The sequence below is a fragment of the Enterobacter sp. JBIWA005 genome (genome assembly GCF_019968805.1).
GTDB classification, from domain to species: Bacteria; Pseudomonadota; Gammaproteobacteria; order Enterobacterales; family Enterobacteriaceae; genus Enterobacter; species Enterobacter vonholyi.
Genome location: NZ_CP074159.1, coordinates 4,434,105 through 4,491,775, shown reverse-complemented (window position 1 = coordinate 4,491,775; position 57,671 = coordinate 4,434,105). Strand labels below are relative to the sequence as shown.

Below are 57,671 nucleotides of genomic sequence, written 5' to 3'. Positions count from 1 at the left end.
AACAGTCTAACATTCAGAAAAATATCATTATTTTGTAATAATCTGCTAGCCTTATACGTTGAAGGTCAATTAATGCCCTTCAGCGTTTCGTTGCGTGTTGACGCCACAGTTATAGCTGGCGTAACATGCGCGCACGATTACGCTAAGAGGACATTCGCCTTGGACACACCCAGTAGATACTGGCTCAATTCCCTGTCATCCAGGAACAACTCCTAAGGCTATCTCCTCTTGCTGATGGCCTTAGTGGTTGTCAGCGACTGCATTATTCCCGTCGCGCTGAGTCAGGCTGTTTAATGGTCTGAAACCCAATTTGTTTCTGTGTGCCCACCGAACTGTCCGATATTTTTTGCATTGGGAGTCCCGGTCATGTTGAGCGCATTTCAACTCGAAAATAACCGACTGACTCGGCTTGAAGCCGAAGAGTCACAGCCCCTCATTGATGCCGTATGGGTGGATCTGGTCGAGCCGGACGACGATGAGCGCCTTCGCGTACAATCTGAGCTGGGGCAAAGCCTGGCAACGCGCCCGGAACTGGAAGACATCGAAGCATCCGCGCGTTTTTTTGAAGACGAAGACGGTCTGCACATTCACTCCTTCTTCTTCTTTGAAGATGCCGAAGACCACGCGGGCAACTCCACCGTGGCGTTTACCATTCGCGATGGTCGTCTGTTTACCCTGCGCGAGCGTGAGCTACCGGCATTCCGCCTCTACCGCATGCGCGCCCGTAGCCAGGCGATGGTAGACGGCAACGCGTACGAGCTGCTGCTCGATCTGTTCGAGACCAAAATTGAACAGCTGGCGGATGAAATTGAAAACATCTACAGCGATCTGGAAAAGCTGAGCCGCGTGATCATGGAAGGCCATCAGGGCGATGAGTACGACGAAGCGCTCTCCACGCTGGCGGAGCTGGAAGATATCGGCTGGAAGGTGCGTTTGTGTCTGATGGATACCCAGCGCGCGCTGAACTTCCTGGTGCGCAAGGCGCGTCTGCCGGGCGGTCAGCTGGAGCAGGCGCGTGAGATCTTACGAGATATCGAATCCCTGCTGCCGCACAACGAATCTCTGTTCCAGAAGGTGAACTTCCTGATGCAGGCGGCGATGGGCTTTATCAACATCGAGCAGAACCGCATCATCAAGATCTTCTCGGTGGTGTCCGTGGTGTTCCTGCCGCCGACGCTGGTGGCGTCCAGCTACGGGATGAACTTTGAGTTTATGCCGGAGCTGAAGTGGAGCTTTGGTTACCCGGGGGCGATTATCTTTATGATCCTCGCGGGGCTGGCACCGTATCTGTACTTTAAGCGCCGGAACTGGCTGTAAAAATCTGGCGGGTGGCGCTGCGCTTACCCGCCCAACGATCGAATTCCCTCTCCCTGTGGGAGAGGGTTAGGGTGAGGGCAACATTACAGCCCTTTGCGCCCCCTGCGCTGGGTATAAATCGCATCGGCGACGAAAATCGCCAGCGCCACCCAGATAAAGGCGAACGTCACCATCTTATCCGCCCCCGGCACCTCGCCGTAAAACACCACCGCCAGCAGGAACATTAGCGTCGGGCCAATGTACTGGAAGAAACCCAGCGTGGAGAGACGCAGGCGCGTCGCCGCACCGGTGAAGCACAGCAGTGGAATAGTGGTCACCACGCCCGCCGCCATCAGCATCAGGTTCAGCGACCACGGGTTGCTGCCCATGTGGCTGGTTGGGCTGTCGGCGATGCCGAAAAGATAAATCGCCGCCACGGGCAGCAGCCACAGGGTTTCAAACAGCATCCCTGTCTGCGCTTCCACCGCAATCTTCTTACGCACCAGGCCGTAGAACGCAAAGCTGAACGCCAGGCCGAGGGCAATAATCGGCAGCGAGCCGAAGGTCCAGAGCTGCACCAGTACGCCGCAGAAGGCCAGAATCACCGCCACCCACTGCATCCGGCGGAAGCGCTCACCGAGGAAAATCATCCCCAGCACGATATTCACCAGCGGGTTAATGAAGTACCCCAGGCTCGCTTCGAGCATGTGATGGTTATTCACCGCCCAGATAAACAGCAGCCAGTTGCCGCCAATCAGCACGGCAGAGAGTGCCAGCAGGAAGATCTTCTTCGGGGTTTGCAGAAGCGTTTTGACGCCCGACCACTGACGGCTGAGGCTCATCAGCGCAATCATAAAGAAGAACGACCAGATGACGCGGTGAGTCAGGATCTCATCGGCCGGAACGTAGGCGATAAGCTTGAAATACGCCGGGGCGATACCCCAAATAAAATAAGCGGCAAGGGCGAGTAAAACGCCCTGCCGCGTCTGTTTAGCATCCATCGGGAAAATCCGTTACAAAAAAGTGAATTAATTTTACCCGATTTTGCCGCCTCAACCCACCATATAAGTGGCGGTTGCGCTGGCGATATACACCTGCTCTTCGTTGTGTAATTCAACGCGCGCCACGGCGACTTTATTCCCCGCGCGCAGCAGGCTGCTGGTACAGGTAAAGCGATTTCCGCGCCCCGGGCGAAGATAGTCGACGCGCAGATCGATGGTGCCCATGCGCGCCAGACGCTGGCGGAGTTCGTCTTCGTTGATGGTGTCATGGCGGGTCAGCGTGCTGCCCACGCAGACCAGACCTGCCGCCACGTCAAGCGCGGAGGCAATCACGCCGCCGTGCAAAATACTTTGCGCCCAGTTCCCTACCATCATCGGCTGGTTGTTGAAGCTCAGCTGGGCAAAGTCTTTCTCGTAACGCTCCAGCTCCAGTCCCAGCGCGCGGTTAAACGGCATATGGTAAACAAAAATCTCGCCCACGAGTTTTAACACTTCTTCGGCGGTAAGCATGGCTGACATGAGGCATCACATCCTTATTGTTAATAAAATGTTGATTTTATGCCTCGGCAACAAGGAATTCCACTTTCAGAAATGAGGATGCAGCAGTTGTCGCATAAGTCTGTAGAATGTCCGCCACATAACTATTCAGGTAATTTTACTCTTTTGCAGGAGAACACCACCGATGCGGACGTATCTGGCCTGGTTACTGGCGGCGATTTCGCTGCCCCTCACAGCCTATGCGCAGGAAGCGACAATCAAAGAGGTGCATGATAAACCTGCCGTTCACGGTAGCATTATCGCGAACCTTCTTCAGGAGCATGACAATCCGTTCACGCTCTATCCGTATGACACCAACTACGTGATTTACACCCAGACCAGCGATCTCAACAAAGAGGCGATAAGCTCCTATAACTGGTCTGATAATGCGCGTAAAGATGAGGTGAAGTTCCAGCTCAGCCTCGCTTTCCCGTTCTGGCGCGGCATTCTGGGACCGAACTCGGTGTTTGGTGCCTCCTATACGCAGAAGTCCTGGTGGCAGCTCTCTAACAGCGGGGAATCCTCGCCGTTCCGCGAAACCAACTATGAGCCCCAGCTGTTCCTCGGCTTCGCAACGGATTATGAATTTGCGGGCTGGACGTTACGCGATGTGGAAGTGGGCTTTAACCATGATTCTAACGGACGTTCCGATCCGACATCCCGTAGCTGGAACCGTGCCTATACGCGTCTGATGGCGCAGAACGGTAACTGGATGGTGGAAGTGAAGCCGTGGTATGTGGTCGGCAGCACTGATGACAACCCGGACATCACCAAATATATGGGCTACTACCAGCTTAAAGTCGGCTACCAGTTAGGTGATGCCGTGTTGAGTGCGAAAGGTCAGTACAACTGGAACACCGGCTACGGCGGCGCGGAAGTGGGCTTAAGCTATCCGGTAAGCAAGCATGTCCGCCTTTATACGCAAGTCTACAGCGGTTACGGCGAGTCGCTTATCGATTACAACTTCAACCAGACCCGCGTCGGCGTGGGCGTGATGCTGAACGATATTCTCTAGGCTGTTCGAATGTTTTTGCGTTAAACGTTGAAGTTTCTCTCTCAGGCGCTGAAAATAGCGCCTGTTTCATTTCAGGCATATGGGGTTAACGTGGCGCAGGCGGAAGTATTGAATCAGGAGTCGCTGGCTAAACAGGTTTTGCATGAAACCTTTGGCTACCAGCAGTTCCGCCCTGGCCAGGAAACCATCATTGAAACGGTGCTGGAAGGTCGTGATTGCCTGGTGGTGATGCCTACCGGCGGCGGTAAGTCCCTCTGTTATCAGGTTCCCGCGCTGGTGCTTAACGGCCTTACGGTCGTAGTATCACCGCTCATTTCTCTGATGAAAGACCAGGTTGACCAGCTGCTCGCCAACGGCGTGGCGGCGGCCTGTCTCAACTCGACCCAAACCCGGGAGCAGCAGCAAGAGGTGATGGCCGGGTGTCGCACCGGGCAGATTCGCCTGCTGTATATCGCGCCGGAACGCCTGATGCTGGATAACTTCCTCGATCACCTGGCGCACTGGAACCCGGTCCTGCTGGCGGTGGATGAAGCGCACTGTATTTCCCAGTGGGGACACGATTTCCGCCCGGAATACGCCGCCCTCGGCCAGCTGCGTCAGCGCTTCCCCGAGCTGCCGTTTATGGCGCTTACCGCCACGGCGGATGACACCACGCGCCTGGATATCGTTCGCCTGCTCGGGTTGAACGACCCCTATATTCAGGTCAGCAGCTTCGACCGCCCCAACATCCGCTATATGCTGATGGAAAAATTCAAGCCGCTGGATCAGCTTCTGCGCTATGTGCAGGAGCAGCGCGGCAAGTCCGGCATTATCTACTGCAACAGCCGCGCAAAGGTGGAAGACACCGCCGCGCGTCTGCAAAACCGCGGCTTTAGCGCCGCCGCGTATCATGCCGGGTTAGAGAACCACATCCGCGCCGACGTGCAGGAAAAATTCCAGCGCGACGACCTGCAGATCGTCGTCGCGACGGTGGCGTTCGGAATGGGCATCAACAAGCCCAACGTGCGCTTTGTGGTGCATTTCGACATCCCGCGCAATATCGAATCTTACTATCAGGAAACCGGTCGCGCCGGGCGTGACGGGCTGCCTGCGGAAGCGATGCTGTTTTACGATCCGGCCGATATGGCGTGGCTGCGCCGCTGTCTGGAAGAGAAGCCGCAGGGACAGCTGCAGGATATCGAGCGCCACAAGCTCAACGCGATGGGCGCGTTTGCCGAAGCGCAAACCTGCCGTCGTCTGGTTCTGCTCAACTACTTTGGTGAAGGGCGCCAGGAGCCGTGCGGCAACTGCGATATCTGCCTCGACCCGCCGAAGCAGTACGATGGCCTGATGGACGCGCGTAAGGCGCTCTCGACCATTTACCGCGTGAATCAACGCTTCGGGATGGGCTACGTGGTGGAGGTGCTGCGCGGCGCCAACAACCAGCGTATACGCGACATGGGCCACGACAAGCTGCCTGTCTACGGTATTGGCAAGGACCAGAGCCACGAGCACTGGGTGAGCATCATTCGCCAGCTGATCCACCTCGGCTTCGCTACGCAGAACATTGCTCAGCACTCCGCGCTTCAGCTGACCGAGGCCGCGCGTCCGGTGCTGCGCGGTGACGTTGAACTGAAGCTCGCCGTGCCGCGCGTCATCGCCCTGAAGCCGCGCGTGATGCAGAAATCCTACGGCGGCAATTACGACCGCAAGCTGTTCGCCAAACTGCGCAAGCTGCGTAAAGCCATCGCCGACGAGGAAAACATCCCGCCTTACGTGGTGTTCAACGACGCGACGCTGATTGAGATGGCCGAGCAGATGCCGCTCAGCGCCAGCGAAATGCTCAGCGTCAACGGCGTCGGCACGCGCAAGCTGGAGCGCTTCGGTAAAGAGTTTATGGCGCTCATCCGCTCTCACGCCGACGGTGACGATGAGGAGTAGTCAGCCGGGCGAAAAAGTGCCAGGATGATGACTCACTAAATTATTTCCCCGCGAGCTAATTATGTTAATGCTATTTCTCACCGTGGCATTAGTGCACATCGTTGCGCTGATGAGCCCCGGCCCAGACTTTTTCTTCGTGTCACAAACGGCCGTCAGCCGCTCCCGAAAAGAGGCGATGATGGGCGTGCTCGGTATCACCATGGGCGTTATGGTCTGGGCGGCCGTTGCGCTGCTCGGTCTGAACCTGATCCTGGCGAAGATGGCCTGGCTGCATAATATCATTATGGTCGGCGGCGGGCTGTACCTGTGCTGGATGGGCTACCAGATGCTGCGCGGGGCGCTGAAGAAAGAAGAGAAAAAACCGGAAGAGCCAAAGGTGGAGCTGGCAACGGGCGGTCGCAGCTTTGTAAAAGGGTTGCTGACTAATCTGGCGAATCCAAAAGCGATTATCTATTTCGGCTCCGTGTTCTCGCTGTTTGTCGGCGATAGCGTCGGTGCGGGCGCACGCTGGGGCATCTTCCTGCTGATCGTCGTTGAAACCTTTGCCTGGTTTACTATCGTGGCCAGCCTGTTCGCCTTACCGGCGATGCGCCGCGGCTACCAGCGTATCGCGAAGTGGATTGACGGCTGCGCCGGCGCGCTGTTCGCCGGCTTCGGCATTCATCTCATCATTTCTCGCTAAGCATGACGCGCTGACGCAAGCAGCGCGCCAACCAGCATAAACAGCGAGCCAAAGACTTTATTCAGGGCCTTCATCTGCTTAGGCCCTTTAATCCACGCCGCAATTCGCTGCGCCAGCGTCGCGTATCCAATCATCACGATGATATCGACGATAATGGTGGTCGCGCCCAGCACCACGTACTGCATCACCTGCGGCTGATGCGGAACGATAAACTGCGGGAACAGCGCGGCGAGGAAAACGATGCTCTTCGGGTTGGTCAGGTTGACGAACACCGCCCGCTTAAACAGATGGCCGCGGTTTTGCGTCTGCGCGAGAGTATTCAGGTTGATGGAACCTGCCGCGCGCCACTGCTGGATGCCGAGCCAAATCAGATAGGCTGCCCCGGCCCATTTCAGCACTTCAAACGCCAGCACCGAGCGGGAGAAAAGTGTCCCCAGACCAATCCCAACCAGCACAATATGAATGCCCAGCCCGGCCTGCAAACCGGCAATCGACGCCACCGCACCGCGGTAACCGTGGTTGATGGAGGTAGTCATGGTGTTAATAGCACCCGAACCCGGAGAAAGGCTGAGGATAATGGATGTCAGCAGGTAGGCGAACCACCACTCGAAGGTCATTTGAAACTCCCGAACCGTCTATTTTTATGCCACAATACGCTATTATTGAGTCATTTTGTGACCGGTGACGAAAAAAACGATATTCCCTGGATTACGTGAGTGGAAACCCAATGTTTCAGCAGAAAAAGGACTGGGAAACACGAGAAAACGCTTTTGCTGCTTTCTCTATGGGGCCGCTGACCGATTTCTGGCGGCAGCGTGAGGAAGATGAGTTTACGGGCGTCGGGGGCATCCCGGTGCGTTTCGTTCGTTTCCGAAATGAAAAAAATGACCGGGTGATTGTGGTCTGCCCTGGGCGTATTGAAAGCTACGTTAAATACGCTGAGCTGGCCTACGACCTGGTCCATATGGGGTTCGATGTCCTGATTATCGACCATCGTGGACAGGGGCTGTCCGGACGACTGCTACCGGACACGCACCGTGGGCACGTCGATCGCTTCAGCGATTACGTCGACGATTTTGCCGCCTTCTGGCAGCAGGACGTTCAGCCCGGTCCCTGGCGCAAGCGGTATATCCTTGCGCACTCCATGGGGGGCGCGATATCGACGCTGTTTTTGCAGCGTTATGAACACCAGTGCGATGCCATTGCGCTAACCGCGCCCATGTACGGCATCGTTATCCGTTTTCCTGACTGGATGGTGCGTCATCTTCTTGACTGGTCTGAGGGCCATCAGCGCATTCGTGAAGGTTACGCCATAGGCACAGGACGCTGGCGCGCGCTGCCGTTCGCCATCAACGTCTTAACCCACAGTCGGCAGCGTTATCGCCGCAACCTGCGCTTTTATGCCGATGAACCACGCTTACGCGTCGGCGGCCCGACCTGGCACTGGGTGCGGGAGGGTATTATGGCCGGTGAGCAGGTGCTGGCGGGCGTAGGTGATGATGATACGCCGACGCTTCTGATTCAGGCGGAAGAAGAGCGTGTGGTGGATAACCGCATGCATGACCGCTATTGTGAACTGCGCGCTGCTGCCGGTCACCCTTGTGAAGGGGGTAAACCGCTGGTCATTAACGGCGCGTTCCATGAGATCCTTTTTGAAAAGGACGCTATGCGCTCAGTCGCGCTCAACGCCATTGTTGAATTTTTCAACAGGCATAATTGATTTTTGTTTTCCACCAGAGGTTGAAATCCCTATGTACCAGGTTGTTGCATCTGATTTAGATGGCACGCTGCTTTCCCCCGACCACACCCTGTCGCCTTACGCGAAAGAGACCTTAAAACTCCTGACTGCCCGTGGCGTGAACTTTGTGTTCGCCACCGGCCGCCACCACGTCGACGTGGGGCAGATCCGCGATAATCTCGAGATCAAATCGTACATGATCACCTCCAACGGTGCGCGCGTGCATGATACCGACGGCAACCTGATCTTTACCCACAACCTGGATCGCGATATTGCCGCCGATCTGTTTGGCGTGGTGCATAACAACCCGGCTATCGTCACTAACGTTTACCGCGACGACGACTGGTTTATGAACCGCCACCGCCCGGATGAAATGCGTTTCTTCAAGGAAGCGGTATTCAACTACTCCCTTTACGAACCGGGCCTGCTGGAGCCGGAAGGGATCAGCAAGGTGTTCTTCACCTGCGACAGCCACGAAGAGCTGCTCCCGCTGGAACAGGCGATCAACGCTCGCTGGGGCGATCGCGTCAACGTAAGCTTCTCAACCCTGACCTGTCTTGAAGTGATGGCGGGTGGCGTCTCCAAAGGTCACGCGCTGGAAGCGGTTGCGAAACGCCTGGGCTTCGGGCTCAAAGACTGTATCGCCTTCGGTGACGGCATGAACGACGCCGAGATGCTTTCAATGGCAGGCAAGGGCTGCATCATGCAGAACGCGCACCAGCGTCTGAAGGATCTCCACCCTGAACTGGAAGTCATTGGTTCTAACGCTGACAACGCGGTACCGAAGTATCTGCGCAAGCTGTTCCTTGAATAATCTTCACTTGATTGTTTATTGCTCAGTTGTCAACTAAAGAGTTCGCTACAATGCCTCTCCTTCTTTCTGAGAGACAAGCATTGTGGCGCTACTCATTATCACCACTATCCTGTGGGCCTTCTCCTTTAGCCTGATTGGCGAATACCTTGCCGGTTCGGTCGACAGCTACTTCTCGGTGCTGATGCGTGTGGGGCTGGCGGCACTGGTGTTCCTGCCGTTTCTGCGCACGCGCGGGCAATCGCTGAAAACGATTGTGCTGTATATGCTGGTGGGGGCGATGCAGCTCGGCATCATGTATTTGTTCAGCTTCCGGGCTTACGTCTATCTGTCCGTCTCGGAATTCCTGCTCTTTACCGTGCTGACGCCGCTCTACATCACGCTGATTTACGATCTGCTGAGTAAACGCCGTCTGCGCTGGGGATACCTGCTGAGCGCGGCGCTGGCGGTGATTGGCGCGGCGATTATTCGCTACGACAAAGTAAGCGATCACTTCTGGACCGGGCTGATGTTCGTCCAGCTCGCCAACATCAGTTTCGCTATCGGCATGGTGGGCTACAAACGCCTGATGGAAACCCGTCCGATGCCGCAGCATAACGCGTTTGCCTGGTTTTATATGGGCGCCGCGATTGTCGCGGTAGCGGCGTGGTTTATGCTCGGTAACCCGCAAAAGTTGCCTACCACCATCGTACAGTGGGGTGTTCTGGTCTGGCTGGGCGTCGTGGCTTCCGGGTTGGGGTACTTCATGTGGAACTACGGCGCGACGCAGGTCGACGCCGGTACGCTGGGGATTATGAACAACGTGCATGTCCCGGCAGGGCTGCTGGTCAACCTTGCCATCTGGCAGCAACAGCCGCACTGGCCAAGCTTCCTTATTGGGGGAGCGGTGATCCTGGCTTCGCTGTGGGTCCATCGACGCTGGGTCGCTCCGCGCTCCGCACAAACGGAAGATGGTCGCACGCGTGGTTCCGCGCTGAGCGAATAAACGCCTCCGTAATCGGCTGACGCTGCTCGCCATCGCGCACGGCGGCGTACAGCCGGCTCCACAGTCCTTCACCCAGGGTTTTGGTGACCACCAGGCCCTGGCGTTCAAAACTCTCCACCACCCAGTGCGGCAGCGCCGCGATACCCATGCTGGCCGCCACCATCTGAATCAGCAGCAAGGTGTTATCCACGCTTTTCAGCTGCGGGCTAATGCCCGCGGGCTGCAGGAAGTGACGCCAGATATCCAGACGACTGCGCTGAACCGGGTAAATCAGCAGCGTTTCCGTCGCCAGGTCTTCCGGCGTGATGCGCGTTTTGGCCGCCAGCGGGTGGTCCGGCGCCAGCACCAGGCGCACCTCATAATCAAACATCGGCGAATAGTGCAGGCCGCTGCGCGGCAGAATGTCAGAGGTCATGACCAGATCCAGCTCGCCCTGCTGCAGCGAGGGCTGCGGGTCGAACGTCACGCCGGATTTAAAGTCCATCTCCACCTGCGGCCACTTCTGGCGGAAGTTCTCAAGCGCGGGGGTCAGCCACTGAATACAGCTGTGGCACTCAATAGCGATACGCAGTTTGGTCTGCTGCGGTTCGTTACACGCCTGCAGCGCGCTCGCGATCTGTGGCAGAACCTGATTCGCCAGCTGAAGGAGAATTTCACCCTGCGGCGTAAAGCGTAGCGGCTGGCTTTTACGCACAAAAAGACGGAAGCCGAGGCGTTGTTCCAGATCGCTGAACTGGTGAGAAAGGGCGGACTGTGTCTGGTGCAGCGTGGCCGCAGCAGCCGCGAGCGAACCGCAGTTCCGCAACGCTTGTAGCGTTTTCAGGTGTTTAATCTCGATCATGAAAGTCCTTCACTTCGCCATGAACATTTTGCGCTTGAGGAATATACAGTACCTGCCAATTATAGAAGTGTAAACATCTGGACGTCTAAATAACGAATTTCACAAGGGGTACACCATGACAATCCGCAATCACACTCTCGGTTTCCCTCGCGTTGGCCTGCGTCGCGAGCTGAAAAAAGCGCAAGAAAGCTACTGGGCAGGGAACGCCACGCGTGAAGAGCTGCTGGCAGTGGGACGCGAGCTGCGCGCCCGCCACTGGGATCAGCAGAAGCAGGCGGGCATTGACCTGCTGCCGGTGGGCGATTTCGCCTGGTACGACCATGTTCTGACGACCAGCCTGCTGCTTGGCAACGTGCCGGCTCGTCATCAGAACAAAGATGGATCGGTAGATATCGATACCCTGTTCCGCATCGGCCGTGGCCGTGCGCCAACGGGTGAGCCAGCGGCAGCGGCGGAAATGACTAAGTGGTTTAACACTAACTATCACTATATGGTGCCGGAGTTCGTAAAAGGTCAGCAGTTTAAACTGACCTGGACGCAGCTTCTGGATGAAGTGGACGAAGCGCTGGCGCTGGGCCACCAGGTTAAACCCGTGCTGCTGGGGCCAGTGACCTATCTGTGGCTGGGGAAAGTCAAAGGCGAGCAGTTCGATCGTCTGAGCCTGCTGAAGGACATTCTGCCGGTCTACAAACAGGTGCTGATTGAGCTGGGCAAACGCGGCATTCAGTGGGTGCAAATCGACGAACCGGCGCTGGTGCTCGAGCTGCCCCAGGAATGGCTCGATGCCTTCAAACCGGCGTATGACGCGCTCACCGGGCAGGTGAAGCTGCTGCTGACAACCTATTTCGAAGGCGTGACGCCGAACCTGAGCACGATTACCGCGCTGCCGGTGCAGGGCCTGCACGTAGACTTTATACACGGTAAAGATGATGTGACGGAGCTGCACAAGCGCCTGCCCGCAGACTGGCTGCTCTCCGCCGGTCTGGTGAATGGCCGTAACGTCTGGCGCGCCGATCTGACCGAGAAATACGCACAAATCAAAGACATCGTCGGTAAACGTGAGCTGTGGGTGGCCTCGTCCTGCTCGCTGCTGCACAGCCCGATCGACCTGAGTGTGGAAACCCGTCTCGACCCTGAAGTAAAGAGCTGGTTTGCCTTCGCGCTGCAAAAATGTGAAGAGCTGGCCCTGCTGCGCGACGCGCTGAACAGCGGCGACACGGCGGCAATTACCGAATGGAGCGCCCCGATCCGGGCGCGCCGCCACTCCGCGCGCGTGCATAACCCGGCGGTGGAAAAACGTCTGGCGGCCATCACCGCCCAGGACAGCCAGCGCCAGAGCCCGTATGAGGTGCGCGCCGAAGCCCAGCGCGCCCGCTTCAATCTGCCTGCGTGGCCGACCACGACGATTGGTTCCTTCCCGCAGACCACCGAGATCCGCGGCCTGCGTCTGGACTTTAAAAAGGGCAATCTGGATGCGAATCACTACCGCACCGGGATCGCGGAACACATCAAGCAGGCGATTATCGAGCAGGAACGCCTGGGGCTGGACGTGCTGGTGCACGGTGAAGCAGAGCGTAATGACATGGTGGAATACTTTGGCGAGCACCTGGACGGCTTCGTCTTTACCCAGAACGGCTGGGTGCAGAGCTATGGCTCCCGATGCGTGAAGCCGCCGGTGGTCATCGGTGACGTTAGCCGTCCGGAAGCGATCACGGTTGAGTGGGCGAAGTACGCCCAGTCCCTTACCGACAAGCCCGTGAAAGGCATGCTCACCGGTCCGGTGACCATTCTTTGCTGGTCCTTCCCGCGTGAAGACGTGACCCGTGAAACCATCGCCAAACAGATCGCCCTGGCGCTGCGTGATGAAGTGGCGGATCTGGAAGCCGCAGGCATTGGCATTATTCAGATTGACGAACCGGCCCTGCGCGAAGGTCTGCCGCTGCGTCGCAGCGACTGGGACGCCTACCTGCAGTGGGGCGTGGAGGCGTTCCGCATCAACGCCGCGGTGGCGAAGGACGACACTCAGATCCACACCCACATGTGTTACTGCGAATTTAACGACATCATGGATTCGATTGCCGCGCTGGACGCCGACGTGATCACTATTGAGACCTCGCGTTCAGATATGGAGCTGCTGGAGTCGTTTGAAGAATTCGACTACCCGAACGAAATCGGGCCGGGCGTGTACGACATCCACTCCCCGAACGTGCCGAGCGTGGAGTGGATTGAAGCCCTGCTGAAAAAAGCGGCCCAGCGTATTCCGGCAGAGCGTCTTTGGGTAAACCCTGACTGCGGACTGAAAACCCGCGGCTGGCCTGAAACCCGCGCAGCGCTGGCGAACATGGTGAAGGCAGCGCAGAATTTGCGTCAGGCGTAGGGGTATTGGATGGCCCGGTAAGGCGTAGCCGCCACCGGGCGTTTTTGTTATTACGCTTTCTTACCGCCGTACTGGCTAAACCACGCCAGCATTCTCTGCCAGCCATCTTTGGCTGATTCTGCGTGATAGCTCGGACGATAATCGGCGTTAAACGCATGCCCGGCATCCGGGTAGACCACGATCTCCGCCTTCGCATTTGCCGCACGGAGCGCATGGCGCATGGTCTCTACCGAATCAAGCGAAATACCGGTGTCCTGTCCGCCGTAAAGCCCTAACACGGGGGCATTTAACTCGGTGGCGATATCGACGGGATGTTTCGGTGAATTCAGCGTTTTTTCACCCACCAGTTTGCCGTACCAGGCGACAGCAGCTTTGAGCTGCGGGTTATGCGCGGCATACAGCCAGCTCATGCGACCGCCCCAGCAGAAACCGGTGACCAGCAGACGATGCGGATCGCCGCCGTTGCGCGCCGCCCAGCTGGCGACATGATCGAGATCGGCCAGCACCTGCGCGTCCGGAACTTTGCTGACCAGGTTGCTGAGCAATGTTGGAATATCACTGTAGTCGTTCGGATCGCCCTGACGGAAGTAGAGCTCTGGCGCAACGGCCAGATACCCTTCCAGCGCCAGCCGGCGGCAGAGGTCGCGAATGTGTTCGTGAACACCAAATATTTCCTGAATCACAATCACGATGGGTAGCGGACCCTCTGCCGATTTTGGTCGGGCGTGATAAGCAGGCATATTCTCCCCCTGCGAGGGAATAGAGGTCTCGCCCGCGGTAATTGCCGCTTCTGGAGTCGACACGATGGTTGAAGCATGTGGGGCCGCAGCAGGTGCAAAACTGGTTTTTTCAGTCATGGCATTCTCCGTACCAATGAGTTAGCGCAAAGGTAAATATAGACACCAGGTTAACAACTCACAGTGCCTTAAACGGTCTATCTTTTGTGCAGCACCTGGCGATATAACTTGTTAATGTGATGTAAATCACTTTTTTATGGAAATTCAATGTAACCATTTTCATTCATGGTGAGGTTCGTCACGAAAATATGCTTACTGCTTCTGTAAAGTACCGTTTTACTTCTTCTGACTAACCGACCCACAGAGGAGTCACCTATGTCTAAGTCTGATGTTTTTCATCTCGGCCTCACTAAAAACGATTTACAAGGGGCTACGCTCGCCATCGTCCCTGGCGATCCGGAGCGTGTGGAAAAGATCGCCGCGCTGATGGATAAGCCGGTCAAGCTGGCTGCCCATCGTGAGTTCACCACCTGGCGCGCAGAGCTGGATGGCAAAGCGGTGATCGTGTGCTCTACCGGTATCGGTGGTCCGTCTACGTCTATTGCTGTTGAAGAGCTGGCGCAGCTGGGCATCCGCACTTTCCTGCGTATCGGTACGACCGGCGCTATTCAGCCGCATATCAACGTCGGCGACGTTCTGGTCACGACCGCGTCCGTCCGTCTGGACGGCGCAAGCCTGCATTTTGCACCAATGGAATTCCCGGCAGTGGCTGATTTCGAATGTACCACCGCGCTGGTTGAAGCTGCGAAATCCGTAGGCGCAACCACTCACGTGGGCGTAACCGCGTCTTCCGACACCTTCTACCCGGGCCAGGAGCGTTACGATACCTTCTCAGGCCGCGTGGTTAGCCGTTTCAAAGGCTCAATGGAAGAGTGGCAGTCCATGGGTGTGATGAACTACGAAATGGAATCCGCAACGCTGCTGACCATGTGTGCAAGCCAGGGTCTGCGTGCCGGTATGGTGGCGGGCGTTATCGTCAACCGTACCCAGCAGGAGATCCCGAACGCCGAAACCATGAAGCAGACCGAAAGTCATGCAGTGAAAATCGTGGTGGAAGCAGCGCGTCGCCTGATCTAGTCCTCTCTTCTTAAATCAAAGGCCGACACGTTCGGCCTTTATTTTTTGCGTAGCGCCTCGCAGGAAAACCCTTTCAAACTGGACGTTTATACAGCACAATTCTATTTTGTGCGGGTAATACGTTGATGCAGGGGGCATTGTGGATATCTCAATCCTGATTTACGCGGTGATTGCGTTGGTGAGCTTAGGGATTGGCTGGCTGATTTCCAGCTACCAGCATGCGCAGCAGAAGGCCGACCAGCTGGCTGAGCGAGAAGAGATGGTCGCAGATTTAAGCGCTATAAAACAGCAGCTTGCGCTGAGCGAACACTGGCGCGATGAGTGTGAGTTGCTCAACAACGAGCTGCGCAACCTGCGTGATATCAACACGTCACTGGAGGCCGATCTCCGCGAAGTGACCACACGCCTTGAATCCACCCAACTGCATGCGGAAGACAAAATCCGCCAGATGATCAACAGCGAGCAGCGTCTCAGCGAACAGTTTGAGAATCTCGCGAACCGCATTTTTGAGCACAGCAACCGCCGCGTTGACGAACAAAACCGGCAGAGCCTCAACAGCTTGCTGACGCCTCTGCGCGAGCAGCTGGACGGTTTTCGTCGTCAGGTGCAGGACAGTTTTGGTCAGGAAGCCCGTGAGCGGCACACCCTGGCTCATGAGATTCGTAATCTTCAGCAGCTGAATGCCCAGATGGCACAAGAAGCGGTCAACCTCACCCGAGCGCTCAAAGGGGACAACAAAACCCAGGGCAACTGGGGTGAGGTGGTGCTGACCCGCGTACTGGAAGCTTCTGGTCTGCGGGAAGGATATGAATACGAAACGCAGGTGAGTATCGAAAACGACGCCCGCTCACGAATGCAGCCGGATGTGATCGTGCGGCTGCCGCAGGGCAAAGATGTGGTGATTGACGCTAAAATGACGCTGGTGGCGTATGAACGTTACTTTAATGCGGACGATGACTACACGCGCGAGTCAGCTCTGCAGGAGCACATTGCCTCCGTACGTAATCATATTCGCCTGCTCGGCAGAAAAGACTACCAGCAGCTGCCGGGTCTGCGCTCGCTGGACTATGTCCTGATGTTTATTCCGGTAGAGCCCGCGTTTCTGCTGGCACTCGACAGGCAGCCTGAGCTTATAACCGAAGCGCTCAAAAATAATATTATGTTGGTCAGCCCCACCACGCTGCTGGTGGCGTTACGCACCATTGCGAACCTGTGGCGCTATGAGCACCAGAGTCGCAACGCGCAGCAGATTGCCGATCGTGCCAGCAAGCTGTACGACAAAATGCGCCTCTTTGTGGACGACATGTCTTCAGTCGGGCAAAGCCTGGATCGTGCGCAGGATAACTATCGCCAGGCGATGAAAAAACTCGCCTCCGGACGTGGCAATCTGCTGGCGCAGGCTGAATCATTCCGCAGTCTGGGAGTAGAAGTTAAACGCGAGATTAATCCGGAATTGGTCGAGCAGGCCACCGCCCAGGACGACGAGTTTCGCCTGCGAGAAGGGGCGAACGAACAAAAGACAAACAGTGAAGACAACACGTTAGCGGCGGATTCATCACCAGACGAGATTCCAGCGCGTTTTTTTCGCGGTGGTTGAAACGTAGGGCAAACGCGCCCAATCTGATACACTTCACGAACATTTTACTGATAAGCAGGCTCTAAGATGGCTGACGATTCACAAGACACAACGCACTTTGGCTTTCAGACTGTCGCCAAAGCGCAGAAAGCTGACATGGTGGCCCACGTATTTCATTCCGTGGCGGCGAAGTACGATGTGATGAATGACCTGATGTCGTTCGGCATTCATCGCTTGTGGAAGCGCTTCACCATTGACTGTAGCGGCGTGCGTCGCGGACAAACGGTGCTGGATTTAGCTGGCGGTACGGGCGATTTAACCGCGAAATTCTCTCGTCTGGTGGGTGAAACCGGTCGCGTTGTTCTCGCCGATATTAATGACTCCATGCTGAAAATGGGACGCGAAAAGCTGCGTAACATCGGTGTGGTGGGGAATGTTGAATATGTGCAGGCAAACGCCGAAGCGCTGCCGTTCCCGGACAATACCTTTGACTGCATCACTATCTCCTTCGGTCTGCGTAACGTGACCGATAAAGAAAAAGCGCTGCGCTCCATGTACCGCGTGCTGAAGCCGGGTGGACGCCTGCTGGTGCTTGAATTCTCCAAACCGATTATTGAGCCGCTGAGCAAAGCTTACGACGCCTATTCCTTCCACGTGCTGCCGCGCATCGGTGAGCTGGTGGCTAACGACGCTGAAAGCTACCGCTATCTGGCGGAATCTATCCGTATGCACCCGGATCAGGACACATTAAAAGCCATGATGCAGGATGCAGAATTTGAGAACGTTGAATATTTCAACCTGACGGCGGGTGTCGTCGCGCTGCATCGCGGTTACAAGTTCTGAGTGGAGGTGTCCCGTGCCCTTTAAGCCCTTAGTCACCGCAGGTATCGAAAACGTACTGAATGCCTTTCTCTATCGTGCTCCGGCGCTGAAAGCAGCGCGTCAGCGGCTAAACGGGAAGATATTACGTATTGTTTTAAAAGAGTTCTCGACGCCGCTTGTGCTGGTATTCAGCGAACGCCAGCTTGACGTTCTGGGGGCGTGGGAAGGTGAAGCTGACTGCTCGGTCATCACGCACATGAGCGTGCTGCCAAAACTGCGCGATCGCCAGCAATTAACGGCGCTTATCCGCAGCGGTGAGCTGGAGGTGGAAGGCGACATTCAGGTCGTGCAGAACTTCGTTGCTCTCACCGATCTGGCGGAGTTCGATCCGGCAGAGCTGCTCGCGCCTTTTATCGGCGACATTGCTGCCGAAGGCATCGGGAAAGTCCTTCATGGTGGCGCCTCCTTTGCGCGTAAAAGCCTCCAGCGCCAACAACGCTATGTGGCGGAAGTGATGACTGAGGAGTGGCGAATGGCGCCCGGGCCACTGGAAGTTGCATGGTTTGCGGAAGAAACCGCTGCTGTTGAACGCGCGGTTGATGCGTTTACCAAACGGCTGGAAAAACTGGAGGGCAAATGACGCCTGGTGAAATTCGGCGCCTCTATTTTATTATTCGCACCTTTTTGAGCTACGGGCTCGACGAGCTTATTCCCAAAATGCGCATCACGCTGCCGCTTCGCATCTGGCGGCGGATGCTGTTCTGGATGCCCAATCGCCACAAAGGTCAACCGCTGGGTGAGCGTCTGCGCCTGGCGCTGCAGGAACTCGGTCCGGTATGGATTAAATTCGGGCAGATGCTTTCGACCCGCCGCGACCTCTTCCCGCCTCTCATTGCCGATGAGCTCGCAATGCTTCAGGACCGCGTCGCACCCTTTGACGGCGCGCGCGCGAAAAAGCAAATTGAAGAGGCGATGGGAAATGTACCCGTCGAGACCTGGTTTGACGATTTCGATATTCAACCGCTGGCGTCGGCCTCTATCGCGCAGGTACATACCGCGCGCCTGAAAGATAATGGCAAGGAAGTGGTTATTAAGGTCATTCGTCCGGACATCCTGCCCATCATCAAAGCAGACATGAAGCTGATTTATCGTCTGGCGCGCTGGGTGCCGCGTCTGCTTCCGGACGGACGTCGTTTGCGTCCAATGGAAGTGGTGCGGGAATATGAAAAAACGCTGATTGATGAGCTTAACCTGCTGCGCGAATCGGCAAATGCCATTCAGCTGCGCCGTAACTTTGAAAACAGCCCGATGCTCTATGTACCTGAAGTCTATTCTGACTACTGCAGCCAGAACATGATGGTGATGGAGCGTATCTACGGTATTCCGGTTTCGGATGTCGTAGCCCTGGAGAAGCAGGGAACAAACATGAAGCTCCTGGCCGAACGTGGCGTACAGGTCTTCTTTACCCAGGTATTCCGCGACAGCTTTTTCCATGCGGACATGCATCCGGGCAATATCTTTGTGAGCTACGAACACCCTGAGGACCCGAAATATATCGGTATCGACTGCGGGATTGTGGGGTCGCTGAACAAAGAAGATAAACGGTATCTGGCTGAGAACTTCATCGCGTTCTTCAACCGCGACTACCGTAAGGTGGCCGAGCTGCACGTCGATTCCGGCTGGGTTCCGCCGGACACCAACGTCGAAGAGTTCGAGTTTGCGATCCGGACCGTTTGCGAACCGATTTTTGAAAAACCGCTGGCGGAAATCTCCTTTGGGCACGTACTGTTGAACCTGTTCAACACGGCTCGCCGCTTTAATATGGAAGTTCAGCCACAGCTAGTTTTACTTCAGAAAACATTACTTTACGTTGAGGGTGTAGGCCGACAGCTCTATCCTCAGTTAGACTTGTGGAAGACTGCGAAACCTTTCCTTGAATCCTGGATTAAGGATCAGGTTGGCATTCCGGCGCTGGTGCGCTCGCTGAAAGAGAAGGGTCCGTTCTGGATAGAAAAAATGCCTGAAATTCCCGAACTGGTTTATGACAGTTTGCGTCAGAGCAAGAACCTTCAGCACAGCATGGATAAAATCGCCCGCGAGCTTCAGTCCAGCCGTGTTCGCCAGGGACAGTCCCGCTATCTCTTTGGGATTGGCGCAACGCTGCTGTTGAGCGGTACGCTGCTGCTGATCAACCGTCCGGACTGGCAGATGATGCCAGCCTGGCTGATGGCTGGCGGGGTGGTAGTCTGGCTTGCCGGATGGCGAAAAACGCGCTGAGTTTGCGTCGCCATCGATGGGTCGCATACGTATAATGCGACCTGACTCATTAATCATCTATCCCTGAGGAACATGTATGGGTGGTATCAGTATCTGGCAATTGTTGATCATTGCCGTCATCGTCGTGCTGCTGTTTGGCACCAAAAAGCTCGGTTCTATTGGTTCCGATCTGGGCGCGTCTATCAAAGGCTTTAAGAAAGCGATGAGCGATGATGAGAGCAAGCAGGATAAAACCAGCCAGGACGCTGACTTTACTGCTAAATCCATCTCCGACAAGCAAGAAGAAGCCAAAAAGGAAGACGCCAAACGCCACGATAAAGAGCAGGTATAAGTCGTGTTTGACATTGGTTTTGGTGAGCTGCTGCTGGTCTTTGTGATTGGCCTGATCGTGCTGGGGCCGCAGCGTCTGCCGGTGGCGGTGAAAACCGTTGCGGGCTGGGTGCGTGCGATGAGATCGCTGGCATCGACCGTTCAGAATGAGCTGGCGCAGGAGCTTAAGCTGCAGGAATTTCAGGAAAGCCTCAAAAAGGTCGAGAAGGCGAGCATGGATAATCTGACGCCGGAACTGAAAGCCTCAATGGATGAACTGCGTGAAGCGGCGGAATCCATGAAGCGCTCTTACAGCGTCAACGATCCTGAAAAAGCGAGCGATGAAGCGAACACCATCCATAACCCGGTGGTGAAGGGCAGCGAAGAGCAGCGCGAGGGCGTAACGCCTGCCAGCGTTGAACATCAGGCTGCTGCGCCAGAACAGACGCCGCAGGAAACCGAAGTGAAAAAACAGGCGCAGCCGGAAGAACCGGTAACTAAAACGGCGGAAGTAAAGCCCGCTGCGTCCGTTTCCGAATCATCCCCCTCGTCGAGTGATAAAGCGTAAACATGGCAGTAGATGATACTCAACCGCTGATTACGCACCTCATAGAGCTGCGTAAGCGCCTGTTAAACTGTATTATTGCAGTTTTCGTTATTTTTCTATGCCTGGTTTATTTCGCCAACGATATCTACCAGGTTGTCTCTGCACCATTAATTAAGCAGATGCCGCTGGGCGCAACGATGATTGCGACGGATGTGGCTTCTCCGTTCTTTACCCCCATCAAGCTGACCTTCTGGGTGTCGTTGATAGCCTCTGCGCCCGTCATTCTTTACCAGGTATGGGCGTTTGTGGCGCCCGCGCTGTATAAACACGAACGCAAGCTGGTTATCCCGCTGCTGGTGTCCAGCTCGCTGCTGTTCTATATCGGCATGGCGTTTGCCTATTTCGTTGTCTTCCCGCTGGCCTTCGGCTTCCTGACGCATACCGCGCCGGAAGGGGTCCAGGTGTCGACGGATATTGCCAGCTACCTCAGCTTTGTGATGGCGCTGTTTATGGCGTTTGGCGTGGCATTCGAAGTGCCGGTGGCCATTGTACTGCTTTGCTGGGTAGGGGTTACGACTCCGGATGACCTGCGTAAGAAGCGTCCGTATATTCTGGTGGGCGCCTTCGTGGTCGGCATGCTGCTAACGCCGCCGGATGTGTTCTCGCAGACGCTGCTGGCCATACCGATGTACTGTCTGTTTGAGGTCGGCGTTTTCTTCTCGCGTTTCTACGTGGGTAAAGGACGTCGAGTGGATGACGAAGACGATACGTCCGACAAGACCACTGAAGAGTAAAACCAGCCGCCCGTGAGGGCGGTTGTTATATGGGGATTTGCATGTTTGATATCGGACTCAACCTGACCAGCTCGCAGTTTGCGAAAGATCGTGATGAGGTGGTTGCGCGTGCGTTTGCCGCCGGGGTGAAAGGGCTGCTGCTGACGGGCACCAACCTGCATGAGAGCGAGCAGGCCCAGCAGCTGGCGCAACGATACGATCGCTGTTGGTCTACTGCTGGCGTGCATCCTCACGACAGCAGCCAGTGGACCGCGCAAAGTGGCGACACCCTACGCAGGCTGGCAAAGACACCAGAAGTGGTGGCGATTGGCGAGTGCGGCCTCGATTTCAACCGTAACTTTTCCACGCCTGAAGAGCAGGAAAAGGCATTCACTGCCCAGCTTGCGCTAGCGGCAGAGCTTGAAATGCCCGTATTTATGCACTGCCGCGACGCGCATGAGCGTTTTCTGACTCTGCTTGATCCGTGGCTCGATAAACTGCCCGGCGCGGTGCTGCACTGCTTCACCGGCTCACGGCAGGAGGCGCTGGAATGCCTGGAGCGTGGGCTTTATCTGGGGATTACCGGCTGGGTTTGCGATGAGCGCCGCGGGCTTGAGCTTCGGGAGCTGTTGCCAGCGATCCCGGCTGACCGGTTGCTCCTTGAAACGGACGCACCTTATCTGCTGCCGCGCGATATGAAACCCAAACCGGCATCGCGACGAAATGAGCCCGCTTATCTGGGGCACATTATTGAGAGCGTCGCGAAGCGGCGCGGAGACGATCCGCACTGGCTTTCGGCACAGACGGATGACAACGTGCGTAAGCTGTTCGGGATAAATGTTTAAAGTTTACGGAAGTCGGTGTTTTTAACGCTCTGCAGCACCTGCTTGTTCAGCAGATTAAGCAACAGCATAGAGCGCGCTTCCCCGTCCGGCTCGGCAAAAATCGCCTGCAGGCCTTCGAAAGCCCCTTCGGTAATCACGACGCTATCGCCCGTATAGGGGGTTTCGGGGTCGGTGAGACCTTCGGGCTGTTGGTAAATCGACAGCTGATGAATGACCGTTGACGGAACCGTTGCCGGGTGGGCACCAAAACGAACGAAGTGGCTGACGCCGCGCGTTGCGCTGATGGTGGTGGTGTGGATGACTTCCGGGTCGAATTCCACGAAGAGGTAGTTCGGGAACAACGGCTCGCTGACGGTTGTGCGCTTCCCGCGCTGCATTTTTTCAAGCGTGATCACGGGCGTCAGGCAATTTACAGACTGACGTTCAAGATGTTCCTGCGCGCGCTGAAGTTGCCCGCGTTTGCAATACAGTAAATACCAGGCCTGCATAATCACTCTTTCCCTTAGTTCGGGGCGCAAGCATATCAAAACCCTGGCGGGATCGCTAAGTTGATTATAATGGGCGAAAATGGGACAGAACGCATAACTTCACGCTAATTTAACAAAATTACAGCATCAAGCAGGCTTACGCCGTATAATGAAGCGCTTACAGAGAGGCCATGATTAACTGCATGAAATACCACGATCTCCGCGACTTCCTGACGCTGCTGGAAAAGCAGGGTGAACTCAAGCGTATTACACTTCCTGTTGATCCTTATCTGGAGATGACAGAAATTGCTGACCGCACCCTGCGTGCCGGTGGCCCCGCGTTACTGTTTGAAAATCCAAAAGGTTACTCAATGCCGGTTCTGTGCAACCTGTTTGGTACGCCGCGTCGCGTCGCACTGGGGATGGGGCAGGAAGACGTCACGGCGCTGCGTGAAGTCGGTAAGCTGCTGGCCTTCCTGAAAGAGCCGGAGCCGCCGAAAGGCTTCCGCGATCTGTTCGACAAACTGCCGCAGTTTAAGCAGGTGCTGAACATGCCCACCAAACGCCTGCGCGGCGCGCCGTGCCAGCAGAAGGTGCTGGAAGGCGATGCGGTTGATTTGACTAAAATCCCTATCATGCAGTGCTGGCCGGAAGATGCCGCGCCGCTGATCACCTGGGGACTGACCGTCACGCGCGGCCCGCACAAAGAGCGCCAGAATCTTGGTATTTACCGCCAGCAGTTGATTGGCAAGAATAAGCTCATCATGCGCTGGCTGTCGCATCGCGGCGGCGCGCTGGATTTTCAGGAGTGGTGTGCTGCGCGTCCGGGTGAACGTTTCCCGGTATCTGTCGCCCTGGGCGCCGATCCGGCCACCATTCTGGGAGCCGTCACGCCCGTGCCGGATACGCTCTCTGAATATGCCTTTGCAGGCCTGCTGCGCGGGACGAAAACGGAAGTTGTGAAGTGTATCTCTAACGATCTCGAAGTCCCGGCCAGTGCAGAAATTGTGCTGGAAGGTTACATTGAGCAGGGTGAAATGGCGCCAGAAGGCCCTTACGGCGACCACACCGGCTATTACAACGAAGTGGATAACTTCCCGGTGTTTACCGTGACGCACATTACGCAGCGTGAAGATGCGATTTATCACTCCACGTATACCGGGCGTCCACCGGATGAACCCGCGGTACTGGGCGTGGCGCTGAACGAAGTGTTTGTGCCGATTCTGCAAAAGCAGTTCCCGGAAATTGTTGATTTTTATCTGCCGCCTGAAGGATGCTCCTATCGCATGGCGGTGGTCACGATGAAGAAGCAGTATCCTGGTCATGCTAAACGCGTAATGATGGGCGTGTGGTCTTTCCTGCGCCAGTTTATGTATACCAAATTTGTTATTGTCTGCGATGATGACGTTAACGCCCGCGACTGGAATGACGTAATCTGGGCCATTACCACGCGAATGGACCCGGCGCGCGATACGGTGTTAGTCGAAAACACGCCGATTGATTATCTGGATTTTGCCTCGCCGGTTTCCGGTCTTGGCTCAAAGATGGGACTGGATGCCACAAATAAATGGCCTGGCGAAACCGACCGTGAATGGGGTCGCCCGATCAAAAAAGATCCTGCTGTGACCGCGCGCATTGACGCGATCTGGGACGAGCTGGCCATAATGAATAACGGTAAACCCTGAGCTGACCGTTAAGCCCTATAGACTTCCCGACAGAGAGAGCGAATGACAACCTTAAGCTGTAAAGTGACCTCGGTAGATGCCATCACCGACACCGTATATCGCGTCCGTTTAGTGCCAGAAGCGCCATTCTCTTTCCGCGCGGGTCAGTACCTGATGGTTGTGATGGATGAGCGTGATAAGCGTCCTTTCTCCATGGCCTCCACGCCAGCGGAGCAGGAATTTATTGAGCTTCATATTGGTGCGTCAGAGCTTAACCTGTATGCAATGGCGGTGATGGATCGGATCCTGAAGGAACGTGAAATCGTGGTGGATATTCCGCACGGCGATGCGTGGCTGCGCGATGACGAAGACCGTCCGCTGATCCTGATTGCCGGTGGTACAGGCTTCTCCTATGTGCGCTCCATTCTGTTAACCGCCCTGGCGCGTAACCCGGACCGTGATATCACGATCTACTGGGGTGGCCGTGAAGAGAAACACCTGTATGACCTGTCTGAACTGGAAGCGCTGAGCGTAACCCATCCTAACCTGCGCATTGAGCCGGTGGTTGAGCAGCCGGAAGAGGGCTGGCGCGGGCGTAGCGGGACGGTGCTGACGGCGGTGCTGCAGGATCACGGCACGCTGGCAGGGCACGATATTTATATCGCTGGCCGTTTTGAGATGGCGAAAATTGCCCGTGATCTGTTCTGTAACGAACGTGACGCGCGTGAAGACCGCCTGTTTGGCGATGCGTTTGCCTTCATTTAAGTAAAAAGCCCGCCCCTGACAGGCGGGAAGAACGGCAACTAAACTTCTGCCGGGTCGCATTTGCGACCCGGTTTTTTATCACACTCTCTCAAACACCGTCGCGATACCCTGACCCAGCCCAATACACATCGTTGCCAGACCAAACTGGGCATCTTTGCGTTCCATCAGGTTGATCAGCGTCGTGCTGATACGCGCCCCGGAGCAGCCCAGCGGGTGACCGAGGGCGATCGCGCCGCCGTTGAGGTTAATCTTCTCGTCGATCTGCTCCATCAGCCCCAGATCCTTAATGCACGGCAGGATCTGCGCGGCGAACGCTTCGTTCATCTCAAACAGGTCGATGTCGCTGGCGGTTAATCCCGCTTTTTTCAGCGCCAGCTTTGAAGCCGGAACCGGGCCGTAGCCCATGATCGACGGATCGCAGCCCACGACCGCCATCGAGCGTACCCGAGCGCGAGGCGTTAATCCTAGCTCGCGGGCGCGGCTTTCGCTCATCACCAGCATCGCGGCGGCACCGTCTGACAGCGCCGACGAGGTCCCTGCTGTGACCGTACCGGTGACCGGGTCAAACGCCGGACGCAGCGTAGAAAGCGCTTCGACGGTGGTTTCCGGGCGGATGACTTCGTCGTAGCTGAACTGCTTCAGAACGCCGTCTGCATCGTGGCCGCCGGTCGGGATGATCTCATTCTTAAAGGCGCCGGACTGCGTGGCGGCCCATGCGCGAGCGTGAGAGCGCGCGGCAAAGGCATCCTGCATTTCGCGGCTGATGCCGTGCAGGCGGGAGAGCATCTCGGCGGTGAGACCCATCATCCCCGCGGCTTTCGCCACGTTGCGGCTCATCCCCGGGTGGAAATCGACCCCGTGGCTCATCGGCACGTGCCCCATGTGCTCGACGCCGCCCACCAGGCAGGCCTGCGCATCACCGGTCATGATCATGCGTGCCGCGTCGTGCAGCGCCTGCATTGATGAACCGCACAGGCGGTTGACGGTGACGGCCGGAACCGAATGTGGGATCTCCGCCAGCAGCGACGCGTTGCGGGCGATGTTGAAGCCCTGCTCCAGGGTCTGCTGCACGCAGCCCCAGTAGATATCGTCCAGCGCAGCCGGATCCAGCGCCGGGTTACGCGCCAGCAGGCTACGCATCAGGTGCGCAGAGAGGTCTTCCGCACGCACGTTACGGAACGCGCCGCCTTTTGAACGGCCCATCGGGGTGCGAATTGCATCAACAATGACAACCTTTTCCATTGTGACTCCTTAAGCCGTTTTCAGCTCGCCAACCGGACGGGCTGGCTCAACTGCGGGATAGTAGGGTTCGTTATGGCGCGCTTTGCTACGCAGACCTTCCGGCACCTCATAAAGCGGGCCGAGGTGCTGATACTGCTGAGCCATATCGAGATAGCGGGCGCTGCCGAGAGTGTCCAGCCAGCGGAACGCGCCGCCGTGGAACGGAGGGAAGCCCAGGCCGTAAACCAGCGCCATGTCGGCTTCTGCCGGGCTGGCGATGATGCCTTCTTCGAGGCAGCGCACCACTTCGTTGATCATCGGGATCATCATGCGGGCGATGATCTCATCGTCGGTGAAGTCGCGTTTTGGCTGGCTAACGTCGGCCAGCAGGCTATCCACCGCCGCGTCTTCTTCTTTCTTCGGTTTGCCTTTGCTGTCTTCTTTATAGCGCCAGAAGCCCAGACCGTTTTTCTGGCCGAAGCGGTTAGCGTCGAACAGCGCGTCAATGGCGTCGCGATAGTCTTTCTGCATGCGCTGCGGGAAGCCTGCCGCCATCACCGCCTGGGCGTGGTGGGCGGTATCAATGCCTACAACGTCCAGCAGATACGCCGGGCCCATCGGCCAGCCGAACTGCTTTTCCATCACTTTGTCGATTTTGCGGAAGTCCGCGCCGTCGCGCAGCAGCTGGCTGAATCCGGCGAAGTAAGGGAACAGCACGCGGTTGACGAAGAAGCCCGGGCAGTCGTTAACAACGATCGGCGTTTTGCCCATCTTGCTCGCCCATGCCACCACTTTAGCGATGGTTTCGTCAGAGGTTTTTTCCCCTCGGATCACTTCGACCAGCGGCATACGATGTACCGGGTTGAAGAAGTGCATACCGCAGAAGTTTTCCGGACGCTTCAGCACGCTCGCCAGTTCACTGATTGGAATGGTGGAGGTGTTAGAGGCCAGCACGGTATCCGGGCGAACCTTGTCTTCCGTTTCCGCCAGCACCGCTTTTTTGACCTTCGGGTTCTCGACGACGGCTTCGACCACCACGTCGACACGATCAAAACCGCTGTATTCCAGCACGGGCTGGATGGTGGAGATCACGCCTGCGAGCTTCAGCCCGTCAATTTTGCCGCGCTCAAGCTGTTTGTTCAGCAGCTTGGCCGCTTCGGTCATGCCCAGCGTCAGGGATTTTTCGCTGATGTCTTTCATCACTACCGGCACGCCTTTCCAGGCCGACTGGTAAGCGATGCCGCCACCCATAATCCCCGCGCCGAGTACCGCCGCATGTTTTGGCGTCTCAACGTTTTTAGTCAGCTGTTTGGCTTTCCCTTTTACGAACTGATCGTTGAGGAAGATACCGACCAGCGCGCGGGCTTCATTGGTGTGCGCCAGCGGGACAAAGCTCTGATTTTCGAGCTTCAGCGCTTCATCGCGACCAAGGCGGGCAGCAGCTTCAATGGTTTTCACCGCCGTGATCGGCGCCGGGTAGTGTTTACCCGCCGTCTGCATCACCATGCCTTTGGCGATGGTGAAGCTCATGGTGGCTTCAATCTTGCTGAGTTTTAACGGTTCCAGCTTCGGCTGGCGTTTGGCTTTCCAGTCGAGATCGCCGTTGATTGCCTGACGCAGAATGGCGAGTGCGCCTTCAACCAGCTTCTCAGGTTTTACAACGCCGTCGACCAGGCCAATTTTCTGCGCCTGTTCGGCGCCGACATCTTTACCTGCGGCAATGATCTCCAGGGCGCTGTCGGCACCCAGCATGCGCGGCATACGCACGGAGCCGCCAAAGCCCGGCATGATGCCCAGCTTGGTTTCCGGCAGGCCGATGCGCAGGTCCGGCGTCGCCAGGCGGTAGTCGGTCGCCAGCACGCATTCGCAACCACCGCCCAGCGCATAACCGTTAACGGCGGAAATGGTCGGGACAGGCAGATCTTCCAGACGATTAAAGACGCTGTTGGCAAAGTGCAGCCACTGGCTCAGCTGTTCTTCCGGAACCAGGAACAGCGAAAGGAACTCGGTGATATCGGCACCGACGATAAAGGCCGCTTTGTTCGAACGCAGCAGCAGCCCTTTTAATTCAGGTTGTTTTTCAAGAACATCCAGCGCCTGGCCAAGACTGGCCACCGTCGCGGTATCAAGTTTGTTCACTGAGCCGGGGGCATCGAACACCAGTTCGGCAATGCCATCTTCCAGCCAGTGGAGGTACAGGGTGTCGCCTTTGTAGAGCATGTCAGTCTCCTGAATCCAGCAATTGGATCTGGTCATACCAGATGAATCGGAGTGTGGGATTTATGTTAATAAAATGCAAATTACTCATTAAGAAAATGCTGCATTGATCACGGTCGGTGGAAATCACGCAGCCGGAGTGAGGTGTGCTAAGATGCGATGACTTGAGGTCAAAAAACGAAAGGAATAATGATGGACTCACTGGCTTCGCTTTATAAAAATCATATCGTTACCCTACAGGAACGTACCCGCGATGTACTGGCCCGCTTTAAGCTGGATGCGCTGCTGATCCACTCCGGCGAGCTGATGAATACCTTTCTGGATGACCACGCTTATCCGTTTAAGGTGAACCCACAGTTTAAGGCCTGGGTGCCGGTGACGCAGGTTCCCAACTGCTGGCTGCTGGTAGATGGTGTGAACAAGCCGAAACTGTGGTTCTACCTGCCGGTTGATTACTGGCACAACGTTGAGCCGCTGCCGACCTCTTTCTGGACGGAAGAAATTGAGGTCATTGCGCTGCCAAAAGCGGACGGCATTGGCAGCCAGCTGCCTGCAGCGCGTGGCAACATCGCCTATATTGGCCCTGTTCCGGAGCGTGCATTGGGCCTGGATATTGCGGCAGACAAACTCAACCCGAAAGGGGTGCTGGATTACCTCCACTATTACCGAGCCTATAAAACCGACTACGAACTTTACTGCATGCGTGAAGCGCAAAAAACGGCGGTAAATGGACACCGTGCGGCGCATGAAGCATTCCAGTCGGGTATGAGCGAGTTCGACATCAATCAGGCTTATCTGACCGCGACAGGCCACCGTGATACCGACGTGCCGTACAGCAACATCGTCGCGCTGAATGAGCACGCGTCTGTACTCCACTACACCAAACTGGATCATCATGTTCCGTCGGAAATGCGCAGCTTCCTGCTGGACGCAGGGGCAGAATATAACGGCTACGCGGCCGATCTGACCCGTACCTGGGCGGCGAATGCGGATACCGATTTCGCGCAGCTTATTAAAGACGTGAACGATGAACAGCTGGCGCTTATTGGCACCATGAAGGCGGGAACCAGCTATGTGGATTACCACATTCAGTTCCATCAGCGCATTGCTAAACTGCTGCGTAAGCACCAGATTGTGAAAGACATGAGCGAAGAGGCGATGGTTGAGAACGATCTGACCGGGCCATTCATGCCGCACGGTATCGGCCACCCGCTGGGTCTGCAGGTTCACGACGTTGCGGGCTTTATGCAGGATGATACCGGCACGCACCTGGCGGCACCGTCTAAATATCCTTACCTGCGCTGCACCCGTATTCTGGAGCCGCGTATGGTGCTGACGATTGAGCCGGGGATCTACTTTATTGAATCCCTGCTGGCGCCGTGGCGTGAAGGCCAGTTCAGCAAGCACTTCAACTGGGAAAAAATTGACGCGCTGAAGCCGTTTGGCGGTATTCGTATCGAAGATAACGTTGTGGTTCATGAAAACGGTATCGAGAACATGACGCGAGACCTGAAGCTGGCCTGATGGAAAGCTGGCTGATACCGGCTGAACCGGTCACCTTTGTTGAGGAAATCAAGAAAAGCCGCTTTATTACGCTGCTGGCGCATACCGACGGCGTAGAGGCGGCAAAGGCGTTTGTCGAGTCCGTTCGGGCTGAGCATCCTGACGCCCGCCACCACTGCGTGGCGTGGGTAGCAGGGCCGCCGGACGATTCACAACAGCTGGGGTTTTCCGACGACGGTGAACCGGCGGGCACGGCCGGTAAGCCTATGCTTTCGCAGCTGATGGGCAGCGGCGTGGGCGAAATAACCGCCGTGGTGGTGCGCTACTACGGCGGCATTTTGTTAGGCACCGGTGGGCTGGTAAAAGCCTATGGCGGGGGCGTGCAGCAGGCGCTTAATATGCTGGTCACTACCCGCAAAACGCCGCTTACCGAATATACTTTATTATGCGATTACGCCCAGCTATCGGGTATTGAAGCGCTGCTGCGGCAGTTTAACGGTGTCATCGCACACAGCGAATATCAGGCAATGGTGCAATTACGCGTGGCGCTTCCTCAGGCGGAACTGGCTGCTTTTTCAGCAAAACTGGCTGATTTTAGTCGTGGTTCGTTGCAATTGCTGCCGATTGAAGAATAATCCCCACCTCACTTTTGAATACCAAAGGAAGCGGCAGAGATGCATTTTCGTGCCATAACCCGAATCGTTGGACTGCTGGTCATACTCTTTTCCGGGACGATGATTCTCCCAGGACTGGTGGCGCTTATCTACCGGGACGGTGCGGGGCGGGCATTCACCCAGACCTTCTTTGTCGCGCTGGCGATTGGCTCGCTGCTGTGGTGGCCAAACCGTCGTCAGAAAGGTGAACTGAAATCTCGCGAAGGATTTTTGATTGTGGTCCTGTTCTGGACGGTGCTGGGGAGCGTCGGTTCGCTGCCCTTTATCTTCTCTGAACAGCCTAATCTGAGCATCACGGATGCCTTTTTTGAATCGTTCTCGGGTTTAACAACCACTGGGGCGACGACGCTGGTCGGGCTGGATTCACTACCCCACGCCATTCTCTTTTATCGCCAGATGCTGCAGTGGTTCGGCGGTATGGGGATCATCGTCCTTGCAGTGGCTATTCTCCCTATTCTGGGCGTTGGTGGCATGCAGCTCTATCGCGCCGAAATGCCCGGGCCTCTGAAAGATAACAAGATGCGCCCGCGTATTGCCGAGACGGCGAAAACCCTGTGGCTGATTTATGTCTTGCTGACGGTAGCCTGTGCGCTGGCGCTATGGTTTGCCGGGATGCCTGCTTTCGACGCCATTGGACACAGTTTCGCGACGATTGCCATTGGCGGGTTCTCTACCCACGATGCCAGCGTGGGCTACTTCGACAGCCCAACGATTAACACTATCATTGCCATTTTCCTGCTGATCTCTGGCTGTAACTACGGTTTGCACTTCTCTTTACTGAGCGGGCGCAGCCTGAAGGTGTACTGGCGTGACCCTGAGTTCCGCATGTTCATTGGGGTCCAGCTTACGCTGGTGATCATCTGTACTCTGGTGCTGTGGTTCCATGATGTCTATAACTCCGCGCTGACCACGCTAAATCAGGCGTTCTTCCAGGTGGTATCGATGGCGACGACAGCCGGGTTTACCACGGACAGTATCGCCCGTTGGCCGCTGTTCCTGCCGGTGCTGCTTTTATGCTCTGCATTTATTGGGGGCTGTGCGGGGTCCACGGGCGGTGGCCTGAAGGTGATTCGTATTCTGCTTCTGTTCAAGCAGGGCAACCGTGAGCTGAAGCGTCTGGTCCACCCGAACGCGGTCTACAGCATTAAGCTAGGGAACCGCGCGCTGCCGGAACGTATCCTCGAAGCGGTGTGGGGATTCTTCTCGGCGTATGCGCTGGTCTTTATCGTCAGTATGTTGGCGATTATCGCGACGGGTGTGGATGATTTCTCCGCCTTTGCGTCCGTGGTGGCAACATTGAATAACCTCGGGCCTGGCCTGGGGGTTGTGGCGGATAACTTTGCGAGTATGAACCCCGTCGCGAAATGGATCCTCATCGCCAATATGCTGTTTGGTCGCCTTGAGGTCTTTACGCTGCTGGTGCTCTTCACCCCTACATTCTGGCGCGAGTAAGGAGCCGTTGATGAAAACACTCATTCTTTTCTCTACGCGAGACGGGCAAACGCGTGAGATTGCCGCGTATCTGGCATCTGAACTCAAAGAGCTGGGGATATATTCGGATGTGGTAAACCTGAACCGTGCGGATCAGATAACCTGGCAGGATTACGATCGCGTGGTAATTGGCGCGTCAATTCGTTACGGGCATTTCCATCCGGCGCTGGATCGCTTTGTGAAAAAGCACACCGCGGTGCTCAAGAAATTGCCCGGAGCGTTTTACTCGGTAAATCTGGTCGCACGTAAAGCAGAGAAGCGTACGCCGCAGACTAACAGCTACACGCGCAAGTTTTTACTCAGCTCGCCGTGGCAGCCAGACCTTTGCGCTGTCTTTGCCGGTGCGCTGCGCTACCCTCGCTATCGTTGGTATGACCGCTTTATGATCCGTCTTATTATGAAGATGACCGGAGGTGAAACCGATACGCGTAAAGAAGTGGTTTATACCGACTGGTCGCAGGTGGCTAGTTTTGCCCGGGAAATCGCACATTTAACGGGCGATTCGCGACTTAAATAAGCGTTAAGCTTGAAAAGTGAGCGAACGATAAGTTTTTTGTATTTTGTGCTTGTCACGTCGGAATAACTCCCTATAATGCGCCTCCACTGACACGGAACAACGGCACACACGCCGCCGGGTTAGCGGAGTTCAGCGATGAACGCCAGCAGAGAAAAGCGAAAATAAACGCTTGACTCTGAAGCGGGAAAGCGTAATATGCACACCCCGCGCCGCTGCGAAAAGCGAAGCGGCACTGCTCTTTAACAATTTATCAGACAATCTGTGTGGGCACTCAAAGTGACATGGATTCTTAATGTCCTCGGACGAAAAATGAATGCCAAGTCTCTGAGTGAACATACGTAATTCATTACGAAGTTTAATTCACGAGCATCAAACTTAAATTGAAGAGTTTGATCATGGCTCAGATTGAACGCTGGCGGCAGGCCTAACACATGCAAGTCGAGCGGCAGCGGAAAGTAGCTTGCTACTTTGCCGGCGAGCGGCGGACGGGTGAGTAATGTCTGGGAAACTGCCTGATGGAGGGGGATAACTACTGGAAACGGTAGCTAATACCGCATAACGTCGCAAGACCAAAGAGGGGGACCTTCGGGCCTCTTGCCATCAGATGTGCCCAGATGGGATTAGCTAGTAGGTGGGGTAACGGCTCACCTAGGCGACGATCCCTAGCTGGTCTGAGAGGATGACCAGCCACACTGGAACTGAGACACGGTCCAGACTCCTACGGGAGGCAGCAGTGGGGAATATTGCACAATGGGCGCAAGCCTGATGCAGCCATGCCGCGTGTATGAAGAAGGCCTTCGGGTTGTAAAGTACTTTCAGCGGGGAGGAAGGCGTTGTGGTTAATAACCACAGCGATTGACGTTACCCGCAGAAGAAGCACCGGCTAACTCCGTGCCAGCAGCCGCGGTAATACGGAGGGTGCAAGCGTTAATCGGAATTACTGGGCGTAAAGCGCACGCAGGCGGTCTGTCAAGTCGGATGTGAAATCCCCGGGCTCAACCTGGGAACTGCATTCGAAACTGGCAGGCTAGAGTCTTGTAGAGGGGGGTAGAATTCCAGGTGTAGCGGTGAAATGCGTAGAGATCTGGAGGAATACCGGTGGCGAAGGCGGCCCCCTGGACAAAGACTGACGCTCAGGTGCGAAAGCGTGGGGAGCAAACAGGATTAGATACCCTGGTAGTCCACGCCGTAAACGATGTCGACTTGGAGGTTGTGCCCTTGAGGCGTGGCTTCCGGAGCTAACGCGTTAAGTCGACCGCCTGGGGAGTACGGCCGCAAGGTTAAAACTCAAATGAATTGACGGGGGCCCGCACAAGCGGTGGAGCATGTGGTTTAATTCGATGCAACGCGAAGAACCTTACCTACTCTTGACATCCAGAGAACTTTCCAGAGATGGATTGGTGCCTTCGGGAACTCTGAGACAGGTGCTGCATGGCTGTCGTCAGCTCGTGTTGTGAAATGTTGGGTTAAGTCCCGCAACGAGCGCAACCCTTATCCTTTGTTGCCAGCGGTTAGGCCGGGAACTCAAAGGAGACTGCCAGTGATAAACTGGAGGAAGGTGGGGATGACGTCAAGTCATCATGGCCCTTACGAGTAGGGCTACACACGTGCTACAATGGCGCATACAAAGAGAAGCGACCTCGCGAGAGCAAGCGGACCTCATAAAGTGCGTCGTAGTCCGGATTGGAGTCTGCAACTCGACTCCATGAAGTCGGAATCGCTAGTAATCGTAGATCAGAATGCTACGGTGAATACGTTCCCGGGCCTTGTACACACCGCCCGTCACACCATGGGAGTGGGTTGCAAAAGAAGTAGGTAGCTTAACCTTCGGGAGGGCGCTTACCACTTTGTGATTCATGACTGGGGTGAAGTCGTAACAAGGTAACCGTAGGGGAACCTGCGGTTGGATCACCTCCTTACCTTAAAGAACCTGCCTTTGCAGTGCTCACACAGATTGTCTGATGAATGATGAACTTCTGAATGTACTTTTGAGTGCATTAAGAAGTTTTGCTCTTTAAAAATCTGGATCAAGCTGAAAATTGAAACGACACATCTTTAAGGTGTGTTCGAGTCTCTCAAATTTTCGCAATCAGAAGTGAAACATCTTCGGGTTGTGAGGTTAAGCGACTAAGCGTACACGGTGGATGCCCTGGCAGTCAGAGGCGATGAAGGACGTGCTAATCTGCGAAAAGCGCCGGCGAGGTGATATGAACCTTTGACCCGGCGATGTCCGAATGGGGAAACCCAGTGCAATTCGTTGCACTATCGTTAACTGAATACATAGGTTAACGAGGCGAACCGGGGGAACTGAAACATCTAAGTACCCCGAGGAAAAGAAATCAACCGAGATTCCCCCAGTAGCGGCGAGCGAACGGGGAGCAGCCCAGAGTCTGAATCAGCTTGTGTGTTAGTGGAAGCGTCTGGAAAGTCGCACGGTACAGGGTGACAGTCCCGTACACGAAAGCACACAGGCTGTGAACTCGAAGAGTAGGGCGGGACACGTGGTATCCTGTCTGAATATGGGGGGACCATCCTCCAAGGCTAAATACTCCTGACTGACCGATAGTGAACCAGTACCGTGAGGGAAAGGCGAAAAGAACCCCGGCGAGGGGAGTGAAAAAGAACCTGAAACCGTGTACGTACAAGCAGTGGGAGCACCTTCGTGGTGTGACTGCGTACCTTTTGTATAATGGGTCAGCGACTTATATTCTGTAGCAAGGTTAACCGTATAGGGGAGCCGAAGGGAAACCGAGTCTTAACTGGGCGTTAAGTTGCAGGGTATAGACCCGAAACCCGGTGATCTAGCCATGGGCAGGTTGAAGGTTGGGTAACACTAACTGGAGGACCGAACCGACTAATGTTGAAAAATTAGCGGATGACTTGTGGCTGGGGGTGAAAGGCCAATCAAACCGGGAGATAGCTGGTTCTCCCCGAAAGCTATTTAGGTAGCGCCTCGTGAACTCATCTTCGGGGGTAGAGCACTGTTTCGGCTAGGGGGCCATCCCGGCTTACCAACCCGATGCAAACTACGAATACCGAAGAATGTTATCACGGGAGACACACGGCGGGTGCTAACGTCCGTCGTGAAGAGGGAAACAACCCAGACCGCCAGCTAAGGTCCCAAAGTCATGGTTAAGTGGGAAACGATGTGGGAAGGCACAGACAGCCAGGATGTTGGCTTAGAAGCAGCCATCATTTAAAGAAAGCGTAATAGCTCACTGGTCGAGTCGGCCTGCGCGGAAGATGTAACGGGGCTAAACCATGCACCGAAGCTGCGGCAGCGACGCTTATGCGTTGTTGGGTAGGGGAGCGTTCTGTAAGCCGTTGAAGGTGTGCTGTGAGGCATGCTGGAGGTATCAGAAGTGCGAATGCTGACATAAGTAACGATAAAGCGGGTGAAAAGCCCGCTCGCCGGAAGACCAAGGGTTCCTGTCCAACGTTAATCGGGGCAGGGTGAGTCGACCCCTAAGGCGAGGCCGAAAGGCGTAGTCGATGGGAAACAGGTTAATATTCCTGTACTTGGTGTTACTGCGAAGGGGGGACGGAGAAGGCTATGTTAGCCGGGCGACGGTTGTCCCGGTTTAAGCATGTAGGCGGAACGATTAGGTAAATCCGGTCGTTTTTTAACGCTGAGGTGTGATGACGAGGCACTACGGTGCTGAAGTAACAAATGCCCTGCTTCCAGGAAAAGCCTCTAAGCATCAGGTAACATCAAATCGTACCCCAAACCGACACAGGTGGTCAGGTAGAGAATACCAAGGCGCTTGAGAGAACTCGGGTGAAGGAACTAGGCAAAATGGTGCCGTAACTTCGGGAGAAGGCACGCTGATATGTAGGTGAAGCCCCTGCGGGTGGAGCTGAAATCAGTCGAAGATACCAGCTGGCTGCAACTGTTTATTAAAAACACAGCACTGTGCAAACACGAAAGTGGACGTATACGGTGTGACGCCTGCCCGGTGCCGGAAGGTTAATTGATGGGGTTAGCGGTAACGCGAAGCTCTTGATCGAAGCCCCGGTAAACGGCGGCCGTAACTATAACGGTCCTAAGGTAGCGAAATTCCTTGTCGGGTAAGTTCCGACCTGCACGAATGGCGTAATGATGGCCAGGCTGTCTCCACCCGAGACTCAGTGAAATTGAACTCGCTGTGAAGATGCAGTGTACCCGCGGCAAGACGGAAAGACCCCGTGAACCTTTACTATAGCTTGACACTGAACACTGGTCCTTGATGTGTAGGATAGGTGGGAGGCTTTGAAGCGTGGACGCCAGTCTGCGTGGAGCCGTCCTTGAAATACCACCCTTTAATGGCTGGTGTTCTAACGTAGACCCGTGATCCGGGTTGCGGACAGTGTCTGGTGGGTAGTTTGACTGGGGCGGTCTCCTCCCAAAGAGTAACGGAGGAGCACGAAGGTTAGCTAATCCTGGTCGGACATCAGGAGGTTAGTGCAATGGCATAAGCTAGCTTGACTGCGAGAGTGACGGCTCGAGCAGGTGCGAAAGCAGGTCATAGTGATCCGGTGGTTCTGAATGGAAGGGCCATCGCTCAACGGATAAAAGGTACTCCGGGGATAACAGGCTGATACCGCCCAAGAGTTCATATCGACGGCGGTGTTTGGCACCTCGATGTCGGCTCATCACATCCTGGGGCTGAAGTAGGTCCCAAGGGTATGGCTGTTCGCCATTTAAAGTGGTACGCGAGCTGGGTTTAGAACGTCGTGAGACAGTTCGGTCCCTATCTGCCGTGGGCGCTGGAGAATTGAGGGGGGCTGCTCCTAGTACGAGAGGACCGGAGTGGACGCATCACTGGTGTTCGGGTTGTCATGCCAATGGCACTGCCCGGTAGCTAAATGCGGAAAAGATAAGTGCTGAAAGCATCTAAGCACGAAACTTGCCCCGAGATGAGTTCTCCCTGACCCTTTAAGGGTCCTGAAGGAACGTTGAAGACGACGACGTTGATAGGTCGGGTGTGTAAGCGCAGCGATGCGTTGAGCTAACCGATACTAATGAACCGTGAGGCTTAACCTTACAACGCCGAAGATGTTTTGGCGAAGAGACAAAACAATCAATTTCAGCCTGATACAGATTTAACAGAATTTGCCTGGCGGCTTTAGCGCGGTGGTCCCACCTGACCCCATGCCGAACTCAGAAGTGAAACGCCGTAGCGCCGATGGTAGTGTGGGGTCTCCCCATGTTAGAGTAGGGAACTGCCAGGCATCAAACAAGTGAAGAGGCCATCCGAAAGGATGGCCTTTTTGCGTTTATGCGCTGCACAAACTAATCCCCCAACGCCCTGCTTATACGGTAAACTACCTGCGTTTTTGCATCAGGATAGCGTTTATGAACCACTCCCTTAAGCCCTGGAATACCTTTGGCATTCAACGCAATGCTAATCAAATTGTACGTGCCGATACCGCACATCAGCTGCTGGATGCATGGCAAAGCGCAACAGAAAATAACGAACCCGTACTGATTCTGGGCGAAGGAAGTAATGTCCTGTTTCTCGACGATTTTGCGGGAACGGTGATCGTTAACCGCATCATGGGAATTGATGTTGAAGAGAGTGCCGATAGCTGGCACCTGCACGTGGGGGCCGGAGAAAACTGGCATCAGCTGGTGCAATTTACCCTCGAAAAAGGGATGCCGGGCCTGGAAAACCTTGCGCTTATTCCAGGCTGCGCCGGATCGTCACCTATTCAAAACATCGGCGCCTACGGCATCGAACTGAAACATGTCTGCGAATATGTTGACTGCATCGAACTGGCGACCGGAACGGCTAAGCGTTTAACGGCAGAACAGTGCCGATTTGGCTATCGTGACAGTATCTTCAAACATGAATATCAGGATCGCTACGTGATTGTCGCCGTGGGGCTGCGCCTGTCGAAGAACTGGCAGCCCGTATTGACCTACGGAGATTTAACGCGTCTCGATCCGGCTACCGTTACCGCACGCGACGTTTTTGACTCAGTTTGCCATATGCGGATGACCAAGCTTCCCGATCCTAAAGTTAACGGAAACGCTGGCAGTTTCTTCAAAAACCCGGTTATCAGCAGCGAAAATGCAAAAATTCTTCTTGAAGGATGGCCAGCTGCGCCACATTACCCTCAGGCGGATGGCAGCGTGAAGCTGGCCGCGGGGTGGCTTATCGATCAATGCCAGCTAAAAGGTACTTCAGTAGGCGGTGCCGCCGTTCACCAACATCAGGCTCTGGTGCTGATTAACCAACGCGATGCGACCAGCGATGATGTTGTACAGCTGGCTCATTATGTTCGTCAGCGTGTGGGCGAAAAATTCAACGTCTGGCTGGAGCCAGAAGTTCGCTTCATTGGCCGCACAGGTGAAGTCAATGCCGTGGAGACTATCGCGTGAAGGACAATACTATCCCCTTAACCCTGATTAGCATCCTTGCTGACGGTGAGTTTCATTCTGGCGAGCAGCTGGGTGAACAGCTTGGCATGAGCCGTGCTGCTATCAATAAACATATCCAGACGCTTCGCGACTGGGGTGTTGATGTGTTCACGGTTCCCGGAAAAGGTTACAGCCTGCCGGAGCCGATTCAATTGCTGAATGAAGACGCGATCCGCAGCCAGATTGGACACGGCAATGTTGCTGTGCTGCCGGTGATTGACTCGACGAACCAGTATCTTCTGGATCGGCTGCCTGAGCTGAAATCCGGAGATGCCTGCGTTGCTGAATACCAACAGGCCGGTCGCGGTCGTCGCGGTCGCAAGTGGTTTTCCCCCTTTGGTGCCAACCTCTATCTGTCCATGTACTGGCGACTCGATCAGGGCCCGGCCGCTGCCATTGGCTTGAGTCTGGTTATCGGCATCGTCATGGCGGAAGTGCTGCACGATCTGGGTGCGGATAAAGTACGTGTTAAATGGCCTAATGACCTGTACCTCAACGATCGTAAACTTGCCGGCATTCTGGTCGAACTGACGGGGAAAACGGGCGACGCGGCGCAAATCGTCATTGGCGCAGGCCTCAATATGGTGATGCGCAATGTACAAAGTGATGTGGTGAATCAGGCCTGGACTAACCTCCAGGAGGCGGGGATCGTCATCGATCGTAATACCCTTGCCGTGCGTATGATTAAAGAGTTGCGTAGCTCACTCACGCTTTTTGAGCAGGAAGGGCTGGCGCCGTTCCTGTCTCGTTGGGAAAAGCTGGATAACTTCATCAATCGCCCGGTGAAATTGCTGATTGGTGATAAAGAGATCTACGGAACTTCCCGCGGTATTGACGCACAGGGCGCGCTGCTCCTGGAACAGGATGGCGCGATTAAACCCTGGGTGGGCGGTGAGATTTCCCTGCGAAGTGCCGAATAACCGGATCGAGTTAATTATGCGAAAACCCGTCTGCGCGACGCTGGCCGTCATGATGAGTGTGCTGTTCTCGCCTCTCTCCCTGGCGGATCAGGCCTGGGAGAGTTACAAGGCCCGCTTTTTCAAACCGGAAGGCCGCATTGTCGATACCGGCAATGGTGGCGTGTCGCATACGGAAGGTCAGGGCTTTGCCATGCTGATGGCAGTTGCCAACGACGATAAAGCCACGTTCGATAAGCTCTGGCAATGGACGGAAAGCCAGCTGAAGAACAAAGAGAATGGTCTCTTTTACTGGCGGTATAACCCCGCAGAGTCCAACCCGGTCGCGGACAAAAACAACGCCGCCGATGGTGACGTGCTGATTGCCTGGGCGCTGCTTAAAGCCGACGCCCGCTGGCATGACAAACGCTACAGCGCCGCATCGGATGCCATTACAAAAGCGCTGGTTGCCCATAGCGTGATCCGCTATGCGGGTTACCGCGTGATGCTGCCCGGCGTCCAGGGATTTAAGCTTGACGGTGAAGTGGTCCTTAATCCTTCCTATTTTGTGTTTCCGGCCTGGCAGGCCTTCGCCGGACGCAGTCATTTGCCGGTCTGGCGTGATTTGATTAAGGATGGTAAACGCCTGCTGGGGAAAATGGGCTCGGGTAAAGCGAATCTGCCCACTGACTGGGTTTCACTGGCATCAGGTGGCAAGCTGACCCCTGCTAAAGGCTGGCCACCGCGAATGAGCTATGATGCGATTCGTGTTCCGCTGTATGTCGCCTGGTCTGATAAGCAAAGCCCGCTGCTGACGCCGTGGAAGGCCTGGTTCGGTCAGTTCCCCCGGGAACAAACGCCCGCCTGGGTTAACGTCACGACCAACGAATATGCGCCCTATATGATGGAAGGCGGCCTGTTGGCTGTACGCGATTTAACGATGGGACAGTCTTCCGGCGAACCCGAAATCACCGCTAAAGACGACTACTATTCGGCAAGTCTGAAAATGCTGGTGTGGATTTCAGCGCAATAATAACGCACTGACTATCCCCTCTCCCCAACGGGGAGAGGGTGAGGCGTAGATCAGTTACTGCGGATACGGTACCCAATCTCCGCCGTTCAGGCGAACGTACGGTTTGTTCTGATACTGAATGACAACCGCGTTAGCGTTCTCTGAGACTTCTGCCGTTTGCGGCAGGTTGCTGGTGAGCTGATCCCAGTTCACGCTATCTTCCACAAACAGCTTCCCGTCAACGGCACGGGCAACCAGTTCTGAAATCGCCAGATAGCTGGACGGCTGGGTGATTTCAATCGGGGCGCCCTGATGAGGTGCTTTCATACCAAAGAATTTAATGCCAGCAGGCACGTTGGTAATCGACGGGCTTGGGATATCACGCAGACCTGAAACCTGCATTCTGTCGCCTTTCAGCGCGCCGCCGTGCTCAGGTACCACTACCACCATCACTTTACGGCCTGACTTTTCCAGTTCCGTGAAGAACGCATCCAGCTCGTCAAAGAACTTCTGCGCACGCACTTTATAATCAGCCGTTTTGCTCACGCCCGGGAAATGGTTACCGTCGTGGAGCGGCAGGGTGTTAAAGAACGTCGCGCTGCGTGGATTACTGTCTTTTTCGACGGTCTGCAGCCAGCGCTGCAGGACGGCGGTATCGTCATAGACGGGCGAGCCGTCGAAGCCCAGAAGAGAGACAGGAAGGCCGGTTTGATCCATCAGCGGTGCCTGCATGCCACCCTGTTCGCGTACTTCTTTCAGGAAGTTACCGAACTGGCCGTTATGCCCCAGCATCAGATGCTGCGTAAAGCCCAGTTTTGCGAGGTTATCGAACAGATAACACTGGTTGCCGGCGGGTTGATACAGGTTTTTATGGGATGTCTGACCGCAGCTTGCACGCAGCAGGCGGATTGCTGCCGGGCCGCTGTACGAGGTGGCAGAGTTGAAATCTTTAAACTGAATATCGAAGTGTGACCACAGCGGATGAGACATCAAACCGGCGGCGTCCACGTCGGCCCAGGAGAGAGAGCAGATGTTGATCACCAGCAGTTCAAACGGCTGAGCATCCGCCGGAAGCGCATCCGGGAATTTAGTCTGTCGCTTATCTTCCGCGGTATAGAAACTGGAGAGCCAGGCGTTCAGGTTTGTAGAAGTCGGCGGTGCGGTCTGGGTTGGGATATCGCCCACGACAGGCGTATCGCCTGCCGTTGTGACGGTTGCCGCTGCGCTTCCCCCAGTGGTAGTCACCGTGGTGGTTGGTTGACCGGCAGGCCACAGAGAAAAGTTTGGCCCAGCCAGCGTCAGCACGTTAAGCCAGATCATAATCGCGACGACAAACACCGTGACGCGGATCCACTGTGACAGGAACAGCCAGGCAACCAGCAGCACAAATACCGCACCAATCATCTGCCAGTTAATAAAGCGCTCGGTCAGATCGAGGATATAGCTGGCGCTAAAGCCCGCCACCTGCGAACCCTGGCTCATAATGCTATCCGGCCCCGGTAGCCAGGTATCATGCCAGAACAGCGCAAAGCCTACAGGAATGGCGACCCAGTGACGTAATCGATGCAGCCTGATATTCGGCAGCGGCATCAGCAGGAAGGCCATAAACACCAGGTTGAGAAGGGGATGGAAATTCAGATAGCCTGCCCACAGCAGACCAAACTTCACCAGAAAGTAGAAGTTCCAGCCGGAAAGGCCGCGCCAGTATTGCCAGAGCGGCGAGGGTGACGAAGCGGTATAGGTAGAATTAGTCATGTTTTCGGTCTGCCTTGACGTGTGATGCCCGTGTCAGTGTTCCGGCTGGTTTTACATAGCGAGGTTTTATAAACAGCACTCTGGCCGTATCACGGATACGGCGTATGGAATGGCGCGCATAGTAGCCAAGCGGGAAAAAGATCAGCGCACAGAATATAACCAGTTGAATAATATCGCTGATATTCATGATGATGCGTTCTCCGCGTTGTCTGTTAATAAGCGAAGGGGTTCCGGAACCCGACGCCAGACGTGTCCATCATGTCTGGCATTGAGGATCGGTTTCGCATCGCTCGTGATAGCGAGCGGTTTAGCCCATTGTTCGGGCTGGAGCGCACGCATCTGCACCAGCTCCGCGCTAATCGTATTATCTTCGAACCAAATCATACGGTTCGAGAAAATATCCCCGGTAGGCAGGGGGAAGATATGGTTAAGCGCCGTATCGAGATCGTTAACCCGGCAGAAGGACAAAAATAGCACCAGGCGATTATCGCCAATGGTCATGATGTCCCCTGTACGGTTCGGGCGACATAGGGTGAGAGCCTGTTCAACGCGAATACCCGGTACAGGACGCAGGGCAACCATGACTCCTTTTCCGTCAGTAGGAAGAAGAGTGTTGTTCATCATGTTGCCGACGGCGTCGCAGAAGGTATCCCATTTTTGGTACCCACGCAGCTTCATCGGCTGCGTCATGGAGAGCAGCGTGGAAATATCTTCCGGTACATGGCGGCTAAACTGCTGGCCCTGAACGCTTTCGATAAGCGTCAGGCAGCGTGACAGCGGCGCATTCCATGGGATAACCATATTGGCGCCGCAGCCCAGAAGCAGGCGCTCATCGGTGGCGCGCAGGCTGGTATTGTTTTCGCGCACGATGATTTTTAACGCGCTTCCGCGCTGGCGGCGCAGGGTGTGGATTTGCCGTGCCAGCGTCTCAATCTGGTTATTCTGCATCAGCGAGAAAATAAGGGTCGCCGCCTGGGTTGTGCGGGCTTCATGGAAAAGGGCTTCGTTAGACTCAAAAAGTGTCCAGTTTTCCGACAGGGCGGGTGCCCCCTCTAATACCGCGATATGGCTCAGAATGCGTTTTTCATCACTTCGCGGTTGGACCACGGTTTCTTCCTGCTGTGCAAGGTGCCACTCGCCCTCAATATGTTTCAGGGTAAGTTGTTGCCTGGCACTCACGCCCTTTTCATTACACCAGAATGCAATATCGTAGAGATAGCTACCCACCTGATCGCGAACGCTTGCCAGACCGAACAGGGAGCGATATTCGCCCATTAAAAGTGAGAACAGCTTGTCATTATTACTGCCAGGATTGACTATCAATAGCGTGCAATTTTGAAATTTTGCCCATTTATTGATTTTTTCAAGCCACGGCAACAGTTTTTCAGCAGGGATATTTTGCAGGACGTTATTTGCACATTTAAGAATCACCAAATGGTGATCCGGATCAATAGAGCACTGAACGTCGCGGGACAAAAAGTATAGACTATCGGCTTCCGATGTCATGGAAAATAATCGCACCGTCTGAGGCCCGCGATTGTTTTCCAGCGTGATAATTTTCTTCGGGTCTTCGCCCATGCTAATGACGGCCACGCGGGAATCCTTATCCTGGGCAGCAATTGTCTGGTTTACCAGGCTGATAGCATCTTCATTTCGGTCCGTATTAATCCACCAGACTCCTCCGACTGGCATGTGGCTCAATTCGTCCCATAATGACTGGATGCCAATAGAAAATATGGAGTCCACGGTGTCCCTCTTTTCGTCTAATTTATCTGTATCTCAGTTTACTAGCGAAAGCGTAGAAATAAACCTAACATTGAAATTAAAGAACATCAGATTTAGCATGTAAATGAAATTTGTCAGGGCAGGAAGCCCCGCAACTTCTTTAGCGTGCGATTTTCCTTAAAGGGATGGAAAAAGAATGGATAATAACGAACCCGGAACCCCAGTCGACTCGACCCTGGGTTACACATTCCAAAACGATTTTCTGGCGCTGACGCAGGCCTTTTCTTTACCTGAAATAGATTATACCGATATTTCCCAGCGGGAACAGTTGGCCGCGGCTATTAAACGCTGGCCGTTATTAGCTGAATTCGCCCATCAACAATAAGGGAGCCATTGATGGCCATACTCGGATTACAGGGTGTCCGTGGCGGTGTGGGTACCACATCAGTTACCGCGGCGCTGGCGTGGTCATTACAGCTTTTAGGTGAATCGGTGCTGGTTATTGACGCCTGCGCCGATAATTTGTTGCGTATGTCGTTTAACGTTGACTTTACTCGTGAAGAGGGCTGGGCACGCGCGCTGCTTGATGATAAAGACTGGCAGGATGCAGGGATGCGCTATACCTCCCAGCTCGATCTGCTGCCGTTTGGTCAACTGACCACCACGGAACGCGAAAATGAAGCCGCGTATCAGCGCCTCTTTTCGCAGTTCACGCTGGCGCTGCAGGCCCTGAAAGAAAAGGGGCACTACAAATGGATCCTGCTGGATCTGCCCCACGGCGCCGGTACGCTGACCAGACAGCTTATCGCGCAGTGCGATCACATCCTCTCGATCGTTAACGTTGATGCGAACTGCCATATCCGCCTGCACCAGCAGGGGCTACCTCAGAACGCTCATATTCTGATTAACGATTTGCGTATTGGCAGCCAGATCCAGGACGATCTCTATCAGGTGTGGCTGCAAAGCCAGCGCCGTTTGCTTCCTATTGTCATTCATCGTGATGAGGGAATGGCGGAATGTCTTGCGTCTAAGCAACCGCTCGGCGAATACCGCAGCGATTCACTGGCGGCAGAAGAGATTCTGACGCTGGCTAACTGGTGTCTGCTGAACTTCGCCAACCGGGCGGAGCATGCAGGGAGTGATGTATGAGTCGTCTCGCCAGCTGGTTACTCATCCCGCCGGTCAGTTCGCGTTTGAGTGAACATTACCGGCATTTTCGCCGTCACGGTGCGTCGGCATTTAGCGCCGCGCTCGGCTGTTTCTGGATGATTCTGGCCTGGATGTTTATTCCACTCGAACACCCGCGCTGGCAGCGCATACGTGCCCGCCACAGTGAGCTATATCCGCACATTAATCCCAACCGGCCGCGTCCTTTGGATCCGGCGCGTTATCTCATTCAGGCCATCTGGCTGGTGGTCACATCATCCCGCTCAGAGAAAATAACGCCGTACTGGCGCAGCTTCTCCCGCGTGCAGCAGTTACGTGAGCGCTACCACCAGTGGCTGGACAGACTGCCCAACAGCTTCAGCGATAAGACCAGCCATCTGGATAACCATAAAGAGCTCGGACATCTCCATCCGGGCCTGCGGCGTTTTATCCTCGGCGTGATCGTCGTGTTCTCGCTCATTCTGGCGCTGGTCTGTATTACGCAACCTTTCAACCCTCTGGCGCAGTTCACCTTCCTGATCCTGCTGTGGGGCGTGGCGCTTCTGGTCCGCCGTATTCCGGGGCGCTTCTCGGCGCTGATGCTGATCGTGTTATCGTTGACCGTCTCCTGTCGCTACATCTGGTGGCGTTATACCTCAACCCTGAACTGGGACGACCCGGTCAGTCTGGTATGCGGTCTGGTGCTGCTGTTTGCAGAAACCTACGCCTGGATCGTGCTGGTGCTGGGCTATTTCCAGGTGATTTGGCCGCTCAACCGCCAGCCGGTTCCGCTGCCAAAGGACACGACCCAGTGGCCAACCGTCGATCTCTTCGTGCCGACCTACAACGAAGACCTGAGCGTGGTGAAAAACACGATTTATGCTGCGCTGGGTATCGACTGGCCGAAAGACAAGCTCAAGGTCTGGATCCTGGATGACGGCAACCGCCCTGCGTTCCGCCAGTTCGCGGAGGAGGTCGGCGTCGAATACATCGCTCGTCCGACTCACGAACACGCTAAGGCGGGTAACATAAACAACGCGTTGAAGTATGCCACCGGGGAGTTTGTCTCGATCTTTGACTGTGACCACGTGCCGACGCGCTCTTTCCTGCAGATGACCATGGGCTGGTTCCTGAAGGAGAAAGAGCTGGCGATGATGCAGACGCCGCACCACTTCTTCTCTCCGGACCCGTTTGAACGTAACCTTGGCCGCTTCCGTAAGACCCCGAACGAAGGCACCCTGTTCTATGGCCTGGTGCAGGACGGGAATGACATGTGGGACGCCACCTTCTTCTGCGGCTCTTGTGCGGTTATCCGCCGTAAACCGCTGGATGAAATTGGCGGTATCGCCGTCGAAACGGTGACTGAAGATGCGCACACCTCTCTGCGCCTGCACCGTCGTGGCTATACCTCTGCCTATATGCGTATTCCTCAGGCAGCCGGTCTGGCAACGGAGTCACTGTCGGCGCACATTGGTCAGCGTATTCGCTGGGCGCGCGGGATGGTGCAGATTTTCCGTCTCGATAACCCTCTGATCGGGAAAGGACTCAAGCTGGCGCAGCGTCTTTGCTACGTCAACGCCATGTTCCACTTTTTGTCCGGCATTCCGCGGCTAATCTTCCTGACCGCTCCGCTGGCGTTCCTGCTTCTTCACGCTTATATCATCTACGCTCCCGCGCTGATGATTGCGCTGTTTGTTCTGCCGCACATGATCCACGCGAGCCTGACGAACTCGAAGATACAGGGTAAATACCGCCACTCCTTCTGGAGTGAAATCTACGAAACGGTGCTGGCCTGGTACATCGCGCCGCCGACGATGGTGGCGCTGATTAATCCGCACAAAGGTAAATTCAACGTCACCGCGAAGGGCGGGCTGGTGGAGGAGGAGTACGTCGACTGGGTGATCTCCCGGCCGTATATCTTCCTGGTGCTGCTGAATATCGTGGGCGTCATTGCGGGTATCTGGCGTTACTTCTACGGCCCGGAAAACGAAATCCTGACCGTCTTCGTCAGTATGGCATGGGTTTTCTACAACCTGATTATCCTCGGCGGCGCGGTGGCGGTGTCGGTGGAAAGCAAACAGGTTCGTCGTGCGCATCGTGTTGAAATCTGCATGCCTGCGGCGATTGCCCGTGAAGATGGCCACCTCTTCTCCTGTACCGTGCATGACTTCTCTGACGGCGGTTTGGGGATCAAAATCAACGGCCAGGCGAAGGTGCTTGAAGGGCAAAAAGTTAACCTGCTGCTTAAGCGCGGTCAGCAGGAGTATGTCTTCCCGACGCAGGTTGTTCGCGTGGCGGGCAATGAAGTCGGTCTGCAGCTGATGCCGTTGACCAAAAAGCAACATATCGATTTTGTGCAGTGTACGTTTGCCCGCGCGGATACGTGGGCTCTCTGGCAGGACAGCTTCCCGGAAGATAAACCTCTGGAAAGCCTGCTGGATATTCTGAAGCTGGGGTTCCGTGGCTATCGTCACCTTGCAGAATTTGCCCCGTCGTCGGTGAAATTAATTTTCCGGTCACTTACTTCGCTGGTTTCCTGGGTCGTGTCGTTCATTCCTCGTCGTCCTGAGCGGGATGAGGCGAAGCAGGCGGACCCGGTTATGGCTCAACAATGATGATAACGCGATGAAAACAAAACTTTCCTGGTTATGTGCAGTGGCAATGGGGATGAATGCGATCCCCGCAACAATGGCTAACGCAGCCCCGGGTAACGCAGCGGCAACGCCTGCGCCAACGGTACCTGTCGTCGCGCAAGCAACCGATCCGGTTGTCACCGCGGCACCTGGCCAAACAGAAAATATCACGCCGAACCAGCCGACGGAGGGGAACACATTGCCGGCAGGCAGCCAGGTCATCGGGCAGGTGATGCCGGGCGTCCGGGGGGCGAATGCGCCCGTCGTTGCGGACAATGCGCCGTCGCGCAACGTGAAGCTGACCTTCGCGCAAATTGCGCCGCCTCCGGGCAGCATGGTGCTGCGCGGCATCAACCCTAACGGCGGCATTGAGTTTGGCATGCGCAGCGATGAGGTCGTCTCTAATGCGGTGCTGAACCTTGAATACACCCCGTCGCCGTCTCTGCTGCCGACGCAGTCTCAGCTGAAGGTCTACCTGAATGACGAGCTGATGGACGTACTGCCGGTCACGAAAGAACAGCTAGGCAAGAAAACTCAGGCTCAGGTGCCGATCAACCCGCTGTTCATCACCGATTTTAACCGTATTCGCCTGGAGTTTGTCGGTCACTACCGCGATGTCTGCGAAAACCCGGCCAGCAACACGCTGTGGATGGACGTCGGACGTAACTCCTCGCTGCAGATGACCTACCAGTCGCTGGCGCTGAAAAACGATCTCTCCGCATTCCCGGTTCCGTTCTTTGATCCGCGTGATAACCGTCCGCTCACGCTGCCGATGGTGTTTGCCTCGTCCCCGGACGTAACCGAACAGCTGGCGGCCACCATTGTGGCGTCCTGGTTTGGTTCACGCGCGGGCTGGCGTGGACAGAGCTTCCCGGCGATGTATGACAAACTGCCGGACAGAAATGCCATTGTGTTTGCGACCAACGCGAAACGCCCGGCCTTCCTGCGCGATCATCCGGACGTCAAAGCGCCGACCGTTGAGATGATAAGCCACCCGGAAAACCCGTACGTGAAGCTGCTGGTGGTCTTTGGTCGTGATGATAAAGACCTGGTGCAGGCAGCAAAAGCCATTGCTCAGGGTAACGTCCTTTTCCGCGGCAACAGCGTGGTGGTGGATGAGGTCAAACCGCTGCTGGCGCGTAAACCTTATGATGCGCCAAACTGGGTGCGTACCGACCGTGCGGTGACTTTCGGTGAGCTGAAAACCTATGAAGAACAGCTGCAGGCGACGGGGCTTGAGCCAGCGCCGATTAGCCTGTCGCTGAATCTGCCGCCGGATCTGTACCTGCTGCGTACCAACGGCATTGATATCAATCTGAACTACCGCTATACCGCGCCGGCTACCAAAGACAGCTCGCGCATGGATATCAGCCTGAACAACCAGTTCCTGCAATCCTTCAGCCTGCAAAGCACGCAGGATACTAACCGCCTGATGCTTCGCCTGCCGGTGCTACAGGGTCTTCTGGATGGCAAAACGGATGTCTCTATTCCGGCACTGAAGCTTGGCGCGATAAACCAGCTGCGCTTTGACTTCCAGTACATGAACCCAATGCCTGGCGGTTCTGCGGAAAACTGCATTACCTTCCAGCCCGTACAGAACCACGTTGTGATTGGCGATGAGTCGACCATCGACTTCTCGAAGTACTATCACTTCCTGGCGATGCCGGATCTGCGCGCTTTTGCTAACGCGGGCTTCCCATTCAGCCGTATGGCCGATCTTTCTGAGTCCATCGTAGTGATGCCAAAAACGCCAACTGAAGGGCAAGTAACGACCCTGCTGGATACCATGGCGACCGTTGGAGGACAGACGGGATTACCGGCGATTAACGTTACGTTGACGGACGATGGCAGCCAGATTCAGAACAAAGACGCTGACATTATGCTGATCGGTACCATTCCGGACAAGCTGAAGGATGACAAACGTATCGATCTGCTGGTGAAAGCGGCTCAGTCCTGGGTTAACACGCCGCTGCGCCAGACCGAGTTCCCGAGCATTATGCCGGATGTTAACGATCGTCAGGCCAGCGCGCAGACGACGGTAACGTCTCAGGGGGCAATGGCCGCGGTGGTGGGCTTCCAGTCACCTTACAACGAACAGCGTAGCGTGGTGGCTCTCCTCGCGGACAGCCCGCGCGGGTATGAACTGCTCAATACGGCCATGAACGACAGCGGTAAACGTGCCGCGATGTTTGGTTCCGTGTCGGTGATCCGTGAGTCCGGCGTCAATAGCCTGCGCGTGGGGGATGTGTACTACGTGGGCCATCTGCCATGGTTCGAACGCCTGTGGTATGCGCTGGCTAACCATCCGGTTCTGCTCGCCATCCTGGCTGCGGTTAGCGTGGTCTTGCTGGCATGGGTGCTGTGGCGTCTGCTGCGAATCATCAGCCGTCGTCGTCTGAACCCGGATGAGTAAGATGTGATGAAAGCCTTTCGCTGGTGTGCATTAGCAGCGGTGATGCTGGCGGCGCTACCTCTTCGCGCCGCCTGTACCTGGCCTGCATGGGAGCAGTTTAAAAAGGACTACATCAGCGAGGGCGGGCGTGTCGTTGATCCCAGCGACACGCGCAAAATTACGACCTCGGAAGGGCAAAGCTACGCCCTGTTCTTTGCCCTGGCGGCGAACGATCGCAAATCTTTTGACCAGCTGCTGACGTGGACGCGCGATAATCTTGCCAGCGGCGATCTCAACGACCATCTGCCTGCCTGGCTATGGGGTCAGAAAGATAAAGAGACGTGGGCGGTGATTGATACCAACTCCGCCTCTGACGCCGATGTCTGGATCGCCTGGTCACTGCTCGAAGCGGGTCGACTGTGGAAACATCCGGACTATACCCGCACGGGTAAGGCGCTGCTGAAACGCATTGTCAGCGAGGAAGTGGTGAAAGTCCCGGGGCTCGGCGCAATGCTGCTTCCCGGTAAAGTCGGCTTTGCCGATGAGAACGTATGGCGCTTTAATCCCAGCTATCTTCCTCCGCAGCTAGCGAGTTATTTCACGCGTTTTGGTACCCCGTGGACCACGCTTCGTGAAACCAATCAGCGCCTGCTGCTGGAGAGTGCGCCGAAAGGTTTTTCGCCGGACTGGGTGCAGTATCAGAAAAACAAAGGCTGGCGGTTGCAGCAGGATAAATCGCTGGTGGGCGGCTACGATGCCATCCGCGTTTATCTCTGGGTGGGAATGATGAGTGATAAAGATCCTCAGAAAGCCCGGCTGCTGACGCGGTTCCAGCCGATGGCGGCCAAGACAATGAAACGGGGTGTGCCGCCGGAGAAAGTGGATGTGGCGACGGGGAAACGCACCGGGAATGGTCCGGTCGGGTTCTCTGCCGCCATGCTGCCGTTTTTACAACAACGTGATGCCCAGGCGGTTCAGCGCCAGCGCGTTGCAGACCATTTTCCCGATAATAATGCCTATTACAGCTACGTGCTGACTCTCTTTGGGCAAGGATGGGATCAGCATCGTTTTCGCTTCACCGCAAAAGGTGAATTAATACCGGATTGGGGCCAGGAATGCGCAAGTTCACAGTAAATCTACTCACTTTATCGCTTGGCCTGGCACTGATGCCGATGGCTGAGGCCGCCAACTCACCGCAGCAGAAACAGCTGCTGGAACAGGTTCGGCTGGGCGAATCGACACAGCGTGAGGATTTGGTTCGTCAGTCGCTTTATCGTCTTGAGCTGATTGACCCGAACAACCCTGACGTCATTGCCGCACGCTTTCGCTACCTGCTGCGCCAGGGCGATAACGCCGGCGCGCAAAAAGAGCTGGACCGTCTGAAAGGGATCGCGCCGGGCTCGAGCGCGTACCAGTCATCACGCAACACGATGCTGCTGTCCACGCCGGATGGCCGCCAGCAGCTCCAGCAGGCGCGATTGCTCGCTACCACGGGACACACGCAGGAGGCGATTGCAGCCTATGACAAGCTGTTTGACGGCAACCCACCGGGCGGCGACGTGGCGACGGAATACTGGAACGTGGTGGCGAAAGATCCTGCTCGCCGGAATGCAGCCATTAACCAGCTCAAGAAAATAAACAGCAGCAGCCCCGGAAATACACAGCTGCAGGCGACGCTGTCCCAGCTTCTGTTCCAGAGCGGACGCCGTGACGAAGGCTTTGCGCTATTGCAGGAGATGGCCAAATCCACCAACGGGCGCAGCCAGGCGTCTGATATGTGGTATGACCAAATCAAAGACCAGCCTGCCAGCAGCGCGAGCGTTAGCGCGCTGCAAAAATACCTGAGCGTATTCAGCGACGGTGATAGCGTCGCGGCGGCGCGTGCCCAGCTTGAAGCTCAGCAAAAACAGCTCGCTGACCCTGCATTCCGCGCGAAAGCGGAAGGGCTGGCGGCGGTGGATGCCGGGCAGGGCAGTAAGGCGGTGGCGGAGCTGCAAAAAGCCGTCAGCGCCAACCATGCCGACAGTGAAGCGGTGGGTGCCCTGGGGCAGGCTTATTCCCAGAAAGGCGACCGCGCCCGCGCGGTGGCACAGTTTGAAAAGGCAATTGCCCTCGATCCCCAGAGCGATAACCGGGGTAAATGGGACAGTTTGCTAAAGGTTAACCGCTACTGGCTGCTGATCCAGCAGGGCGATGCGGCGCTGAAGGCGAATAACCCGGCGCAGGCGGAGCGTTACTATCAGCAGGCACGCAGTATCGACAATACCGACAGCTATGCCGTGCTGGGGCTGGGCGACGCCGCCGCGGCGCGTAAAGATAACGACGCGGCGGAGCGTTATTACCGTCAGGCGCTGCGAATGGACAGCGGCAACAGCAATGCGGTCCGCGGTCTGGCCAATATTTACCGTGCGCAGTCCCCGGAGAAAGCCTCGCAGTTTATCCAGTCTCTCTCCGCCAGCCAGCGCCGAAGCATAGATGATATTGAACGTAGCCTGACCAACGAACAGCTCTCCGCCCAGGCCGAGCAGCTTGAAAATCAGGGGAAATACGCTCAGGCGGCAGAGATTCAGCGTCGTCGTCTGGCGCTCTCTCCCGGCGATGTATGGATAACCTATCGTCTCTCGCGCGATCTCTACAGCGCGGGTCAGCGCAGCCAGGCGGATACCCTGATGCGTCAGCTTGCCAGCCAGAAACCGTCCGACCCGGATCAGGTTTATGCCAACGGGCTCTATCTTTCCGGAAACGATCAGGACCGCGCCGCGCTGGCCCATCTGGATACGCTGCCGCGAAGCCAGTGGAACGGCAATATTCAGGAGCTTGCCGACCGTCTGCAAAGTAACCAGGTGCTGGAAACCGCCAACCGTCTGCGCGACAGCGGCAAAGAGCAGGAGGCGGAAAACCTTTTGCGCCAGCAGCCAACCTCCACCCGCATCGACCTGACGCTGGCGGACTGGGCGCAGCAGCGTGGCGATCTGGACTCGGCAAAAACGACGTACAACGCCGTTCTGCAGCGTGAACCGCAGAACGAAGACGCCATTCTCGGCCTGACCGAGATTTATAGCGCTCAGGGTAACAAAGATGCCGCGCGCGCGGAGCTGGCGAAGCTGCCCGCCGCGCAAAACGGTCAGCCGCTGTCGCTCAATATGCAGCGCCGCATCGCGATGGCGCAGGCGGGTCTGGGCGATTCCGCCGCCGCAGAACAGACCTTCAATAAAATTATTCCGCAGGCTAAATCGCAGCCCGGCTCCATGGAAAACGCGCTGGTGCTGCGTGATGCCGCGCGTTTCCAGGCGCAGAACGGGCAGCCTCAGCAGGCACTGGAAACCTACAAAGACGCGATGGTGTCGTCTGGCATCACCACGACGCGACCGGTGGATAACGACAGTTTCACTCGTCTGACGCGTAACGATGAAAAAGACGACTGGCTGAAACGCGGCGTGCGCAGTGATGCCGGTGACTTGTACCGTCAGCAGGATGTTAACGTCACGCTGCAGCACGACTACTGGGGCTCCAGCGGCACGGGCGGCTATTCCGACCTGAAAGCGCACACCACAATGCTGCAGGTGGATGCCCCGCTCTCTGACGGGCGCATGTTCTTCAGAAGCGATCTGGTCAACATGGACGCTGGTTCATTTGATAACAATAACGGGACTTACGATCCTAAATGGGGGACCTGCTACGAAACACCGTGTAGCGGCAATACTCATCAGTCCGACAATGGCGCAAGCGTCGCCGTAGGCTGGCAGAATAAAACCTGGGCGATGGATATTGGCACCACGCCGATGGGCTTTGACGTTGTCGACGTGGTGGGCGGCATAAGCTACAGCAGCGATCTGGGCCCCATCGGCTATACCGTTAACGCCCATCGCCGCCCAATCTCCAGCTCTCTGCTGGCGTTCGCCGGGCAAAAAGATACCAACACCGGCACCACCTGGGGCGGCGTACGTGCCACCGGTGGCGGCGTAAGCATGAGCTATGACAAAGGTGAAGCGAACGGTATCTGGTCGAGCCTGAATGCGGAAACGCTGACGGGTAAAAATGTTGAGGATAACTGGCGCGTCCGCTGGATGACGGGTTACTACTACAAGCTCATTAATAAAAACAATGAACGCCTGACGGTCGGCGTCTCCAATATGCTCTGGCACTACGACAAAGACCTGAGCGGGTATACCCTGGGTCAGGGCGGTTACTACAGTCCGCAGGAGTACGTCTCCTTCGCACTGCCGGTGACCTGGCGTAAACGCACGGAGAACTGGTCCTGGGAGCTGGGTGGCTCGGTCTCCTGGTCTCACTCTAAAACCAAAGACGAACTGCGCTACCCGATTCAGAATCTGATCCCGACCGATGAGCCAGACCGCTATACCGACCGGGGCGTGATGGAAACCGGCAGCAGTTCCTCGGGCACGGGTTATACCGCGCGGGCCATTATCGAACGCCGCGTAACGTCCAACTGGTTTGTAGGCATGGGCGTGGATATTCAGGAGGCGAAAGACTATACCCCAAGCCATGCGCTGATCTATGTGCGCTACTCTGCCGCAGGCTGGCAGGGCGATATGGACTTACCGCCGCAGCCGCTCATCCCTTACGCGGACTGGTAATCGGATTTTCCTTAATCCATTTGTAAGTCTCTCTTAATAGCGCGGCAATCGGGTATACTCAGGCGCGCCGGGTTTACACCCTGGCGCGCCCTGCGCTTCGAGTTTTGTGGAGAGTCATTTTGCGTGTCAGCCGTTCCTTAACAATCAAACAGATGGCGATGGTCTCTGCCGTCACTATGCTGTTTGTCCTGCTCTTCTGCGTAATTTTGCTGTTTCATTCCGTACAGCAGAATCGCTATAACACGGCTTCGCAGTTAGAAAGTATTGCCCGCTCGGTGCGCGGCCCGCTTTCAGCCTCTATCCTGAAAGGGGATATTCCCGAAGCGGAAACCATTTTAAAACGCATTCAGCCTGCCGGCGTCGTTAGCCGCGCCGATGTCGTCTTGCCCAACCAGTTTCAGGCGCTGCGGATGAGCTTTATCCCGGAGCGTCCCGTCCCGATGATGGTGATGCGCCTGTTTGAACTACCGGTGCAAATTTCGCTTCCCGTTTATTCGCTTGAACGCCCTGCGAATCCGCAGCCGCTGGCCTACCTGGTTTTGCAGGCGGATTCCTACCGCATGTATAAATTCGTCATGAGCTGGGTGGTTACGTTAGTGACCACTTGCTTACTTATGACGCTTATTCTCAGCGTGGCGCTCACCTGGTGCATTAACCGGCTGATTGTTCATCCGCTGCGCCGTATCGCCCGTGAGCTGAATACGCTTGCGCCGCAAGATCAGATGGGACATCAGCTTGAGCTGCCGCGTCTGCATCATGACGATGAGATAGGTATGCTGGTGCGCAGCTACAACCTCAACCAGCAGCGCATCCAGCGTCAGCAGGATGAATTAAACAGCAGCGCCACCCGTTTTCCGGTATCGGAGCTCCCCAATAAAGCCTTCCTGATGGCGATGCTGGAGCAGACCGTTGCCCGCCAGCAAACCACGGCGCTGATGGTTATCGCCTGTGAAACCTTGCAGGACACGGCTGGCGTACTTCAGGAGAGCCAGCGTGAAATGCTGCTGCTCACCCTGGTGGAAAAGATCAAATCTGTCCTTGCCCCGCGCATGGTGCTGACCCAGGTCAGCGGTTACGATCTGGTGGTGATTGCCAACGGCGTAAAAGAACCGTGGCATGCGATCACCTTAGGTCAGCAAGTACTCACTGTCATTAATGAGCGGTTGCCCATTCAGGGTATCCAGCTTCGTCCGAGCGCCAGTATCGGTATCGCCATGTACTATGGTGATTTAACGGCGGAGCAGCTTTATCGTCGCGCGTTCTCGGCGGCGTTTACCGCCCGGCGCAAAGGGAAAAATCAGATCCAGTTCTTTGAACCGGAGCAGATGGAAAAGGCGCAGCAGCGCCTGACGGAAGAGAGCGACATCCTGACCGCGCTGGATAACCGGCAGTTTGCCCTCTGGCTACAGCCGCAGATGAATTTGCTGACGGGAGAAGTGAAAAGCGCCGAGGCACTGCTGCGCGTGCAGCAGCCGGATGGTTCATGGGAACTGCCGGAAGGGCTGATTGAGCGCATTGAGTCCTGCGGCCTGATGGTTACCGTCGGCTACTGGGTGCTGGAAGAGTCCTGCCGTCAGCTGGCCGCCTGGCAGGAGCGCGGCGTGACGCTGCCGCTGTCGGTTAATTTGTCTGCTATGCAGCTTATGCACCCGACCATGGTTTCAGAGATGCTGGAGCTGATCCATCGTTACCGAATCAAGCCTGATACGTTAACTCTGGAAGTGACGGAGAGCCGACGCATCGACGATCCTAATCAGGCGGTCGCGATTCTGAAACCGCTGCGTAATGCCGGTATTCGCATTGCCCTGGACGATTTTGGCATGGGATACGCCGGGCTGCGTCAGCTTCAGCACATGAAAACCCTTCCGGTAGATGTGCTCAAAATTGACAAAGCGTTTGTCGAAGGTCTGCCGGGCGACAGCAGCATGGTGCAGGCGATTATCCAGATGGCGCGTAGCCTCAACCTCCATCTTATTGCCGAGGGGATTGAAACCGAAGCGCAACGCGCCTGGCTTGCGGAGGCGGGCGTGGAGAGCGGACAAGGCTTCCTTTTTGCCCCCGCAGTCCCTTCGGATATCTTTGAAGAACGATACCTTTCTGGTGCTGACAATAACGCAAAAGTGTAATTTTGTTGCTGGCTTGTGCGAGCCAGCTCAAAGTTCTTAACATTTGTGTTTCAAATTTGAACTGAGTTTATTTCTGTCCTGTTATGTGGGTGTTATTTTAAAGCCGCAGGTTAACCATAACCTTACAAAGCCTGTGGTTTTTCTTCCCAAGGACACCTTATGAAAACCTCACTCTTCAAAAGTCTTTATTTCCAGGTCCTGACAGCCATCGCCATCGGTATTCTGCTGGGTCACTATTAC

General features: G+C 55.8%; 47 protein-coding genes and 3 rRNA genes (2 of these 50 cut by a window edge). 39 read left to right on the top strand and 11 right to left on the bottom strand.

The window, feature by feature from the left end:
- The 3 genes from uvrD to corA form a co-directional block, all read left to right on the top strand.
- A protein-coding gene (gene uvrD, locus KGP22_RS21390) for a DNA helicase II (RefSeq protein WP_032646073.1) crosses the window boundary here: on the top strand, positions 1–10 show its end. The gene continues 2,153 nt to the left of window position 1, outside the view; the window shows 10 of its 2,163 coding nt (coding positions 2,154–2,163); the start codon falls outside the window, past its left edge; its stop codon occupies positions 8–10.
- A gap of 149 nt (positions 11–159) precedes the next feature.
- A complete protein-coding gene (gene ysgD / locus KGP22_RS21385) occupies positions 160–216 on the top strand; it encodes a YsgD/CorL family protein (protein ID WP_212743980.1) in 57 nt (18 codons plus the stop codon).
- A gap of 150 nt (positions 217–366) precedes the next feature.
- Entirely contained in the window at positions 367–1,317 is a 951-nt protein-coding gene (corA, locus tag KGP22_RS21380) for a magnesium/cobalt transporter CorA (protein ID WP_008501540.1), read from the top strand.
- Between the two features lie 83 nt (positions 1,318–1,400).
- On the opposite strand, the gene rarD is transcribed toward corA, so the two are convergent.
- Positions 1,401–2,297 (bottom strand): EamA family transporter RarD, encoded by an 897-nt coding sequence (gene rarD, locus KGP22_RS21375; protein WP_008501539.1) that lies wholly within the window; start codon positions 2,295–2,297, stop codon positions 1,401–1,403.
- Positions 2,298–2,348: 51 nt separating this feature from the next.
- Positions 2,349–2,816, bottom strand: a complete 468-nt coding sequence (gene yigI, locus KGP22_RS21370; protein ID WP_008501538.1) for an acyl-CoA thioesterase YigI — start codon at positions 2,814–2,816, stop codon at positions 2,349–2,351.
- A 163-nt stretch (positions 2,817–2,979) separates the two neighbouring features.
- Here yigI and pldA point away from each other — a divergent pair, with 163 nt between their 5' ends.
- The 3 genes from pldA to rhtC all read left to right on the top strand — a co-directional run bounded on the left by pldA (position 2,980) and on the right by rhtC (position 6,451).
- The gene (gene pldA, locus KGP22_RS21365; protein ID WP_045417650.1) at positions 2,980–3,849 is read left to right on the top strand and encodes a phospholipase A; all 870 of its coding nucleotides are present in this window, start codon (positions 2,980–2,982) and stop codon (positions 3,847–3,849) included.
- A gap of 90 nt (positions 3,850–3,939) precedes the next feature.
- On the top strand, positions 3,940–5,769 hold the full coding sequence (recQ, locus tag KGP22_RS21360) for an ATP-dependent DNA helicase RecQ (RefSeq protein WP_047345452.1): 1,830 nt from the start codon (positions 3,940–3,942) through the stop codon (positions 5,767–5,769).
- 61 nt (positions 5,770–5,830) lie between these two features.
- On the top strand, positions 5,831–6,451 hold the full coding sequence (rhtC, locus tag KGP22_RS21355; protein WP_111963536.1) for a threonine export protein RhtC: 621 nt from the start codon (positions 5,831–5,833) through the stop codon (positions 6,449–6,451).
- On the opposite strand, the gene rhtB is transcribed toward rhtC, so the two are convergent.
- Entirely contained in the window at positions 6,448–7,068 is a 621-nt protein-coding gene (gene rhtB / locus KGP22_RS21350; RefSeq protein WP_111963537.1) for a homoserine/homoserine lactone efflux protein, read from the bottom strand. The genes rhtC and rhtB overlap by 4 nt on opposite strands.
- A 110-nt stretch (positions 7,069–7,178) precedes the next feature.
- Between rhtB and pldB the strand changes: the two genes are divergently transcribed.
- From pldB to KGP22_RS21335, 3 genes are all read left to right on the top strand, one after another.
- Positions 7,179–8,171, top strand: a complete 993-nt coding sequence (gene pldB, locus KGP22_RS21345; RefSeq protein WP_223580724.1) for a lysophospholipase L2 — start codon at positions 7,179–7,181, stop codon at positions 8,169–8,171.
- A 31-nt stretch (positions 8,172–8,202) separates the two neighbouring features.
- Positions 8,203–9,003 (top strand): sugar/pyridoxal phosphate phosphatase YigL, encoded by an 801-nt coding sequence (yigL, locus tag KGP22_RS21340; RefSeq protein ID WP_029741831.1) that lies wholly within the window; start codon positions 8,203–8,205, stop codon positions 9,001–9,003.
- 82 nt (positions 9,004–9,085) lie between these two features.
- Entirely contained in the window at positions 9,086–9,985 is a 900-nt protein-coding gene (locus KGP22_RS21335; RefSeq protein WP_115877019.1) for a carboxylate/amino acid/amine transporter, read from the top strand.
- Here the strand turns inward: KGP22_RS21335 and metR are convergent.
- Positions 9,873–10,826 (bottom strand): HTH-type transcriptional regulator MetR, encoded by a 954-nt coding sequence (gene metR, locus KGP22_RS21330; RefSeq protein WP_127732586.1) that lies wholly within the window; start codon positions 10,824–10,826, stop codon positions 9,873–9,875. The two genes, KGP22_RS21335 and metR, sit on opposite strands and share 113 nt — an antisense overlap.
- A 115-nt stretch (positions 10,827–10,941) precedes the next feature.
- Here metR and metE point away from each other — a divergent pair, with 115 nt between their 5' ends.
- Positions 10,942–13,203 carry a 5-methyltetrahydropteroyltriglutamate--homocysteine S-methyltransferase gene (gene metE / locus KGP22_RS21325; RefSeq protein ID WP_223580722.1) on the top strand — a complete coding sequence of 754 codons (2,262 nt, stop codon included), beginning with the start codon at positions 10,942–10,944 and terminating at the stop codon, positions 13,201–13,203.
- Positions 13,204–13,253: 50 nt separating this feature from the next.
- On the opposite strand, the gene KGP22_RS21320 is transcribed toward metE, so the two are convergent.
- On the bottom strand, positions 13,254–14,060 hold the full coding sequence (locus tag KGP22_RS21320) for a dienelactone hydrolase family protein (protein ID WP_223580720.1): 807 nt from the start codon (positions 14,058–14,060) through the stop codon (positions 13,254–13,256).
- A gap of 255 nt (positions 14,061–14,315) precedes the next feature.
- Between KGP22_RS21320 and udp the strand changes: the two genes are divergently transcribed.
- The 9 genes from udp (at position 14,316) to tatD (ending at position 22,226) form a co-directional block, all read left to right on the top strand.
- Positions 14,316–15,077 (top strand): uridine phosphorylase, encoded by a 762-nt coding sequence (gene udp / locus KGP22_RS21315; protein WP_003860792.1) that lies wholly within the window; start codon positions 14,316–14,318, stop codon positions 15,075–15,077.
- A 139-nt stretch (positions 15,078–15,216) separates the two neighbouring features.
- Entirely contained in the window at positions 15,217–16,674 is a 1,458-nt protein-coding gene (gene rmuC, locus KGP22_RS21310; RefSeq protein ID WP_111963542.1) for a DNA recombination protein RmuC, read from the top strand.
- A 66-nt stretch (positions 16,675–16,740) separates the two neighbouring features.
- Positions 16,741–17,496 (top strand): bifunctional demethylmenaquinone methyltransferase/2-methoxy-6-polyprenyl-1,4-benzoquinol methylase UbiE, encoded by a 756-nt coding sequence (ubiE, locus tag KGP22_RS21305; RefSeq protein WP_023309612.1) that lies wholly within the window; start codon positions 16,741–16,743, stop codon positions 17,494–17,496.
- A 13-nt stretch (positions 17,497–17,509) separates the two neighbouring features.
- Positions 17,510–18,115 carry a ubiquinone biosynthesis protein UbiJ gene (gene ubiJ / locus KGP22_RS21300; RefSeq protein WP_111963543.1) on the top strand — a complete coding sequence of 202 codons (606 nt, stop codon included), beginning with the start codon at positions 17,510–17,512 and terminating at the stop codon, positions 18,113–18,115.
- On the top strand, positions 18,112–19,752 hold the full coding sequence (gene ubiB, locus KGP22_RS21295; protein WP_149367414.1) for a ubiquinone biosynthesis regulatory protein kinase UbiB: 1,641 nt from the start codon (positions 18,112–18,114) through the stop codon (positions 19,750–19,752). Before ubiJ ends, ubiB begins: the two co-directional genes overlap by 4 nt.
- A 76-nt stretch (positions 19,753–19,828) precedes the next feature.
- Positions 19,829–20,083 (top strand): Sec-independent protein translocase subunit TatA, encoded by a 255-nt coding sequence (tatA, locus tag KGP22_RS21290; protein WP_020882874.1) that lies wholly within the window; start codon positions 19,829–19,831, stop codon positions 20,081–20,083.
- Between the two features lie 3 nt (positions 20,084–20,086).
- On the top strand, positions 20,087–20,629 hold the full coding sequence (tatB, locus tag KGP22_RS21285) for a Sec-independent protein translocase protein TatB (protein ID WP_223580718.1): 543 nt from the start codon (positions 20,087–20,089) through the stop codon (positions 20,627–20,629).
- 2 nt (positions 20,630–20,631) lie between these two features.
- Positions 20,632–21,402, top strand: coding sequence for a Sec-independent protein translocase subunit TatC (tatC, locus tag KGP22_RS21280; RefSeq protein WP_111963546.1), 771 nt, complete (start codon positions 20,632–20,634; stop codon positions 21,400–21,402).
- 41 nt (positions 21,403–21,443) lie between these two features.
- A complete protein-coding gene (tatD, locus tag KGP22_RS21275; RefSeq protein WP_111963547.1) occupies positions 21,444–22,226 on the top strand; it encodes a 3'-5' ssDNA/RNA exonuclease TatD in 783 nt (260 codons plus the stop codon).
- Here the strand turns inward: tatD and rfaH are convergent.
- A complete protein-coding gene (rfaH, locus tag KGP22_RS21270; RefSeq protein WP_111963548.1) occupies positions 22,223–22,714 on the bottom strand; it encodes a transcription/translation regulatory transformer protein RfaH in 492 nt (163 codons plus the stop codon). The genes tatD and rfaH overlap by 4 nt on opposite strands.
- Before the next feature lie 170 nt (positions 22,715–22,884).
- Here rfaH and ubiD point away from each other — a divergent pair, with 170 nt between their 5' ends.
- Together ubiD and fre are read left to right on the top strand one after the other, a co-directional pair.
- Positions 22,885–24,378 (top strand): 4-hydroxy-3-polyprenylbenzoate decarboxylase, encoded by a 1,494-nt coding sequence (ubiD, locus tag KGP22_RS21265; RefSeq protein WP_223580716.1) that lies wholly within the window; start codon positions 22,885–22,887, stop codon positions 24,376–24,378.
- A 42-nt stretch (positions 24,379–24,420) separates the two neighbouring features.
- Complete coding sequence (fre, locus tag KGP22_RS21260) at positions 24,421–25,122, top strand: NAD(P)H-flavin reductase (RefSeq protein WP_008501516.1); 702 nt, start codon at positions 24,421–24,423, stop codon at positions 25,120–25,122.
- Positions 25,123–25,200: 78 nt separating this feature from the next.
- Here fre and fadA read toward each other — a convergent pair whose 3' ends face one another.
- Positions 25,201–26,364, bottom strand: a complete 1,164-nt coding sequence (fadA, locus tag KGP22_RS21255) for an acetyl-CoA C-acyltransferase FadA (RefSeq protein ID WP_008501515.1) — start codon at positions 26,362–26,364, stop codon at positions 25,201–25,203.
- Between the two features lie 9 nt (positions 26,365–26,373).
- A complete protein-coding gene (fadB, locus tag KGP22_RS21250; protein WP_111963550.1) occupies positions 26,374–28,563 on the bottom strand; it encodes a fatty acid oxidation complex subunit alpha FadB in 2,190 nt (729 codons plus the stop codon).
- A gap of 189 nt (positions 28,564–28,752) precedes the next feature.
- On the opposite strand from fadB, the gene pepQ reads away from it, so the two are divergent.
- The 10 genes from pepQ to KGP22_RS21200 all read left to right on the top strand — a co-directional run bounded on the left by pepQ (position 28,753) and on the right by KGP22_RS21200 (position 41,077).
- Complete coding sequence (gene pepQ, locus KGP22_RS21245) at positions 28,753–30,084, top strand: Xaa-Pro dipeptidase (RefSeq protein WP_111963551.1); 1,332 nt, start codon at positions 28,753–28,755, stop codon at positions 30,082–30,084.
- Complete coding sequence (locus tag KGP22_RS21240) at positions 30,084–30,698, top strand: IMPACT family protein (RefSeq protein WP_024908007.1); 615 nt, start codon at positions 30,084–30,086, stop codon at positions 30,696–30,698. The genes pepQ and KGP22_RS21240 overlap by 1 nt, the downstream gene beginning before the upstream one ends.
- A gap of 39 nt (positions 30,699–30,737) precedes the next feature.
- Entirely contained in the window at positions 30,738–32,189 is a 1,452-nt protein-coding gene (gene trkH / locus KGP22_RS21235; RefSeq protein ID WP_023309600.1) for a Trk system potassium transporter TrkH, read from the top strand.
- Positions 32,190–32,199: 10 nt separating this feature from the next.
- Positions 32,200–32,745, top strand: a complete 546-nt coding sequence (gene hemG / locus KGP22_RS21230; protein ID WP_111963553.1) for a menaquinone-dependent protoporphyrinogen IX dehydrogenase — start codon at positions 32,200–32,202, stop codon at positions 32,743–32,745.
- 377 nt (positions 32,746–33,122) lie between these two features.
- Positions 33,123–34,664: ribosomal RNA gene (locus KGP22_RS21225) — 16S ribosomal RNA — on the top strand.
- A gap of 198 nt (positions 34,665–34,862) precedes the next feature.
- Positions 34,863–37,768, top strand: a 23S ribosomal RNA gene (locus KGP22_RS21220).
- A 72-nt stretch (positions 37,769–37,840) separates the two neighbouring features.
- Positions 37,841–37,956: ribosomal RNA gene (gene rrf, locus KGP22_RS21215) — 5S ribosomal RNA — on the top strand.
- The 16S, 23S and 5S rRNA genes sit together here, the layout of an rRNA operon.
- 124 nt (positions 37,957–38,080) lie before the next feature.
- Positions 38,081–39,109 carry a UDP-N-acetylmuramate dehydrogenase gene (gene murB / locus KGP22_RS21210; RefSeq protein WP_223580715.1) on the top strand — a complete coding sequence of 343 codons (1,029 nt, stop codon included), beginning with the start codon at positions 38,081–38,083 and terminating at the stop codon, positions 39,107–39,109.
- The gene (birA, locus tag KGP22_RS21205; protein WP_111963692.1) at positions 39,106–40,068 is read left to right on the top strand and encodes a bifunctional biotin--[acetyl-CoA-carboxylase] ligase/biotin operon repressor BirA; all 963 of its coding nucleotides are present in this window, start codon (positions 39,106–39,108) and stop codon (positions 40,066–40,068) included. The genes murB and birA overlap by 4 nt, the downstream gene beginning before the upstream one ends.
- 16 nt (positions 40,069–40,084) lie before the next feature.
- Positions 40,085–41,077, top strand: coding sequence for a glycosyl hydrolase family 8 (locus KGP22_RS21200; protein WP_223580712.1), 993 nt, complete (start codon positions 40,085–40,087; stop codon positions 41,075–41,077).
- A 54-nt stretch (positions 41,078–41,131) separates the two neighbouring features.
- On the opposite strand, the gene bcsG is transcribed toward KGP22_RS21200, so the two are convergent.
- Genes bcsG through bcsE form a run of 3 tightly spaced genes read right to left on the bottom strand, consistent with a single transcriptional unit; the run spans position 41,132 to position 44,557 of the window.
- Entirely contained in the window at positions 41,132–42,811 is a 1,680-nt protein-coding gene (gene bcsG, locus KGP22_RS21195; RefSeq protein WP_111963694.1) for a cellulose biosynthesis protein BcsG, read from the bottom strand.
- Positions 42,804–43,001: a cellulose biosynthesis protein BcsF gene (gene bcsF / locus KGP22_RS21190; protein ID WP_024908822.1), complete on the bottom strand. Its 198-nt coding sequence runs from the start codon at positions 42,999–43,001 to the stop codon at positions 42,804–42,806. The genes bcsG and bcsF overlap by 8 nt, the downstream gene beginning before the upstream one ends.
- Positions 42,995–44,557: a cellulose biosynthesis c-di-GMP-binding protein BcsE gene (gene bcsE, locus KGP22_RS21185; RefSeq protein ID WP_223580710.1), complete on the bottom strand. Its 1,563-nt coding sequence runs from the start codon at positions 44,555–44,557 to the stop codon at positions 42,995–42,997. Before bcsE ends, bcsF begins: the two co-directional genes overlap by 7 nt.
- A 175-nt stretch (positions 44,558–44,732) precedes the next feature.
- On the opposite strand from bcsE, the gene bcsR reads away from it, so the two are divergent.
- From bcsR to KGP22_RS21145, 8 genes are all read left to right on the top strand, one after another.
- On the top strand, positions 44,733–44,921 hold the full coding sequence (bcsR, locus tag KGP22_RS21180) for a cellulose biosynthesis protein BcsR (RefSeq protein ID WP_008503237.1): 189 nt from the start codon (positions 44,733–44,735) through the stop codon (positions 44,919–44,921).
- An 11-nt stretch (positions 44,922–44,932) separates the two neighbouring features.
- Entirely contained in the window at positions 44,933–45,685 is a 753-nt protein-coding gene (gene bcsQ, locus KGP22_RS21175; RefSeq protein ID WP_133295304.1) for a cellulose biosynthesis protein BcsQ, read from the top strand.
- Positions 45,682–48,297 (top strand): UDP-forming cellulose synthase catalytic subunit, encoded by a 2,616-nt coding sequence (gene bcsA, locus KGP22_RS21170; protein WP_223580707.1) that lies wholly within the window; start codon positions 45,682–45,684, stop codon positions 48,295–48,297. The genes bcsQ and bcsA overlap by 4 nt, the downstream gene beginning before the upstream one ends.
- A 10-nt stretch (positions 48,298–48,307) precedes the next feature.
- A complete protein-coding gene (bcsB, locus tag KGP22_RS21165) occupies positions 48,308–50,728 on the top strand; it encodes a cellulose biosynthesis cyclic di-GMP-binding regulatory protein BcsB (RefSeq protein WP_223580704.1) in 2,421 nt (806 codons plus the stop codon).
- Positions 50,729–50,734: 6 nt separating this feature from the next.
- Positions 50,735–51,841, top strand: coding sequence for a cellulose synthase complex periplasmic endoglucanase BcsZ (gene bcsZ / locus KGP22_RS21160; protein ID WP_223582500.1), 1,107 nt, complete (start codon positions 50,735–50,737; stop codon positions 51,839–51,841).
- On the top strand, positions 51,823–55,305 hold the full coding sequence (gene bcsC / locus KGP22_RS21155; RefSeq protein ID WP_223580702.1) for a cellulose synthase complex outer membrane protein BcsC: 3,483 nt from the start codon (positions 51,823–51,825) through the stop codon (positions 55,303–55,305). The genes bcsZ and bcsC overlap by 19 nt, the downstream gene beginning before the upstream one ends.
- 119 nt (positions 55,306–55,424) lie before the next feature.
- Positions 55,425–57,431 (top strand): biofilm formation regulator HmsP, encoded by a 2,007-nt coding sequence (hmsP, locus tag KGP22_RS21150; protein ID WP_111963701.1) that lies wholly within the window; start codon positions 55,425–55,427, stop codon positions 57,429–57,431.
- A gap of 159 nt (positions 57,432–57,590) precedes the next feature.
- Positions 57,591–57,671, top strand: partial view of a dicarboxylate/amino acid:cation symporter gene (locus KGP22_RS21145; protein ID WP_023309587.1) — the start only. The gene runs 1,206 nt beyond the window's last position; only the first 81 of its 1,287 coding nucleotides appear in the window; its start codon is at positions 57,591–57,593; the stop codon falls past the right edge of the window.

Bases quoted from the DNA above. Each gene is read 5' to 3' on its own strand.
- corA (WP_008501540.1), top strand. From the start codon at position 367: ATGTTGAGCGCATTTCAACTCGAAAATAACCGACTGACTCGGCTTGAA.
- rarD (WP_008501539.1), bottom strand. From the start codon at position 2,297: ATGGATGCTAAACAGACGCGGCAGGGCGTTTTACTCGCCCTTGCCGCT.
- yigI (WP_008501538.1), bottom strand. From the start codon at position 2,816: ATGTCAGCCATGCTTACCGCCGAAGAAGTGTTAAAACTCGTGGGCGAG.
- pldA (WP_045417650.1), top strand. From the start codon at position 2,980: ATGCGGACGTATCTGGCCTGGTTACTGGCGGCGATTTCGCTGCCCCTC.
- rhtC (WP_111963536.1), top strand. From the start codon at position 5,831: ATGTTAATGCTATTTCTCACCGTGGCATTAGTGCACATCGTTGCGCTG.
- rhtB (WP_111963537.1), bottom strand. From the start codon at position 7,068: ATGACCTTCGAGTGGTGGTTCGCCTACCTGCTGACATCCATTATCCTC.
- pldB (WP_223580724.1), top strand. From the start codon at position 7,179: ATGTTTCAGCAGAAAAAGGACTGGGAAACACGAGAAAACGCTTTTGCT.
- yigL (WP_029741831.1), top strand. From the start codon at position 8,203: ATGTACCAGGTTGTTGCATCTGATTTAGATGGCACGCTGCTTTCCCCC.
- metR (WP_127732586.1), bottom strand. From the start codon at position 10,826: ATGATCGAGATTAAACACCTGAAAACGCTACAAGCGTTGCGGAACTGC.
- metE (WP_223580722.1), top strand. From the start codon at position 10,942: ATGACAATCCGCAATCACACTCTCGGTTTCCCTCGCGTTGGCCTGCGT.
- KGP22_RS21320 (WP_223580720.1), bottom strand. From the start codon at position 14,060: ATGACTGAAAAAACCAGTTTTGCACCTGCTGCGGCCCCACATGCTTCA.
- udp (WP_003860792.1), top strand. From the start codon at position 14,316: ATGTCTAAGTCTGATGTTTTTCATCTCGGCCTCACTAAAAACGATTTA.
- ubiE (WP_023309612.1), top strand. From the start codon at position 16,741: ATGGCTGACGATTCACAAGACACAACGCACTTTGGCTTTCAGACTGTC.
- ubiB (WP_149367414.1), top strand. From the start codon at position 18,112: ATGACGCCTGGTGAAATTCGGCGCCTCTATTTTATTATTCGCACCTTT.
- tatA (WP_020882874.1), top strand. From the start codon at position 19,829: ATGGGTGGTATCAGTATCTGGCAATTGTTGATCATTGCCGTCATCGTC.
- tatC (WP_111963546.1), top strand. From the start codon at position 20,632: ATGGCAGTAGATGATACTCAACCGCTGATTACGCACCTCATAGAGCTG.
- tatD (WP_111963547.1), top strand. From the start codon at position 21,444: ATGTTTGATATCGGACTCAACCTGACCAGCTCGCAGTTTGCGAAAGAT.
- rfaH (WP_111963548.1), bottom strand. From the start codon at position 22,714: ATGCAGGCCTGGTATTTACTGTATTGCAAACGCGGGCAACTTCAGCGC.
- ubiD (WP_223580716.1), top strand. From the start codon at position 22,885: ATGATTAACTGCATGAAATACCACGATCTCCGCGACTTCCTGACGCTG.
- fre (WP_008501516.1), top strand. From the start codon at position 24,421: ATGACAACCTTAAGCTGTAAAGTGACCTCGGTAGATGCCATCACCGAC.
- fadA (WP_008501515.1), bottom strand. From the start codon at position 26,364: ATGGAAAAGGTTGTCATTGTTGATGCAATTCGCACCCCGATGGGCCGT.
- fadB (WP_111963550.1), bottom strand. From the start codon at position 28,563: ATGCTCTACAAAGGCGACACCCTGTACCTCCACTGGCTGGAAGATGGC.
- pepQ (WP_111963551.1), top strand. From the start codon at position 28,753: ATGGACTCACTGGCTTCGCTTTATAAAAATCATATCGTTACCCTACAG.
- KGP22_RS21240 (WP_024908007.1), top strand. From the start codon at position 30,084: ATGGAAAGCTGGCTGATACCGGCTGAACCGGTCACCTTTGTTGAGGAA.
- trkH (WP_023309600.1), top strand. From the start codon at position 30,738: ATGCATTTTCGTGCCATAACCCGAATCGTTGGACTGCTGGTCATACTC.
- hemG (WP_111963553.1), top strand. From the start codon at position 32,200: ATGAAAACACTCATTCTTTTCTCTACGCGAGACGGGCAAACGCGTGAG.
- murB (WP_223580715.1), top strand. From the start codon at position 38,081: ATGAACCACTCCCTTAAGCCCTGGAATACCTTTGGCATTCAACGCAAT.
- KGP22_RS21200 (WP_223580712.1), top strand. From the start codon at position 40,085: ATGCGAAAACCCGTCTGCGCGACGCTGGCCGTCATGATGAGTGTGCTG.
- bcsG (WP_111963694.1), bottom strand. From the start codon at position 42,811: ATGACTAATTCTACCTATACCGCTTCGTCACCCTCGCCGCTCTGGCAA.
- bcsR (WP_008503237.1), top strand. From the start codon at position 44,733: ATGGATAATAACGAACCCGGAACCCCAGTCGACTCGACCCTGGGTTAC.
- bcsQ (WP_133295304.1), top strand. From the start codon at position 44,933: ATGGCCATACTCGGATTACAGGGTGTCCGTGGCGGTGTGGGTACCACA.
- bcsA (WP_223580707.1), top strand. From the start codon at position 45,682: ATGAGTCGTCTCGCCAGCTGGTTACTCATCCCGCCGGTCAGTTCGCGT.
- bcsB (WP_223580704.1), top strand. From the start codon at position 48,308: ATGAAAACAAAACTTTCCTGGTTATGTGCAGTGGCAATGGGGATGAAT.
- bcsZ (WP_223582500.1), top strand. From the start codon at position 50,735: ATGAAAGCCTTTCGCTGGTGTGCATTAGCAGCGGTGATGCTGGCGGCG.
- bcsC (WP_223580702.1), top strand. From the start codon at position 51,823: ATGCGCAAGTTCACAGTAAATCTACTCACTTTATCGCTTGGCCTGGCA.